The organism is Lujinxingia vulgaris, assembly GCF_007997005.1.
In the GTDB taxonomy this organism is placed as follows: domain Bacteria; phylum Myxococcota_A; class Bradymonadia; order Bradymonadales; family Bradymonadaceae; genus Lujinxingia.
In genome coordinates this window covers 115343-173013 of the sequence record NZ_VOSL01000059.1, presented here as the reverse complement: position 1 = coordinate 173013, position 57671 = coordinate 115343, and the positions used below count along the sequence as shown (strand labels likewise).

The window sequence follows — 57671 nt, the reverse complement described above, 5'->3', positions numbered from 1 at the left end:
GCCGCCTGGCCGATGAGGGGAAGATGCCCGCACCCGAACACTGGGTGAGTCAGGGGTGGTTGGAACGTCAGGGGCTGGAGGAGGTTCTGCGCAGCCTGGGCTATGAGGAGGGGTTTGAGCGCGCAGAGACGGCCTTCTTTGAGGGCAAAGGCCGCGAAAGAGCGGCCGGCTTTTATAAGGCTGATGAAGCGGTGACCGCGCGGATTGAGTTGGGGCAGCGGGAAGCCCCCGCGGAAGGAATTGGTCAGGAGCCGACCGCCGGGGCAGAGGAGCCCCCGGAGGGGCTGGGGTTGGAGACGAGCACGGAGGTGGCTGTGGACGCCAACCCTACCCTGCCCGGAGGCGTGGCGGCGGCCTGGGCACGGCCCGGCTGGCGAGGCGGGGAGGAGACCGGACGTCATTTCGCCTTTGAGAGTACCGATGTCTACCAGCCGGCGTTGAGCGCCGGGGAGATGCTCAGCGGGCAGGCGCGCTACGAGCTGGGCGCGGCGCTGGGCACCGGCGGGGGCGGCAGCGTGCTCTCGGCCCACGACCGCGTGCTGGGGCGAGTGGTGGCCATGAAGATCGCGCGCCCCTCCGCGCGCCATGATGCCCGGGCGGTCGCGCGTTTCCTGGCCGAGGCGCAGATCACAGGCCAGCTGGAGCACCCCAACATCATGCCCATCTACGATGTGGGCGTCCTCGATGACGGTCGTGTTTATTACACCATGCGGCGCGTCAACCATCACTCCCTGGCCGAGGTGATCGAGGGGTTGCGTGGGCGCGATGAGGTCTACCTTCGCGAGTATTCGCTCTCCCGGCTGCTGGGCATCCTGCGGCAGGTCGCCCAGGCCATTCATTATGCGCATGTGCGCGGGGTGGTGCACCGCGATCTCAAGCCCTCCAACATCATGCTCGGTGAGTATGGCGAGGTGCTGGTGATGGACTGGGGTATCGCCCACGTCAGCGGAAACCGGGTGCATACGGATCTGGGGCCGGATGACGGGCCCGGACAGGGTCACACTCTGGGCACCCCCTCCTACATGTCTCCGGAGCAGGCTCAGGGCCGCCTGGATGAGGTCGACGCCCGCAGTGATGTCTACGGTCTGGGGGCGCTGCTCTACGAGATCCTCACTCTGGAGGTGCCCTTCGAGGGCGACGACGCCCGTGCGACGATGTGGTTGGTGGTCGAGGGCGAGCTTGTGCCTCCCTCGCAACGAGGGGAGGCGTTGTGGGCGTTCAGCGAGGCGGTTGAGGCGGTGTGTCTGCGGGCGCTGGCCAGGGAGCGCGAGGAGCGGTTCGCCTCGGCGCGCGACTTTTACGAGGCGCTCGACACCGCGATTAGCGGGAGTGGTCCGGTGCAGATTCAGGCCAGCGTGGCGCGCGGAGAGGCTCTGCTCCAGGCGTACCGGGAGGCGCTCTCGCGGGCCGAGGCGCTGGGCGACGAGATCGATGGCCTCAGCGGGCAGATCGAGCCCTGGGAGTCGATCGAGCGCAAACGTGCGCTCTGGGAGCTCGATGACCGACGCCAGGAGCTTCAGCGCGAGAGCGCGCAGATCTTTGGTGAGGCGGTGGCCGCCTTTCAGGAAGTTCTGCTGCTCGTCCCGGAGCAGGCCGAGGCACGCAGCGGGATGGCCGAGCTCTGCTGGGAGCGCTACCTGGCCTCACGCCAGCGCCAGGACGTCGCCGATATGGTCTATTACGAGGCGATGGTGCGGGAGTACGGCGGCGAGGACTTCGCTGCACGCTTCTCACGCCACTGCGAGGTGGTGCTCACGACGCGTCCGCCCGGTGCGGAGATCACGCTCTTTCCCTACCAGGAGATCGACCGCCGGATGGTGGTCGCCGATGCCCGCCAGCTGGGTCGATCGCCGGCGCACCTCGAGTCGCTGGACGCCGGCAGCTACATGATGGTGGTGCAGCGCAGCGGCTCAGCCCCGGTGCGCGCGCCCCTTCATGTGGAGGTGGGCATGACGCGCGCGGAGTTTCGCGTGGATCTTCCCGCCGACCATGAGGTCTCCGCGGGCTTTGTGTACGTCGCCGGCGGGCGCTGCACCCTGGGAGGCGATCCGGAGGCGTTTAACCCCTGCCCGGCGCGCCAGGTGGAGGTCGCCTCGTTCTTCTGCGCGCGTTTCCCGGTCACGTTTCGCGAGTATCTGGAGTGGCTCGATGAGCTCAGCCAGAGCGAGCTGGAGCAGGCCCGACGTCACGCCCCGAAGACCCGCGCTGACGACGGTGAGCTTGCGATCTTCGATGCGACCACCGGGCGCTGGGCCCCCTCGCCGATCCTCATTGAGGGGCCGATGCGCGAGCGCTACGCCGAGGGTGTGGGCCATGAACTCGACCTTCCGGCGGTGGGCATCAGCGCGCACGACGCCCGGGCCTACTGCACCTGGCGCAGCCAGCGCGACGGCCGCCACTACCGGCTGCTTCGCCAGGACGAGTGGGAGAAGGCCGGCCGCGGCGTCGACGCGCGTTTCTTTCCCTGGGGAAACCACTTCGACGCCACGTTCTGCAAGATGCGCTACTCTCGCCAGGAGTTCAGCCAGCCTGAGCCGGTAGGCACCTTCGTCGACGATACCTCCCCGTACGGGGTGCGCGATTTGAGCGGCGGGGTCCAGGAGTGGTGCGCGGCCGATCCGAATGACGGCGACGATCGCGCCGTGCGCGGCGGCGGCTGGAACATGGATCAGCGCGCCTGCCGTCTGGCCAGCCGCATGCGCGTGTTGGCCGATGCCCGCTCCGCGGGCATCGGCTTTCGCCTGGCCTACGACGCCAGCTGAGCGTCCAGAGGGCGGTCCAGCGAGCGGTAATGGATCGCCTCGGCCAGATGCGCCTGGGTGATGTCCGGGGCCTGGTCGAGATCGGCGATGGTGCGGGCCACCTTGAGCATGCGATCGCAACTTCGGGCGCTCAGCCCCAGCCGATCGACGACCCTGGCGAGCATCTCGTGGCAGTCGTCGGTCAGGGCGCAGTGGCGACGAAGTTGGTCCGGCCCCATCTGGCTGTTGGCGTGGCGTCCGCAGCTCTGCAGGCGCTCGCGCTGACGGTCGCGCGCGCGCTGGACCCGCTGGCGGATCGCCGCCGAGGGCTCCGAGGGTCGCGCGCGGCGCAGCTCCTCATAAGGCACCGCCGGCACCTCGATATGAATGTCGATGCGATCGAGGAGCGGGCCGCTTAAACGCGAGCGGTAGCGTTTGATCTCGTCGATGGAGCAGGAGCATCGCCGGGCGTTGTTGCCAAAATGCCCGCAGCGACACGGGTTCATCGCCGCCACCAGCATCACATCGGCCGGGTAGGTCAGGCTGAGCAGGCTGCGCGTGAGCGTGACCTGGCGGTTCTCCAGAGGCTGGCGCAGCGTCTCGAGCGAGTTGCGCCGAAACTCCGGGAGCTCGTCGAGAAAGAGCACCCCGTTATGCGCCATGCTCAACTCTCCCGGCCGCGGGATGCCCGATCCCCCGCCCACCAGGCCAACTTCGCTGATGGTGTGGTGCGGAGCGCGAAAGGGGCGCTCCGAGATCCAGGGGGTCTGCGGGGGGAGCCGGCCGGTGACGCTGTAGATCTTGGTGGTCTCCAGCGCCTCCTCAAAGCTCATCTCCGGCAGGATCGTGGCCAGCCGCCTCGCCAGCATGCTTTTTCCGGAGCCGGGAGGCCCGATCATCAAGACGTTATGCGCGCCGGCGGCGGCGACCTCCAGGGCGCGCTTGGCCGGGAGCTGCCCGCTGACCTGCGAGAAATCCACGTCGCCCACCCGGCGCAACCCCGGCCGGGGCATCGGCTGGCGCTCAAAGGGCTCGGCCGTCTTGCGGGCCTGCATCAGCGCCACAACTTCCGAAAGATGCTCAAACCCCAGCACCTCGACGCCCTCGACGACGGCGGCCTCGGCGGCGTTTTCCCGGGGGATCATCACCCCCTGAAGACCCATGTCGCGCGCGAGGATCGCCATGGCCAGCGCCCCGCGGATCGGGCGCAGACGCCCATCGAGCGCGAGCTCGCCGGCCACCAGATAATCGCCCAGCCGCGGCGCGCTCGCCACGGGCGGGATCACCCCCTGGGCGCGCAAGATCGCCAGCGCGATGGGAAGATCAAAGGCGGTGCCATCTTTGCGGATGTTGGCCGGCGCCAGGTTGACGGTGACGCGCCGATCCACGGGAAACTCCAGGGTGAGGTTCTCAATGGCCGCCTGCACCCGCAGGCGGCTCTCGCGGATGGCGTTATCGGGAAGCCCCACCAGGTGGAAGGCCGGAAGTCCTACGGCGAAGTCGATCTCGATATCGACCAGCGAGGCGTCGACGCCCAGCAAAGTCGCAGAATGCACACGGGTGACCATGGTCATCTCCCTGCAAAGATCTCGAAGTCAGTTCCGGCCGGTTGCGAACGACGGTGCTTCACAACGCGCCGGGGCGATGGCGCGTGAGCGCACGTCTGTTATCGCGCGCTGCGCCGCGATCTTGCGTCCGGAGCAACAATTCGCCTCCCGGCCCTCCCGAAGCGCCGTGAGGCACGTCCCCCGCGAAGGGGCGTGAGGCAGGGACTGACCACGGCGTGCCAGCCTGTCACAGCCCGGTCGGGCTAAGTTCGCGAGTTGGCGCGTGCCCGACGCTCTGGAACAAGCTTTGCACACATGAGGTGCCATCGATGAATGAGTCGGGATCTTCGGCGGCGATGATCTGTTCGCCGGGGACGTGTGCGAATGGGAGGTTGGTGTGACGAGAGGTGAGACTCGAATGCGCAGCGCTGCGCAGTGGAGCGCCCGTTGGACCCGGGGGGGCTTCCACCTGATCGGGGTGCTCCTGGTGTGCGGGCTGGTCTCGTGTGTGGTGGCCGACGCGCCGCTGACGCTGCGCCTGGTGGCGGCCAGCTGGCAGCACGAGGGGGTTCCGCGCGCGGTCGCGCTGGGAGGGGCGATTCAGCTGGGCCTGTCGGCCTGTGTGTGGGCGCTCCTGATGATCGTGTGGGCGCTCTTCACATCGAGCGGGACGCGGCCGATGGCGCGCACCTCGCAGCGCGCGCTGCGGGCAGCGCGGGGCACGGTGATCACGGAGACCCTGATCGTGATCCCGATTGTGCTGCTCTTGATCTTCGGGCTGGCCCAGCTGGCGATCAACAACATCGCCGGCGTGCTCAATCAGGTGGCGTACTTTCAGGCCGCGCGTACCGCCTGGGTGTGGGCGCCGGAGCCCGGGATCAGCGAGGCGGAGATCAAAGATCGCGCGCGTATCGCGGTCGCGCTGACCTTTACGCCGGTGGCGCCTGGAAATTACCAGACCACCGGATACTTCGGCGTCGGCGGCGATGGAGGTCTCTCGGAGCGGGCGCTGGATGCCCGCGAGATCATGCGCGAGCGCTACTTCTCGATCGAAGACGCCATCATCGGCGCGCTGCCGCTGGAGCCCTCGGCCGATGCCAACGACACCTCCTTTGATCGCGCGCTGGACAGCTCGACGAACTACGCCACGCGCGCCACCCAGAAGTTCACGCACGCCTACCTGGCCACCGAGATCGAGGAGGTCATCAACACCGGGGGGGAGGTCGGTGTCAGCTACTCATTTCTATTGCACCAGGCCATGCCGCTGGTGGGCGGAATTTTTGGGGAGACCCACACCGTGGGCACCCGCAGCGCGAAATACATGACGTTGAGCTACCGGGCGACGATGCCCGCGCAGCCTTATCGAGTGGGGCGTCCATGACTGAGATGGAGAAGAGCGAAGAGGTGAAGTCGGCGGGGCTCTCAGCGAGGCTGCAGCGTCTGCATCAGGAGCAGCGCGGGGCGCTGGCGCTTCTGTGTCTGGCCGGCTTGATGATTCTTTTGATGATGGGGCTGGTGGTCTACGACGCCACCGAGGTGGCCAACGAGAAGGTCCACGTGCAGGCCTCGGCCGACGCGTCGGCCTACAGCCAGGCGGCGATCAACGCGCGCACCATGAACATGCTGGCCTTTGCCAACGTCGGCAAACGCGTCAACATCGGCATGGTTGCGGCCTATGAGACCGTCTACAGCTGGATGACCTGGATCACCGGGGTGGCCTGGGTCTTGACGATCGCCTGCTACCTGATCGCGGCGATACCCGGGGCTCAAGCCGTCGCCCAGCTCTGTACAAAAATGGCCGAGATCGCCGTCGGCGCGAGCTGTGCGACAGCGAAGGAGGCGGGCGATTATCTGCGCCTGGACACCATCGTTCAGAATTTCTTTGGGCCCGAGCAGCGCGCGTTCAACAACTACCAGCAGTACATGGCCGACGTGACCCCTTACTGGAGCTGGACCCAGGGGGTATGGCGGGGCTTTACCAACAACGCGCCGCTGACCGTGGGTTATCCGGCGCCCAAGAATGACGCCGACATCACCTTCCGCCAGCAGCTCCCGGTGCGGGTGCCGGCCGGACACAGCTGGGACGGGCTCTGCGAGAAGGCCAATGAGGCCCCGCCGATCTTCGGGGGAGGCTTTGAGCCGGGCAACATCATCGAGCAGGCCGACCGGCGCTTTATGTTTGTCGACTTTCTGATCAAGAACGCCCTTGGCTCCAACGGCAACGAAGATCCGGCCGGTGGTGTCGATGGCGCCGGCGACGGTGGCAGCGGCGTCGGTGGAAGTGGAGGCGGGCAGGGCGGCGGCAGCGGTAGCGGCAGCAGTCAGGAGTCGGCCTGCGACTCCCTGGAAGAAGAAGCGGCCAACGACCCCAACTCCACCTTCGAGCCGCCCCGCGAGGAGTGCGAGGTCGATGAGAACGGCAATGAGACCGACGAGTGCGAGACGATCCCGGGCTCCTACACCGTCGACGGCCACACCATCGAGCTCGGTGAGGGCTGCATCCCGACCAGCGTGCTTGAGCAGCTCGATAACGTCGACTGCACCCAGGGGGGCGCCACCATCAAGGCCGGCGCCTACGGGGCGACCTATCTGGCGGGGCTGCTCGGTCTTCTGATCGACACCAGCGACATCCCCTCGATTCTCAAGCGTCTTACGGTGATGCCTGACTCCTTTGTCGAGCGTTGCAAAGACGGCACCCGCGATCGCTACCGGAGCGCGGGAGGCTTTCATGTCGATGGGCCGGCCTGGGAGCTTCAGACGGACAACTGGCTGATGAACTCCTCGACGTTGATGTACGCCTACCGGCCCAATGCGGCGCGCAACGGCACCCACCGCGACCGCTATCAATTTATGGGTGAGGACTCCAACCCCGGGCTGCTCAACTTCGCCAGCGAGGGCACCTGGGCTATCAGCCGCGGGGAGATCGCCTGGCAGGGCGATGAGGCTCCCTCCTTGTGGGAGTCGAAATGGGCGGCGCGCGTGCGTCCGGTGGCTCTCGATGGCGAGTGGGAGGCCTATGCGCAGTCGCATCAGGGCTTCTCGATCTGGCGCGGGCTGCGCGACATTCAGGGGGAGGTGCTCGCCACCTTGCTCGTCGCCCACGGCGCCGACGCCACCGGGAGCAACCTCATCACCCACGGATATTCGCTCTCGCCAGGGAGCCTGGAGGCGCTGCTCTTTGAGGCGCTCTCTACCCGCGCGGCCTTTGACGCGATGGAGCCCGAACGCATGGAGGGGGTGGTCAAATGATCTTCATTCAACGACTTTTCTGGTTTCAAAATCTATTTATTTTTCAAAGGCTTGGCGCGATTCATCGAGATGAGCAGGGCGCGGCGCTGACCGAGGTGGTGATGTGTTTGCCCTTCTTCATCCTCGTCTTCGGCGGGCTGATGAACCTGGGGCTGGTGGGCCAGCAGAGCGTGGCCACCAAACATGTGGCCGCCCACGATATGTGGGCGCAGGTCTATAATGAGGGGGCTAACAACGCGCTGCGCATGAGCCCGCGCACCCAGCTCCCGGAGACCACCAACCTGGACTCGGTGCAGGGGTTTGCGGCCCTGGGCGGTGATATTGCCGAGATGGCCTCGGGACACTGGGGCGAGGCGTGGTTTCATGCCGAGCTGGCCCCGGTGCTGACGCTCGGGCAGATCGATTATGACGCGCATTCGCATGACGCCGCCCGGCGGCTGAAGCAGCATATGAAGCCGCCCCATGAGATGACCGGCCACATTCTGGGCGGCACCAGTGAGGGGCGCCGGCCGGTGCTCGCGCAGATCGCCACCAACGACAACCTCATCGACGGGAACCTGACAAACCCGGGCGGCAACATGTTGCAGTGGCTTCTTACCTCGGTGCTGCAGGCCACCGGCGGGGTGCCCGGCGCCTTCGCCGCGATTCGTTACGGCGATCAGGACGGCGTGGCCTCCCATCAGGTCTCGCTCTACGGTGGCCGCCTCACCCCCACCTTCTACGCGCGCTACTCGGCGATGCTTTCGCCGCACCCCACGCGTAGCGGTGAGGGGGGCGGTGGCAGCGGCGAAGAGGTCTTCGATCTCAACGATCCCCGCGGTCAGTGGGGGCTCTATTACGTGGCTGCCCAGACGACCAATAACTACCGCTGGGTCTATAACATGATGAACGTCCAGTTTGATGAGGCGGAGACGCAGTCGACGGCTACGCGCTACGAGGCCGGCCAATGAGGGCAGAGAGCACACGCGGCAGTGAGGAGGGGAGTATGGGAGCGTCGAATACGACGGAGGGAAAGTCGTCCAGGTGGGTGGACCTTTTGAAGGTCGGCGGGGCGGGCGCGACCATCGCGTTGATCGCGCTGCTGGTGGTGGTGCTCGACGGTCCGCGCGCCGAGGTGCAGCCGGCCCAGGCCGACATCTGGGATGTGTTCTTGAGCCAGAGCAACAAGCACGAGAACTTCATGCGTGCGTTGAAGAAGGAGGGCATGTCGGCGCCGCGTGAGTACGACTACAACGGTAACCGCGTCTACTTCTCCCACGCCACCACGTCCGAGAGCCCGCGGGAGGTGCTGGAGCGGTTTCAGCACGCGTTTGTGCGCGAAGGCGTCAACAAGATCGAGCATCACACCGTGCGCGAGCCGGTGGCCGTGGAGGATACCCACGACGGGGAGACCTTCATGCAGGCGATGGCCGGCGCCGATGAGCTCTTCAGCGGGGGGCTGATACCGGTGGAGAACACGCGCAACTACATGGCGATGGTCGGCGCCGAGACAAAACAAGGAGCGGCCGACTGGAAGGAGGCCATCGTCGAGATGCAGGGGGGCGCAAAGACCCCCGAAGACACCGTGCGCGCGCTGCGCTACGTCGACGCCTTTCGGGAGGAAGGCTCGCTGAAGACGACGATCACCGCGGTGTGGAGCGATCAGGCCCTCGACTTGTCGAAGTTCCGAAACCACGCGCCCGGCAGCGTGCACCCTTTTGAGTATAAGGTGCCGGTGTGCACTGGCTGCACGCGCGTCTCGCGCATTAGCGGCACCGAGGAGGAGGCGGGCATTCACGCGCTGCTCTACCGCAGCCCTAACTCCATCAACGCCACCCTGGGCTTCTATGAGCGGGAGATGGCACGCTACGGCTGGGAATTAGAGCCGGTGATGCGCGGGCTGGCCGCGATGCAGCGCGAGCGCAGCGCGCCCTACGAGGTCTCCCAGGTGCGCTCCTACAGTCGCGAGGGCTACACCCTGACCTTGATCGTCTACCGCGACAGCTACGACGGGCAGACCTACGTCAGCATGCAGAGCGCGCGCTGAGCTGCACGTTTATGTGTGATCAGCCCCGCGTCGCCACCTCGCCCACCAGGCGATCCCGATCATGGGCTTCCAGGTGGTTAAGCGCCGGGCCTCTGGGCACCACCTGGGTGGGGTTGATCATGTCGTGGCTGTAATAATAATGCTGCTGAATATGGTCGATGCGGCAGGTCTCAGCCACGCCGGGCATCTGGTAGATCTCCAGCAGGTAGTTCCAGAGGTTGGGCAGCTCATAGACGTGGTTGAGGTTGCACTTAAAGTGCCCGTAGTAGACCGTATCAAAGCGCAGCAGGGTCGTGAACATGCACAGGTCGGCCTCACTGAAGGTGTCGCCGGCCAGGTAGCGATGCTCCCCCAAATGCTTCTCCCAGTGTCCCAGCGCATCAAAGAGCTCGCCCAGAGCCTCTTCATAAGCCTCCTGGGTGGTGGCGAAGCCGCAGCGGTAGACCCCGTTATTGACCGGCTCGTAGATCGCGTCGATGCGCTCGTCGATCACCCCCAGCAGGGCCTGCGGGGCCAGGTCGACGTTGGCCGTGCCCAGCGGTGCGAAGGCCGTCGAGAACATCCGGATGATCTCGCGGGACTCGTTGTTGACGATCGTGTTTTCTTTTGTGTCCCAGAGCACCGGCACGGTGACCCGGCCGGAGTACGACGCGTCGGCCAGGAGGTAGATCTCCCGCAGAAAATCTTTGTCGTGGAGGCGATCACCCGTGGTGCCCGGGAAGTCAGTATCAAAGCTCCACCCCCCTTCGAGCATGTGAGGGTGGACCACCGAGACCTCGATCACGTCTTCAAGACCGAGGAGCGCGCGGGCGATCAGCGTGCGGTGGGCCCAGGGGCAGGCGTAGGAGACGTAGAGGTGGTAGCGGCCGGCTTCGGGCGTAAAACGCGCACCGGGCTCGTCGACCACCTTATGGTGGAAGGTGGTGGGATCGCGCTGGAAATGCCCCTCGTTATCGCGAACCCAGGTGTCACTACGCCAGACGCCGTCAACCATGATGCCCATCGGGGGCTCCTTGTGTAAAACTCTGTGGAATGCTCGGGTGATCAGCTGCGCGTCTTGCGCAGGTTCTGCACACCCACGACTTCGTGCTGGCCAGGACTTAAACACCCGGCTTAGAGGCGACAAGGCGACGACGAGAAAAGTCGCATCCCTGCTGGCAAAGAGCGCGGCGGTGACGATGTTGAGCGCGTCGAAGTGACACACACGACGGGCACCACGCCCGGAGCCTGGTTTCCCGGTTAATGAATGTTCAAAAGCTATTCACATTTGCGATTGCGTGCTCATCTTCGGTATGAGAGGGGTTCATAAGATGTTCATCACGACCTTAGCGAGTTGACCGTCCCATGAGCACAGAGGAAGAAGCTACATTAAATATCGGCGCGCTCTCGATGGCGACCGGCGTGCCTGTGGAGACGATTCGTACCTGGGAGCGCCGATACGGTTTCCCGCGTTCACGACGAAACGAGGCCGGCCACCGGATCTACGATCTGGAGACGATCGAGCACCTGCGCCTGATCACGTCGGTGCTGGCGGTGGGCTATCGTCCGTCTCAGCTACAGGGGCGTAGCCGTGAAGAGCTCGAAGCGCTGCTTGAGCATAGCGGCAGCGATGAGCAGGACTCGGACGAGGCGGCTTCCGCCGAGAAGGGCTCGCGCAGCAATGGCGAGTCGATGCGCTCGGCCGAGAGCGAGGGTTGGCTGGAGCGCTGGCTCGACGCCGTCGGTCAGCTCGACCGCGAGCGGCTTGAAGGGCAGATGCGCCTGGATTGGAGCCGCATGAACGCGCTTGGCTTTGTCGAAGAGCGCGTCGGCCCCTTCCTGGTAGCGCTTGGCGAGGGTTGGGCGTCGGGACGACTCAGTGTGCTTCATGAACACTTCGCAAGCGAGTGCGTGCGTGACTTTCTGGCGGCGGCCTGGCGGCCGCTCAGCGATATGGCGCGGGGCAATAAGGTGATCCTCGCGACCCTGAGCGGTGAGCAGCATTGCCTGGGGCTGCATATGGCGGCGCTGATCGCGGCGGTGGCCAACCAGCGCGTGGTATTTATCGGCGCGAACTCCCCGGTGGAAGACATCGCGGCGGCCGCGCAGCAATCCGGCGCCGACGGCATTGCGTTGAGCATGTCGCAGTACGCCAACCCGGCGGCGTCGCGGGCGTTCCTGGAGACCCTGCGCGAACTCACTGACCCCAAACTCGACATCGTGGTCGGCGGCAGCGGTGCCCCCGATGATGTCGAAGGGGTACAGAGATTGGGCGGTTTTGAGGATTATTACGAGTTCTTCCAGACGTGGCAGCGCCGCTGAGGTTGAGGCTCGGGATCTTGCGCGACGCGCACGGAGTGGATGTTGAAGTGGGTGCGCGTGTCGGGACGCAGGGGCTTTACGGCGTCTTTTGTTCTTTTTTTGACCATGTTGGGGGCAACGCCGGCGGTGGCCTCACCGCTCTGGGAACGTGTGGGGTCGACCGCCTCGCTCAACCCGCACAGCGCCTCGACCTGGTCGTCTTCGGCCTCGGCGACCTACTTCAACCCGGCCCTGCTGGCGGGGCAGCCGCGTCATGGCGAGGTCGGGGTGTTTGGGCTCGCGGGGAGGCTTCGCATCGATCTCAACGCGCGTCCGCCGGGCGCCGATATTGACAAAAAGGTCTACCAGGCACGCGAGCTCGATGAGAATGGCCAGCGTCGCCCCTTGAGCACGCGTCCCTTCGCCACTGACGACATCCCGGCGCCGCGCGGCGGCGTCGATCCTGATTTTGAGTATCTCTATCTGACCTTCGGAGCCACCATGCCCATCCTCGATGAGGGTCGGCTGACGGTGGGCTTTTACGCCACGCTGGCCACCGAGGCGTTTGCCTCGCAGGTGCCTTTTTATAGCGATGAGCGCGAGCAGTTTTTTTCGAACTCGCTCTATTTTGAGCGTTCCAATGACCGTCTGGTGGGGAGCCACTTTGCGCTCGCGCTGGCCAGCCGGCCGCTTGACTGGCTGAGCCTGGGCGTGGGCGCGACGATGGTGCAGGACGCGACCAGTGAGAACGCGATCTTTTTGCCCGACGCCCTTGACCAGTCCGAGAGCCGGATCAACTCCCGGGTGCAGGTCAACGCGCGGCTCACGCCCTACGGCGGGCTACGGGCGCAGGTCAGTGATACGATCGCCGCGACGCTCAGCGTGCACGCCGAGGGCTACAGCGTGGTGGAGGGGGAGAGTCGGCTGCGATTCTGGAACTTCCCCTCGGCCTACCCCGAGGGTGAGGACGCGGTGGTGCAGCGGTTTCGCTTTATCTACGACTACGAGCCCTGGCGGGCGACCGCCGGCGCTTCGCTCACCCACACGCTGCGCGCCACCACCGAGCTCCGGCTGGCCGCCCAGCTCCAGTACGCCCACTGGTCACGCTATCTGGACCGTCACGGAGAGCGCCCCACGCTTCCCTGGAGCAACACGTGGAGCCCCACCCTGGCCGCCGGCCTGACCCACGGCCGCTCCGAGCTGGGCCTGGACCTCACGTGGGCGCCGAGCCCCGTCCCCGACCAGAACGGGCGCTCCAACTACGTCGACAACGACCGCCTGATGGTCGGCGGCGGCTACGCCTGGCGCGTTGAGGGCGACGGTGCCTCTCCCACGCTGGAGCTCGGCGTCCAGCTGCAGGCCCACTGGCTGCTCGCCAGGCAGACCATCAAAGACCCCTCCAGCGAGGACCCGGTGGTCGACGAGTTCCCCGACGCGGTCGACTCCCGGACTGGCGAGCCGATTGAGGGGTCGCGGGGCCTGCAGACGAACAACCCGGGGTATCCGGGCTTTGAGTCCGCCGGCTGGATCGGCGGCGCGAGTCTTTTTGTCCGTGCGTATTTCTGATGTGTGTTACTCGAACGAGGGTTGCAAGGCTTGCCCCGCAGGGCGCACAGGCGCATGGGAGGCCGGGCTTCGCCGGATCATGGATCGGGGTAATGAGGCTGGTCTTCCCGGTGCTGACGACGTAAGACGATCACGAACCCCCTGAGATTGATGCGAAACGAAGCGACGAGAGACGCGAGCTTGCCTTTGTGGGCGAGGCCGCACGACGCAGTAGAAGGAGCAGCACGATGACGAGACGAGTAAGCTGTTGGATGCTGGTGGTGGCGCTGAGCGCCTCGATGATGGCCTGTGGCGAAGAGGAGTCGCCGCGCGGCGACGACAACATCGACGCCGACGCCGGCCTGGAGAGCGACGCCGGCGACGCGGGCGACGTCGAGGCCGGAGATGAGCCCGACGCCGACGCGCCCGACGTGGCTGATGAGCCTGACGTGACGGTGGAGCCCGACGTCAACGACGAGCCGGTGGAGGTGGACATCAACGGGATCTGGGCGGCCAAAATGGTGACCTCCGGCGTGGCCGAGGTGCCGGTGGTTGGCGAGTCGCAGAGCGACACCGTCTCGATCTTGCGCATGGATATTTCGAGCGACGGCCAGAACCTCACCGTGTTCACCGAGACCTGCGACGTCAGCATTGAGGGCGAAGCCGCCGGCGTGGCGCCGGTGATCCCCGACGCGCTGGTGAACTCGCTGCCTATCACCGAGCGCGGGGGCACCTTTGTCGACGGAAACCTCGTGCTGCCGACGATGTACGAGGTACGCGGCGCGCAGAATTTTGATGATTTGCGCAACGACCCGCTCCCCGAGGATGCCGAAGATCCGCGCGTCTACGACCAGGATGGCGACGGCAACCCCGGGATCACGGTCTCGGTGGAGGGCTTCCTCAGCGGGGATATCTACCTGGTGCAGCGCTCCTCCAACGCGCTGGTGGGCTCCCAGACCGACGACGGCCGGGTGGAGGGTCGTGTGACGTGGAGCGATGAACAATCGGTCCTGGGGGCCTCTAATGAGATCCTGGTGACCCTTCAGCCCCAGTCCGAGCCGAACTCCGACCCCGACGCGAGTTTTTTTGAGATGGTGTCGGTGGAGAGCACGGTGGATTGCGCGGCGATCGCCTCGCAGGCGGGCTCGCTCTTTACGCGCTGAGCAGGCGCCGGCGCTCTTTATTAAGATTAAGGGGAGGGCGCGGCGGTGAAGGGAAAGAGGCGCTCGCGCTCCTGCAGGATCTCGGCGGCGACGCTGATCGCGATCTCCTCGGGGGTGTTGCTGGTCATCGGCAGGCCGATGGGCGCGTAGAGCCGGGCGATGGCGTCCTCGCTGACGCCGGCCTCTTTGAGCGCGCTGCGGATTCTCGCGAGTTTGGCCGGCGCGCCCATCACGCCGATGTAGGGGAAGGGTTTTTGGGGACCTTCGAGACGCAAAACGCCGATAAGCCCGCGGATGTCGGAGTCGACATCCGCGCTCATCACCACCACATGCGTCCACGCCGGCTGGCGGATCAGCCGGCCGGCCTCGGCGTAGTCGTCGACCACCACGGTGTGCGTCGCCCATCGGTTCTGCTGCAGGGTGAAGACGTCCTCGCGCGTATCGAAGACGGTGACCGCGTAACCCAGCTGCGCCATCACCCGTGAGAGCGCCAGCCCGCAGTGGCCACCGCCGATGATGGCGACGCGTTTCCAGTTTAAGAGCTGCGCGCGCAGCACGACATCGTCGGCGTCGTGGGACGCGCGCTCAAAACGAATCGGGGGGAGCTCCGGTGGGGCCGTCTCATCGAGGCGAAGTCCCTGCGGGCTGACCTCAATCCACCCGGGCTCATCGGACTGCAGAAGTTCCAGAATCCGCCGCACCATCGATGCCTGATCCGGCGCCATAATGTACGAGATATTGGTCTGCTGGCCGGCGCAAAAAAGCCCGGAGCGCTCCCCACGCGTCGCTTTGCGACGATGCTCAAGCTCCCGCACCTCCAGCCCCGCACCCCGCTGCGGCGTCCAATCATCAAGCAACGCCTTCGCCCGCTGGATCAGCTCGGCCTCCATGATGCCGCCCCCGATGGTGCCCGCGCTCGCTCCGTCGGCGGCCACCGCCAGACTCGCGCCGGTGGTTCCCGGCGAATGCCGGCTATGCCAGGCGACGTGCGTCAGGTGCACGGGCTGGCCGGCCTCCAACGCGCCCAGAACGTATCGCCACAGGTTTAGGTCAAGCACACATGGTCCTCATAGGTCCAACGTTTAAGAGCTGTCTTCTATCATTGAAATCATTCCCCCGCAGCGGCGGGGGCGGCGGTGGAGGTGGGGGGCGTCTCCCAGAGGGTACGCAGCCGGTTGTGGTGCAGCTGCATCATGACCTTCTCCGGGGTCATCGGGGCGTTAAACGCCAGCTCGGCCTCGGGAGCCGCCGCGCGCAGCGCGGCGCGCAGCGCAAAGAAGGTGCCGATGCCGTACATCAGCGGCGGCTCACCCACAGCCTTCGAGCCAAAGGGGCCCACCGGGTTGTCGGCGTCTTCGAGAAGTCGCACGTCAATCTCGTCGGGCAGCGCGTCGCCGTCGGGAGCCTTGTAGGTGGAGAGGGCGTGGGAGGTGAGGCGACCATCTTCGGCAAAGGCCAACTCTTCGAGGGTCATCCAGCCGATGCCCTGGGCCAGTCCGCCTTCGATCTGCCCCAGGTCGACGTTTTCGTTGAGCGTGCGGCCAAGGTCGTGCACCAGGCGCACCCGGTCGACGGTGTAAGTGCCGCGCAGCATGTCGACGGTCACCTCGGTCCAGGCTGTGCCGAAGACGTGGTAGGCGAAGGGGCGGCCGGTCTCTTTTTGCTTGTCGAACCAGACATTCGGCGTGGCGAAGAAGGCGTGCGCCGAGAGCGAGACGCGCGAGAGGTAGGCGTGAGCGACGAGCTTCTCCCAGGTCCAGTCGGTGGGCTCGTCGCAGTAGAAGACCTTCTCGTCTTCAAAGGTGATGTTCTCGGCATCCTGCACGCCGAGCTCGCGCGCCAGCAGCTCACGGAATCGCCTGCGAAGCTCCTCGGCCGCAAGGATGGTGGCGCTGCCATTGAGGTCGGTGGTGGCGCTGGCGGCGCTGGGAGACATGTTGGCGATGCGGGTGGTGTTGGTCGTCTCCACCTTGATGCGGTGCGGGCTGATTCGTAGCGCCTGGGCGGCAATGCGAACAAGTTTGGAGCTCAAGCCCTGGCCCATCTCCACCCCGCCGGTGGAGAGGCTGACGCTGCCGTCGGTGTAGACGTGCATCAGCGCGGAGGCCTGGTTGAGGAAGGTCGCCGTGAACGAGATACCAAAGCAGATCGGCATCGCCGCCAGACCCTTTTTGGTGGCGGCGTTTTTGGCGTTGTAGTCGGCGATCTCCTTCTGCCAGGAGCCGATCTCGAAGTTTGTTTCAGCCTCCTCCCAGGTGCGCCGCGCGCGGGCGCGCTCGGCTTGCTGGCCGTAAGGGAAGCTCTGACCTTCTTGAATGAGGTTCTTCTTCTGGATCTCCGAGCGGTCGACGCCCATTACCTCGGCGGCGTGGGCGATGGCGCTCTCGATCACAAACATGCCCTGCGGCCCCCCGAACCCCCGGAACGCCGTGTTCGGCGGCAAATTCGTACGGCAGCTCGCCGCGTACGCCCGCACGTTGGGGATGAAGTAGCTGTTGGTGGAGTGAAAGAGCGTGCGTTCGAGCACCGCCAGCGAGAGGTCGGTCTTGGCGCCGGCGTTCTGGAAATGCTTGACCTCAAAGGCCAGAATCTTGCCCTCCTTGCTCAGCCCGATCTTGTAGTCGGCGCTGTAGGGGTGGCGCTTGCCGGTCATGCGCAGATCGTCGAGGCGATGGAGCACAAGCTGGGTGGGGCGACCGGTGATCTGGCAGGCCAGGGCAGCCAGGCAGGCCCAGGAGGTGGCCTGATCTTCTTTGCCGCCAAAGCCTCCGCCGAGGCGGATCACGTCGACTTCCACGCGATGGGTGGGAAGCCCCAGGATGCGCGCGCAGGCTTTCTGCACCGCGTAGGGGCTCTGCGTCGACGAGTACACGCGGATGCGGTCGCCCTCGGTGGGCACGGCGCGGGCGCGCTGCGTCTCAAGGTAGAGGTGCTCCTGGCCGCCGACGTCGCTGCGGCCCTCCACCACGATGTCGCAGTCGGCAAAAGCCGCGGTGGTGTCGCCCATCGCGAAGGTGCGCGGGGTGCCCAGGATGTGGCCGGCCTCGTGGGCGACGCGCGGGCAGGTGATGACGTCGAGCGGCTCGATGTCGACCTCGATCAGCGTGAGCGCGTGGCGCGCATCTTCCGGGGTCTCCGCGACGACCATCGCCATGGGGTGGCCGTGGTACTCGACCAGGTCGGTCGCGAGCAGAGGCTCGTCCGGGAGCACCGGGCCGATCTGATTCTCACCCGGCACGTCCTCGCCAGTGTAAATCGCCACCACGCCCGGGGCGTTGCGCGCCTCGTCCAGGCGCAGCGCTTTGACGCGACCGTGGGCCACCGGTGAGCCGTAGATGGCGGCGTGCAGCATGCCGGCCGGCGGCGCCACGTCGTCGACGTAGAGGGAAGTCCCGCGGGTATGAAGCTCGGCGTCGAGGTGTTTTTCGGTCATGGTGTCGGCTCCGGGAGCGCGTTTTGATGCTTCAACGATCCTGAGAGGATCAAAATTTGAGGTATGAAAGGCCAGAAAGCCCGCGTCAGATGGCCAGCATGGCGTCGAGGCTCACGCGCTCGGGCGCGGCCTTGACCACGTGGGCCGTCAGAAGCTGCGTGGCGAGCAGGCGTTTGTACTCGGCGCTTCCGCGCACATCGGAGATGGGAGACATCTCGGTGTGGGCGATGCGCAACGCCTCGCGCCAGAGCGTCTCGCTGAGCACTTCACCGTTCAAGAATTCGCCAGTCTTCTCCAACCAGAGCGGGGTTGCGGCCACGCCGCCCAGCGTGAGGCTGGCCTCCTCCACCACACCCTCGTCGGAGATGCGCAGTTTTGCGGCGCTGTTGACCGTGGCGATGTCCAGGCAGCGGCGCTTGGAGACTTTTTCAAAATAGACGCCGGTGCCCGCGGCCGGCACCTTCAGGACCATCTCGGTCATCACCTCCGCCGGATGCTTATCGAAGGTCTTGTAGCCCTTATAAAAACGCTTGAGTTCCACCTCGCGGGTCGTCTCACCGCGGGCGAAGACAAGCGTGGTGTCGAGCGCGAGCATGATCGCCGTCATGTCGCCAATGGGCGACGCGTTGATGATGTTGCCGGCGATGGTCGCCCGGTTGCGCAGGGGCAAGGAGGCGATCAGGTGCAGGTAGTCCTGAATCTCCGGGATGAACGCCAACACATCTTCCGACGCGCCGAACTCCTCAAAAGTGGTGAGCGCGCCGATATGCAGCGTGTCACCCTCTTTACGAATCCCCTTCATCTCCGGATGCCGGTTCAGAATCTTGACCTGCGCCCGCGGCAGCAACTCGCCCTTCTGCACATAAAGGTCCGTGCCGCCGGCCACGAAGAAGTCGATGACGTCGGCGTCGTCGCGGGGCACCTCCTCCATCTCGCCAATGGCCTCCAGGCGTTTTGGCATCTCGGCAAAATAGCCGGGCAGAAGCCCCGCTTCCATCAGCGCGCCCAGGCGGTCGTCGGCCTGCCAGATCGACGCCCACTGGCCGCCCGGCCCGAACTGCTCGACGAGATCGAGGCTCGCGCGGTTGATGGCCGCATAACCCGTGCACCGGCAGAGGTTGCCGCTGAACGCGCGCTGAAAACCCTCCAGGGTCGGCGTCTCGCGGGCGGCCATCATGTACCAGCACATCGAGACGATGAAGCCCGGGGTGCAGAACCCGCATTGGGAGCCCACCCGATCGACCATCGCCTGCTGCACCGGGTTGAGCTTATTCGGCAGGTTCAACCCCTCGATCGACACCACGTGCTTCCCATGCATCTCGCCGACCGGCGTCAGACAGCTCGTGACCGGCTGGTAGCGCATCACCCCGTCGACCACCTCGCCAATGAGGATGGAGCAGGCCCCGCAGTCGCCTTCCTTGCACCCCTCTTTGGTGCCCGTGAGCAGGCGGTCTTTGCGCAGGTAGTCGAGTACCAGCATCCCGTCGGGGACGTCGGTGATGACGCGGCGGTCGTTCAGCCAGAATTCAACGTGGGTGGTCATGGAGGCCTCGATGGCTCGCTGGAACATGGGGAGTAGGGCGCGGGGCGCGTTCACGCGCCATTCGACCCAGAGGGCGCGGTGGTGTCAAGGGCGGCGGTGGTCGGGCGGGGTACGTTAGAAGGGGATGTTTGAACCTGAAGGCGCTGGAGTGGGTTGTTTATGAAGATGGGGAGAGCGTCAGAAATATTGCTTGATTATGAGGTTGATCACGAGGGATCGCGGAGAACACGAAGGGTAGTGTAAACATTGTAGATTCGTTGTCTTCCGGCCTGGGAAGCTCCATGTCAGCGAGGGTGAGGGTGACACACTCTGTGAGTGCATTCTCATGGGTAGGGCTGGAGTACGAACGGATAGACTCAATACTCCCGTCGGGACGAACTTTGAGGCGGCTGCGGATGGTAATGGCGTAAGGTGGATAGCCGCCAAGTTGATTGGATAGTTCTTCAAAGCAAGAATGGAAATCGTTTTCCTTTGTGCGGAGAACTCGTGCGACATTTGCCTGAGACAACGTCCCTTCCATTTGTGAGTTGGATAATTCTCGAGGGGGATGATGCGTAAACCATGAGTCTTTACGCGCTTCTCTGCTCTCTGATGAGCCAAAGCTGGTGAGCCCTACGACAATGGGAAGGTATGTGGTTGGAGTGGCCTCTGGTGCGTTGATAAACCGTTGTTTGAGGTAGTTCTCGATGCATTCCTGGGCGGGGCGTATGTCGTCGGAATGTGTCAATTTATAGATAAGTGATGTCCGGTTGTTTTCTGAGTCGAGCCGCAGGTGAAATAGAAACTGGAAGTGCATGTCGCTGGTGTAGTCGGCCCTGTCGATCGTCTCCAGCCAGTCGTCAAAACATGCCTGCAGGGCGGGTTTATGAAACTCCAGGCTCCGTTGAGCGATGGCGCGAAGCTCGGGGTCTTCGTTGAGCGTAATTTTGCCCGGGGTTTCACCGGCCTCGGCGTCCTGGTTCGCGTCGGGTGCCGTCGCGCAGGCGGTGCTGAGCAGCAGCGCGAGGAGCATGGCGAGGTGGTGGGGCGGAGCTGGGAGGTGGGGAGTCATAAACGACCTTCGGGGGGGGGGTGGCGAGGAGGATGGAAGATGGGGCATTCGAACGAGTGGGGCGCGCGGTGTCAACAGTGGTCGAACACAAGCCCGAGAAGAAGGGGGAGGTTCGTTTCTCGGATGCACTCGCCAGTTCACCGAGATGCTCCAGAGCGGTTTTGCGCAGTAGATGTCGCGTAGGGCGGTGTGGATGGGAGGCTTATGAAAACGTCGCCGCGTACGAGGGTGCGGGTGGGAGTTTCCGCCAAAAATAGGTCACGTACGGCGGTGCAGGTGCGTATTTTGGCCAGAAAAGGGTCATGTACGGCGGTACCGGCCTGTTTTTTCTCGGAAATGGGGCATGTACGGCGGTGAAGGTGCGTATTTTGGCCAGAAAAGGGTCATGTACGACGGTACCGGCCTGTTTTTTCTCGAAAATGGAGCATGTACGGCGGTGCGGGGCTTTCTGTGCGTTCTGGGGCGGCGCGGGGAAGTGTGTAGACCTCGCAGAGCCAGGCCATCGAGTTCGGCACATATCTCAACCGAAAGGAGGAAAATTCCATGAACGAAAGACATCCGCGTGTCGCCTGGGTCACGGGCGGGGCTCAGGGCATTGGTCGCGCCATCAGTGAAGCCCTGGTCGACGAGGGCGTCCGGGTCTGTGTGGTCGACCGGGACCGCGAGGCCGGGGAGGAGATGCTCGAAGAGCTGGGCTCTCCCGAGACGATGGCGTTCTGGGAGGTGGACGTCTCCGATGAAAAGAGCGTCGCGGGGGCGATGGACCAGACCATCGAGCGTTTTGGGCGTCTGGATGTTTTGGTCAATAACGCCGGCGTCGCGCAGCCCCATAGCGGTCCTATCGAGTCGTTGAGTCTGGAGGATTGGAACCGTTGGCTGGGTACGAACCTCACGGGCGCCTTCCTCTGTGCGAAGCACGCCGTGCCGCACCTGCGTCGCACGTCGGGTTCGATCGTCAACATGGCGTCGACGCGGGCGTATCAGTCCGAGGCGAACTCGGAGGCTTACGCTGCTTCCAAAGGCGGTCTGGTGGCGCTGACGCACGCGATGGCGATCAGTCTGGGGCCGGAGATTCGCGTGAACAGTGTCAGCCCGGGGTGGATTGAGGTGTCCGAGTGGAAGAAGAGCTCCGAGCGCGAGACGCCGGAGCTGCGGCCCAAAGACCATGCCCAGCATCCGGTGGGGCGAGTGGGTAAGCCTGAGGATGTGGCGGAGCTGGTGGTGTTTTTGACGGGGCCCGGGTCGGGTTTCATCACCGGTCAAGATTTTGTGATCGACGGGGGGATGACGCGGAAGATGATCTATGAGGATTAGGGGCGTTCGTTTTGCTGCATGACGGGTTGGGGCCGGGGGGGCACGAGAAACGTCGTGCCTTAAAATCGAATTGTTGACGACGAACTTTGAGCCGGCGCTGAGGGGGATGCCACTTTTCTATGTCGCCTGGCTTGTCTTGTATGAAGCTCATTCGCACCGTCCCACCCATGTTAGAACTGCCAAATTCAGGGCCGTCATGACCGACTTTACGTCACTCGCTCAGGCCAGCATTGAAGCATCTCGCAAGCAAGTGGGCGGCCACCCGGGATTTCGCCGCTCGATTCGCGCGCGACGCGAGGGGAACCTCGCCACTGCGGCGGCAGAGGTTTTGAGAGGTGGGCTCTATTGCGAGCCTGTGCGGCAGGCGTTTTCGGCAAAGAGCTGGTCGCGCAAGTCAAATGCTCGTGTTTCGACGGTGTCGATGAACTCTGGGGTCAATGTGGCGTCTGCGGCGTAGAATAGAATGGCTTTGAGCCTGGGACGTTGCGCGAATTCGACTCGAAGTCCCGCTCCAAATTCGTGCGGCGATGGAAACCAACAGTAGTTTTGCGATTCATCGCAGCTCGGCGCAAACGCCGCTGACTTCCGTGCATCTTCAAGCCGAGCAGCCAATGTCGCTCTCAACCCTTCGGCCGCAGCGATCGCTTCGTCGCCGCAGAGCATGGTCGCGCTCTCGGCCAAGCCATTGGGGTTTGCGTCTTCGGTCGCGTCTTCTACCACGGTCACTTTGGCGAGGCCCTGTGAATGTGCGACGAGCTCCGCGGCGTCGATCTCATGGGAAGCGAAGGCTTCTAGAATATCGAGGAGCTGGGCGTCCTGGCGTTCGGTCTCCTGCGTGCGCTCTGAAGGCTCGCTCGTGGTCTTCTGGACCGTGTCCAGCTCGTCAGCGGGAACGGTCTGGGGGCTCTGGCAACTTGCAAGGAGCGCAAGGGCGATAATCAATACCAGGCAGTACATGGGTGACGTGTTCATATCATTGTCCGGGGTTTGGTGCGCCATCAGTAGCCGCTTGCGGCACATCCATGTGGCTCAGAAGGTCGTTTGCCTCAGGGCACTTCGAGCAGGTTAAGTAGGAACTGAGAGTTGTCGTATGCGGTAGTGTTCGCCTCGGAGGAGAAGTCCAGGTCCAAGACCGCGATAACATCTCCCCATTCGGTCCCCGTGACAAACAAAAACCGTTGGACGGCCACGATGACGTCTGCGTAGGCGTCGCCTGTGACCGCCAGGGGTTCGACGCCCGCGCCGAGGTTTTTGATTCCACCCGACCAACTGATCATGAGCGATGCAGTATTTTGAGTGAGCCGGTGTGAGTTCACGAGAGCCGCGTCCCTCCTATCGCCGAGTTCTCCGTCGTAGGTTGCCTCGAATCCGAGAGCTGCATAGCGTCAACGATATAAAGACGACGAGACACCCTACTGATCGATTCAATTGAGTGCTCCTGAAGGCGTAGCCTAAGGAAGCTGGTTGTTGCTATTTCATACGTACAGTTGGATTGTGAAAGTGGCCCGCCATGACCTGAAACGCAAGGTGTTTGTAGCCGACTGGCAGACATCGTCTGCTAGCTCAAGGCGAACTCATGCCCGGTCTACTCCGCCGAACTCGGCATCCTCACGTCCCCCGTGTCGCAGCGGTGTGGGGGGGGCCACGAGAAAGGGAGTAACTTCGAATCGCATGGCTGACGATAACCCTTGAGCCGGCGCTGAGGGGGATGCCACTTCCCTATGTCGCATGGCTTGTCTTATATGAAGCTCATTCGCACCGTCCCACCGATGTTAGAACTGCCAATTCCGGGGTCATTATGATTGATGTTACGTCACTTGCTCAGTCCAGCATTGAAGCCTCTCGCAATCAAAGGCACGGCCATCCGGGATTTCGCCGCTCGGTTCGCGCAGTGCGCGATGGAGAGCTCAAGGATGCGGCGGCCGAGCTCGAGGGGTTGGATGACCCCGCTCTGGTGCTCGCCACGATGTTTCCGGAGCGACTCGCTATTGCCGAGGGGCACAAGTCCTTAGAGATTTTGGCCCAACCCTTGCTCGAAGAGGTGCCGGTTGGGGCGCTCGATTCGGGCTGGATTGCGGGCCGTTTCGACGACGCCTGGGGAGCTGAAACTGCCGCGCATGTAGCGCCGGACCGGACGGGGCGGCGCGGGGAAGCGCTTAGGCTTCGTAGAGTCAGGCCACCGAGTTCAGCACATATCTCAACCGAAACGAGGAAGGTTCCATGAACGAAAGACATCCGCGTGTCGCCTGGGTCACGGGCGGCGCTCAGGGGATTGGCCGCGCCATCAGTGAAGCGCTGGCCAGAGAGGGCGTCACGGTCTGTGTGGTGGACCGTGACCGGGAAGCTGGCGAGGAGCTGCTTGATGAGCAGGGCTCCCCCAAGACGATAGCGTTCTGGGAGGTCGACGTCTCTGATGAGACGAGCGTCGCGGGGGCGATGGCCGAGACCATCGAGCGTTTCGGGCGCCTGGATGTTTTGGTGAATAACGCCGGTGTCGCACAGCCCCACAGCGGTCCCATCGAGTCGTTGAGCCTGGAGGATTGGAATCGCTGGTTGGATACAAACCTCACAGGCGCTTTCCTCTGTGCGAAGCATGCCGTGCCTCACCTGCGTCGCACGTCGGGTTCAATCGTCAATATGGCGTCGACCCGGGCGTATCAGTCCGAGGCCAATTCGGAGGCTTATGCGGCTTCCAAGGGTGGTCTTGTTGCGCTGACGCACGCGATGGCGATGAGTCTCGGGCCGGAGATTCGCGTGAACAGCGTTAGCCCGGGGTGGACCGAGGTTTCTGAGTGGAAGAAGCGGTCGGAGCGCGAAAGGCCGCAGCTGCGGCCCGAAGACCATGCCCAGCACCCGGTGGGGCGAGTGGGTAAGCCTGAAGATGTGGCGGAGCTGGTGGTGTTTTTGACGGGACCGCGCGCGGAGTTCATCACCGGTCAAGATTTTGTGATCGACGGGGGGATGACGCGGAAAATGATTTATGAGGATTAGTTGCGCTCGTTGTGATGTGTGGCGAATCGGCTCGGTATCGCAGGTTTGACGATGTTTATCGGTGGGCTATTTGAAGTTTCGAAAACTGGGAGGAGGCCCCGGTCGTCATCGCCGCTTGGGTGACTGTGCCAGTAGTTTCAAGGTCCTCGCGCCAACCGATTATTCTTGCCTCACGCCAAGATCCTCAAGTTTCATGCTCTCCGGACACTCCTGACCATCCTCAAAGTCTTCTCCCCAGCAAATAATTCTGCCATCCCCATCCAAGCCACAGACATGGGTAAGACCGCAGGCAATGTCTGAGAAGCCCGTGGCGGGTCGTGGAACGACAAGGGCTGATTGGCCGTGGTGGTACAATTCATCGCCCCAGCATGTCACCTCACCGTTGTTGTCGAGTCCGCAGGCAAAATAAACTCCTGTGCAGACCTGAGAAAATCCACCTGTCGGTACATCGTAAACAGGCTCAAAGTTAACCGGGTCATGGTCACGTTGACTTCCTGACCAGCATATAAGTGATCTGTCGTCACGAATTGCGCAACATGAACGCCCCGAACAATCTACGGTATTGAACGATCCTTCCGGCAGAGGTTCGTCAGTGATTTCTGATCCCCAGCAATGCAATTCGTTATCGATGGATATGCCGCAGGCCTGATCGCTGCTAACGCTTATGTGTTGAAATAGAACTTCCGGTTCATCTCCAGAAACGAGATCAGGAGATTTTCCCCAACAGTCCACCGCTCCATCAAAGTTGATCGCGCAACGAATCGTTGAAATGCCTGTTCCAATCGCTTGATAATGGCCATTGGGCGGAGTTAATGGATCATAGCCATCATCCGCAAGCCATCGGTAAACGAAGCTGTCTGTATCGCCGGTACAGCTAAGTTTGCCCTCCGGGTCGATAGTGCAGATGGAGTCGTAGCCTACCCTCAGATTCGTATAGGTCTTAGACGCAAATTCGTTAAATACATCGGCTGAAAAGCCAAAACATTTGGCATTTCCCTCCCCATCCAGGCCACAAACGTTTTGACCGCCGGATGTGTAAATTTTTCGAAAGGTTAATTGGTCGTCGAACATCGAACATGAGGTGGTTCTCGGTCTGTTCGCGTTGATTCGATTGCGGTGCTCTCTTAGCGCGCGAAGGTAATAGACGCTGAAGCAGCATCCCGGATCATCTGGATAAATTGCGTCGTGATTCGAGTTGGCGGTTTCATTTTCTTCGTCGTTTGGCTGCGATGACCGTGTATTTATAGATTCTTCAGGGAGCGCAGCTTCGTGTTTGCATGATGTGGAGATGATGGTTAACGCCAGAAAGGCGATTATGGTGCAATGTCTCATCGGTTTTGCTCATTTATTATTTTTTATGTGCTGAAACATAGGAGGTGCGGGGGTGCTATCGTTGCTGCATCATTCGAGCGAGTGTGACGGGAGGTGTCAAGGTGGGCGGCACATGAGCGTCAGGTGAGAGGGGCATTTTCTTGCGCTCTTCTCCAGATCCCCGACCATGGTCACCGGTTCTCTAAGCAAAACATCGAAAAATCCCAGGGCAGGCCGAGGCAGGATGAAGACGAGCGCGAAGGTGGTGAGGATGGCCCTGATTCTGGGGCTGAGCCTGGGGTTGAGTGGGTGCATGGTGGGTGGGTACCACCAGCGGATCAGCAGCAGTTTTGAGGAGGCGGGGCAGCCCAGGCAGGCCGAGGGAAGCATCAACGCCGTTGAGCTGGGGGTGGTGGCGGATTTTCGTTACGCACGGGTGGGGATGCCCTTTGAGGGGCAGCAGCGGGAGTTTGTGGTCAGCGATGGGGAGAATCAGGTCTCGGTCGAGGAGGTGGTGGAGCTGCGGGCGCTGCGGCTGGATGTGCCGCTGTGGAGTTTTCGCAACTTTAAGACGAAGTCGATGGGGTATCCGGGGTTGATGCCGCGGCGAGAGAGCCTGGAGTTGTGGGCGACGGGGAGCGTGGGGATTTCGCCGATTCCGACGCGGACGGTGGGGCTGGGGCTTGTGTTTTACCGTTTTGGATCGGTGGCGATTCGGGTGCACGGCGATTATGTGATGGCGCCTTATAACGAGGATGTGCGGCGCATTGGTGGGGTGGAGCGCTGGGAGGGGCACGCGCCGGGGTGGATGGCGGGGCTGGAGGTGACGGTGGCCGCTGGCGAGTACGCGCTGGAGCTCATCAAGTTTGTGCTCGACGTGGATAAGACGAGTCGGGAGCGCACCAAAGAATGGGCCGGGGCGCGATGAGGGGGCCCGAAGAAGGGCGGGCTGAATGTTGGTGGAACAGGCGCTGTTGGTGCTATGACCCGAGAGGCCCGGCGCAGTAGACGCCGGGGATGTTGGCCCGATGCGGAGCCCCTATGCGACCGAAGCTCTTTCGCGACCCGATTCACGACATCATCAGCCTGGATTTGAGCGACGAGGCCGAGAGCCTGCTCTTCGATCTGATGCGCACCTCCACGGTGCAGAGGTTGCGGCGCGTGCGCCAGCTGGGGCTGGCCTCGCTGGTGTATCAGGGGGCGGAGCATAGCCGCTTTGCGCACTCGATGGGGGTGGCGCATATCGCGCGGCGGATGGTGGCGTCGCTGCCCATGGAGGTGGACACGCGCACCCGTCAGGAGGTCTTTGCGGCGGCGCTTCTGCACGATGTGGGGCATGGGCCTTTTAGCCACGCGATTGAGAAGGTTACCGGCGTAAACCACGAGCAGTTTACGCGCGAGGCGATCCTTGATGAGGATGGCGAGGTGTTTCGGATACTGGCAGCGGTCGACCCTGCGCTCCCGGGCGATGTGGCGCGTTATTTCGGGCCGCGGGAGGGGTTTGATCCGGGGCGGCAGGTGTTTCGCGACATCGTGAGCTCCCAGCTCGACGCGGACCGGCAGGACTACATTCTGCGCGACGGGCACGCCACCGGGGTGAAGATTGGCGTGTATGATTTTGAGCGGATTCTGGCGACGCTGAAGGTCTACGAGAGCAAGGGGGCCGGCGCGAAGACGGTGCGCAGGCTGGCGGTGAGCTACCGGGCGCGCGAGGCGGTCGAGGACTATTTGATCGCGCGTTTTCATATGTTCAAGCAGGTGTATCTGCATAAAACGGTGCGCGCGGCCGAGAAGATGCTGGAGGCGGTGCTGCGCCGCGCTGGCGAGCGTTACGCGGCCGGGGAGCGGTGGGGAGGGCTCGATGACCGGCATCCGCTCTTGAGGTTGCTCGGTGGCGAGTCGCTGAGCACCCGCGAGTACCTGCAGGTCGATGACACCGATGTGTGGATGATGCTCAAGGTGTGGCAGCGTGGCGATGATGAGGTGCTGGCCCGGCTGAGCGAGGGGCTCTTGAATCGGGAGCTCTATAAGACGGTGGATTTGCCGCCGGGCGACCCGGTGCTGGTGGCGCGCATTCTGGACCGCGCCGCCGAGGTGGCCCGCGAGCAGGGGCTGGAGGTGGACTATGCCGTGCTTGTGGACCGCGCCCGCGACACGCCCTATCGCCCCTACGATCCGAGTCACCCGCGGCTGAGCGCGCATATCCCGGTGGTGGAGCGCGACGGGCGGGTGGTGCCGATTGAGCAGGGCAGCGACTTTGTGCACCTGCTGGGCCGGGACACCTACAACACGGTGCGCCTGTGCGTGCCGGGGTCGGTGCGGCGCGTGTTGCTGGAGCGGGAGGTGGGGGCGAGGCGGCTGGTCGACGAGGTCGAGTGAGAGCGTTTGTTCAGGTCGCTCGGTGTGACGCTTTCATAAGACAAGCGCCAGGAGCTCCCGGGGCTGGCGGTGTTGAGCGATGCTCCCCGCATCCTCGCCGGGGTGGTTGTGGCCCTGGCGAGCGACGTGGTACACCTGCGCGCGCCTTTTAGAGAGGCACCACAGGTCACGCAGACGTTTTGTAAAGGTCGAGATATCCATGGAAAAGTTCGTCATCGAAGGTGGTCGTAAGCTCTCGGGGAAGGTTCGCCCGGGAGGCAGCAAAAATGAAGCGTTGCCCTGTCTGGCGGCGACGCTGCTGAGCGACGAGCCGATCACGCTGCGCAATGTCCCGCGTATTCGCGACGTGGAGGTGATGCTGGAGGTGATGGCCGACCTGGGTGGCGAGCACGAGTGGATCGAGGAGAACGTGGTCCGGGTGGTCAATAAGAATGTGGACCGCACCGACCTCAATCAGGAGCTGTGCCGCAAGGTGCGCGCCTCGATTCTCTTTGCGGGCAGCATGCTCGGGCGCAGCCAGCGCTGTGAGCTGCCGCCTCCCGGCGGTGACGTCATCGGGCGCCGTCGACTGGACACGCACTTTCTGGCGCTGCGCGCGCTGGGGGCGACGATCGACTTCAATGAGGGGCGCTTTACCTTTGAGGCCGACAAGCTGCGCGGGGCCGAGATCTTTATGGACGAGGCCTCGGTGACGGCGACCGAGAACGCGGTCATGGCTGCGGCGCTGGCGCAGGGCACCACGGTGATCCGCAACGCCGCCTGCGAGCCTCACGTGCAGGGCCTGTGCCGCATGCTCGCGGCGATGGGCGCGCGTATTGAAGGCATCGGCACCAATATCCTCACCATCAAGGGCACCAAGGGGATGTGGGGCTGTGAGCACACCATCGGTCCGGATTACCTGGAGGTGGGTTCGCTGGCGGGTCTGGCCGCGGTGACCGGCAGTGAGCTGACGATTGAGGGCGTGGTGCCCGACGATCTGCGGATGATTCGCCTGGTGTTCGAAAAACTCGGCGTGAAGACCGAGCTGCGCGGCGAAGACCTCTTTGTGCCGGGCGACCAGGACCTGGTGATTCGCGACGATATGAACAACGCGATGGCCAAGGTGGACGACGCGCCCTGGCCGGCGTTCCCGACCGACCTGATGTCGATCGCGATCACGGTGGCCACCCAGAGCAAGGGCACCGTGCTCTTCTTTGAAAAGATGTTTGAAGGGCGGATGTTCTTTGTGGACTCGCTGATTGCGATGGGCGCCAAGATCGTCTTCTGTGACCCGCATCGCGTGGTGGTGGTGGGCGGCAGCGAGCTGATCGGCTCGACGCTCGAGTCGCCAGACGTGCGCGCGGGCATGGCGCTGCTGATCGCGGCGATGTGCGCCCGGGGGACGAGCACCATCTACAACGTGCGCCAGATCGACCGGGGCTATGAGCGCATCGATGAGAAGCTCAATGCTCTGGGAGCGAATATTAAACGCCTCCCCGTGGAGTGAGGCAGCTCGTCAGGACGAAGCCAGCGGTGTCGCTGCGTCGTCGCGGTAGCGCTGCTACAGCTTCCTCCTGGCTCCTTGCTGGACTTCGCCCTGACGAGCTGCTTGAGGATTGGGTGTAACACAGCAGAAAACGAAAAAACGCCGCCCTTGTGTGGGGCGGCGTTTTTTTGTTGCTCTGCGCAGCTCGTCAGAACGAAGCCAGCATCGTCGTCAGGGATTCGCGGTAGCGTTGCTACAGCTTCATCCCTGCCTCCTTGCTGGACTTCGCCCTGACGAGCTGCTCGAAGGTTGGGAGTAAAAAGCGGGTTATAGAGGCATCGGGGGCGCGGCTTGTTCGGGGGGCGGGGGGGCCAGATCGAGGGGCTCGAACGCGCGGTCGAGAAAGGCCGCGAAGTGGGTGAGAAAACGCTCGGTGAAGTCGTCGACGGTGCAGCCCACGGGGGTGTCGAGGTGATCGAGGAGGCGAGTGACCGGGGCGTTGGGCATGCCGCAGGGCACAAAGAGCGAGAAGGGGATGAGGTCGTTGATGAGGTTGATGGCGGCGCCGTGGGTGGTGACGCCGCCGGAGACGCGCATGCCCACGCTGGCGATCTTGCGGGGCGGGGTGGTGTGGGTCCACAGCCCGGGGTGGTCGGCGTCGTAGTCGGCGCCGACGTCGTACTCGGCCAGAGCGCTGGAGAGCGAGGCGGCCATTCCGCGGATGAGATCGACGACGCCGATGCCCAGCTCGTCGAGGCGCACGATGGGGTAGATCACCAGCTGGCCGGGGCCGTGGTAGGTGGCTTCCCCGCCGCGATCGATTTTGAAGAATTGGGTGCCCCGGTCTCGGAGTTGGTCCAGGCCGAAGAGGTCTTCGGCCCGGCCACGCTTGCCGAGCGTGACCACCGGCGGATGCTCCAGGCAGAGCAGATAACCGGTAGGGTCGTGGGCTCGCCCCTCCTGCAGGCGCTGGCGCAGCTCAAGCTGCCAGCTCAGCGCCTGACCGTAGGGGACGAGACCGGGGCGAATGAGCTTCATGCCGAGGCCAGGGCCTCGATGAAGGAGGTGTCGACCATGGTGATCGGCGTCTGGTAGGTGCGCACGCCGATGCCGTGCTTGATGAGCAGATCGACGAAGGTGTCGCGGTCAATGAGGGTGATCGCGGCGAGTTTCTCTTCGCGGCTCTCTTTGACGGCGTCGGCGCTGATCTTGCCCAGGTGAATGATGACGCCCTCGGAGGCGGAGTAGTGGTGCAGGGTGCCTCGAAGCTCGGTGACGGCGCTGGCCGGAAGCTCCAGCGCGCTGTCGCCGACGACCTGGATGCAGACGCGCACGTCGGCCAGGCCCTGACGCCAGTCGGAGGTGAAGAAGACATCACCCTCGGAGGAGCGCTTGGAGACCTTGATGTTGCGGTAGCCCAGGCGCTCCATCAGCGTGAGCGCGAGGTGCTCGACGGCCTCGGCTTTGATGTCGGTCAGCGCCTGGCCGAGGTGGCTGACGGCGTCCTGACGGATCTCTTCGGCCAGGGTGAGGATCTGCTGCTCGCGCTCGGTGGAGCTTGAGGAGAGGCCCCACTCGGTGAGACCCCAGCGCTCGCGGTCGTACTGGATGAAGAGGGGGCGGTTGCCCTTCTGCTCACGGATCTGGTTGTCGCCGGCGATGGCGGCCTGCACGGTGGCGGCCGGATCGTGGGTGTGGAAGCGGACCAGCTTGCGCTCAAAGATGGCGTCAGCGAGGTCTTTGACCTTCATCGGGCGGCGGTTGTTGTCGTTGAGCACGGTCAGCGCGGCTTCGGCGATGGTGTCCATGCGCACCGGCCCCTCTTTGAGGTGGCGGTTAGCGGGACGGCCGGTGCGGGCGGGGCGACGGGTGTCGCGGCGCTCGGAGCGGCGGCCATCGTTGCGTTCGCCGCGGCGTCCGCCGCGATCGTTGCGGGTCTTCCCGCGCTTGCTCGACGAGGACTTGCGACGGCTCGACGAGGATTTGCGGCGGCTCGACGAGGACTTGCGACGGCTCGACGAGGACTTGCGACGGCTCGACGAGGACTTACGACGGCCCGAGGAGGAGCGGCTCTCGCCGCGGCTCTCTTCGCGACCTTCGTTGGCGCGGTTGCGGCTGCCACGGCGGCGGCGACGGCGGCTCGAGGAGCGACGGCGGCTCTTGCCCTCGTCGTCTTCGGATTTGGCCTCGGCGGCGGGCTCGGCGGCTTTGCCGTTGGTCTTTTCGGCTTTGGCCGGGGCGGCCGGTTTGGCGCCCAGGGGAAGGCGCTCGTGGCCTTCGCTCTCAAGCTTTTTGATGTACTCGTCGCGCAGGGCGAAGACGCCCGGGCGTACGCTGACCACCGGCGAGCTGTCTTCTTTTTTCAGCTCCTGGTTGAGTCGCTCGCCCATGGTGACTTCGGGGGTGCGACCGACGTGCGAGAGGAGGTTCTCGCTGATGGCGGCTTCGGTGATCTTTTTGAAATGAAGTGGGCGGCCTGCGCGAAAAAGAACCTCAATAGCGGCTTCTGCAAAAGTCATGGGTGGTGCTCCTGTGTCGTGGAGACAACCGCCCGGCGTCGGAGAGCGCGTCGGGGCCGAAGCCGCCCAGAGCACGCAGAGGCCGCAGCCTTAAAGGCAGCAGCCGTGCTCGGGAACGGATGGCGAGCGCGGTGAACCGAGCGAGAGGTGTCCGCAAACAGGACAGTTCTCCCGATCGTTTCACGGCCAGCTTCGCCGGAGGCCCGTGATGGGTATGTGCGACGCGTGGTTGTGAGGCCAAGCGGAGGAGTCTCAAGTCTGAGTAGAGATGTCGTATGGCGTGTGGTGGCGGGCTGAGGGGCCTAAACGGGACCCCCAGCCGGGCCAGACACAAGACGCCTGGATATCTCCAGAAGGTTTTGGGGCGGTCGGTCTATTCCTGAGAATCCGACCGCAGGGACGCGCTCGCCAGCGAGGGGAGGTCGCATCCCGAGGACCAGGCATGAAAGATGGGCGCGGCGACGAGGGTTGACCAGCGTTGCATGCTGCGGTCAGGCTCCCGGCGGGCGTACCATCGATCAAAAAACCCCGGAGAAGCGAAGGCTTACCGGGGCTTTTCAAGCTCAGGCCTCGTCGGTGGACTCGGCGTCGTCGCCGGTCTCGTCGCTGGCGGCCATGTTGGCCTCGTCGCGCGACATGTTGTAGCGCTTGAGGAAGCGGTCGACGCGACCTTCGGTGTCCATCAGCTTCTGCTTACCGGTGTAGAAGGGGTGGGAGTAAGCGCTGATTTCAACCGGAACCACGTAGTGTTCGACACCGTCGATCTCACGGGTCTCTTTGGAGGTCATGGTGGAGCGGGTGATGATCTCGTGCTCGCCATCGACGAAGACCACCGGGTTGTACTGGGGATGGATATCGGACTTCATGGTGACTCCTTTAAGCTCAGGCCGCACACGAGGCGCTCTTCCGTTGAGCGTGTCGTCGCATGGGGGCGGCCGGGGTGAACAAGTTTCGGTTCGTCGGCTCTCGCGGGCGGGCGCCGTCGGCGCGCGTGCGAGTGAAAAAGTTGGGTCTGGGGCGCGGGCCGGGCTGTTTCCTACGATGAAATCGACACGGGCGCGCGCAAACCGGACCGAGCTTGTAGCGGAGTTTTTTACCCATGACAAGCGCCGAACGATGCCGAACGCCCCAGGACGACGCTGACGGCGTCGATAGGGATTCGCGGTAGCGCTGCTACAGCTTCATCCCAATCTCCTTGTCAGACGCCGCCCTGGATGCGTTCGGATCTTATAGTTTGCGGGAGGTCGCTTTTGGAGGGCGGGAGGCGTCCTGGATGCACTCGGATCTTGTGGTGTGCGGGAGGAGGGTTTGACGCCTTCATCCCAGCCTCCTTGCTATCGAAGCCCTGGATGCGCGCGGGTTTTTTATTGTGCGGGAGATGGGCTGTCGCTGCCCTGAATGCGCTCGGGTTCGCTGCTTTGTGGCGCTGCGCGCGGATCTTCTGGTGTGCGGTGGATGTGTGGGGATGAAGAAGGAATGGACGTTGGGGGGAGAGTGTAGGAGAGTCCGGGTGGCGTAGGACGGGACTTTTGGAGGAGTGGAGCGATGCAGGAGGGTGGTGTGGGGCGAGGATTTCTGGGGAGTTTTTCGGAGCCGATCGCCAGGCGGTTGGGGGAGGTGATCGAGGGTGGGGCGGGGGAGGTTGCGGTCTTCGACTTCGATAACACGTGCATCGTGGGGGATATCGGGGAGTTGTTCTCGCATTATCTGATCGAGGCGATGGGGTATCGCTATGATCTGGAGGCGTTCTGGGATCTCGTGCATCCGGAGGAGGGGCGCGCGGAGCTGCGGGAGTTGAGTGGGGGGTTGTTGGGGGTTGAGGCGGCGGAGCGGGCGGACGATCCGCGTTTTGCGACGTATCTGGCGGAGATGGGGGCGCTCTACGGCCGGCGGCTGGAGAGGTTGGGGAAGCGGGCGTGTTATGAGTGGGCGGTGCGTTTGCATGTGGGGCTGACGCCGGGGGAGATGGAGCGATATACGGCGCAGGCGATCGTGGCGGAGCTGGGGCGGCCGCTGCGCGATGAGGTGCGGCGGACGGCGCGTGGCGAGGAGGTGCGGATCGCGCGAGGGGTGCGGGTGATCTCGGAGATTCGCGCATTGATGCGGGCGTTGGAGCAGGGCGGGGTGGAGGTCTGGGTGGTCTCGGCGACCAACATCTGGACGGTGCGGGTGTTTGCGGAGCTTCTGGGGGTTCCGGCCGAGCGGGTGATCGGCAATCGGGTGGAGGTGGAGGGGGAGCGGCTGAGCTCGCGCACTGCGCCGCCGGTGCTGTTCAGAGAGGGGAAGGTGGAGGCGGTCGAGCAGATGATCGGGAGGCAGCCGATCCTGGCGGTGGGCGATGCGGATACGGACTTTGAGATGTTGTGCCACGCGCGGCAGGCGCTGGTGATCGATAAGGGCGATGCGTTGTTGCGGCGAGAGGGGCCTTCGCGAGGGTTTATGATGCAGTCGCGGGATGCGCTGAGTCTGGAGGCGCCGCAGGTGGCTCTGGAGGCGCTGGGGGCGCGGGCGCTGGCAGATGAGGGTGTGGGGCAGGAGGTCGGGCGGTGAGCGAGGATGCGAAGGGTTTGGTGAAGGTTGTGCGTGTGTCGCGGGATGCGCCCGAGCGTGAGCGTTTGAGGGAGGCGGGTGAGGCGCTGCGGCGGGGGGAGCTTGTGGCGTTCCCGACGGAGACGGTCTACGGGCTGGGGGCGAACGCGCTGGATGCGGATGCCATCGCGAAGATCTATGCGGCGAAGGGGCGGCCGGCGAACAACCCGCTGATCGTGCATGTGGCCGATGAGGCGCAGGCGCGGGGGCTTGCGTCGCGTTGGCCGAAGGCGGCCGAGGCGTTGGCGGCGGCCTTCTGGCCGGGGCCCCTGACGCTGGTGGTGGAGCGCGCCGAGGTGGTGCCGGAGACAGTGAGCGCGGGCCTGGGGACGGTCGGGTTGAGGGTGCCGGCGCATCCGGTGGCCCGGGCGCTGCTGGAGGTTGCCGGCGTGCCGGTGGCCGCGCCCAGCGCCAACCTCTACACGCAGACCTCTCCGACGCGGGCGGAGCACGTGGTCAAAAGTCTGGGCGATCGCGTGGGCTGGGTGATCGATGGCGGTGCGACCGACGTCGGCGTCGAGTCGACGGTGGTGAGTCTGGTCGGGGAGGTGCCCGTGCTGCTGCGGCCGGGGATGGTGAGCCTGGAGGCGCTGCGGGAGGTGGTGGGGGAGGTGCAGCTCTTGAGTGAGGCGCCGGAGGAGGAGGCGCCGCGGATGTCGCCGGGGCTTGCGCGAAAGCATTATGCGCCGGGGGTGCCGCTGAAGGTGATGGCTGGCGAGGCGTTGGAGGAGGCGGTGGCCGAGCGGCGCGCAGCCGGTGCTCAGGCGCGCGTGGGGTGTGTGGTGTACAGCGCGCTGCGTGTGGAGGGGGCCGTGGCGGTGGTGCTGCCGCGCGATGCGGCGGGGTATGCGGCCGGGCTCTATGAGGCGCTCCATCGCCTGGATCGCCTGGGGCTTGAGGCGATCTGGGTGGAAGCCCCGCCGATGCAGGAGGGCTGGGAGGCGGTGCACGACCGGCTGGCGCGCGCGGTCAGCTGAGCGATATCCGCTGAAGGGCTGTCAGGAGCGGGTGGCTTAGATGCCGTGGCTGAGCGCCATGCCGATAAAGCCCAGGGTGGCGACCAGGCAGGCGATCATGGCGTTGCCGGCGAGCACACCCAGGCGCTCGGCGCTGGTGAAGCCGTTGAGGCTCTCGGGTTCGGCGGCGAAGCTCAGTGCGCTGGTGAGCGCGGCGGTCGACCAGGCGATGAAGAGGTAGACGCCGAAGGGGACGGCGGGCCCGATGACGAGCATGGAGGCGAAGAAGAGCAGCGGCGTGGCCACGAAGCTGGCCGCCAGGTAATGCGGAAAGCGCGACGATTTTGCGTTCATCATCATCCTCCACAGACGTGCTGCCCGGCGCCGCAAAGCTGGGAGCGGCACGAGGCGAAAACCCGGGTGATTTCGACCCTTTAGAAACGTGTGAACGCTCGCGTTCATTCCAAGGGGCGGCCGGTGAGGTGGGGCGTGGAGGGGCGTTTCTAGTCGGGCTGAGGGGCGGGCGTGAGGGTGAGCTCCACAGACTCACTGCCGCGCTGGATGTGGACCGGCACCGGCTGGCCGACGCTTAAGTTAGAGGCCACCCAGGAGAGCTGGTTGGCGTTGGTGACCTCTTCTGCAGCGATGCGCAGGACGATGTCGCCCGGTTTCAGGCCGGCGAGCTGTCCGGGGCTGCCCTCGATGACGCGGGTGATGAGTGCTCCGCCGGGGCCCAGCTCAAGCTCGGCGCGCAGCGCGTCGGGGACTTCGCTGACGTAGGCGCCGAGCCAGGCCCGTGAGACGCGCCCCTCTTCGATGAGCGCGGGCAGGATGGTCTTGACCATGTTGATGGGGATGGCAAAGCCCAGCCCCTGCCCCTGCGCCACGATGGCCGTGCAGATGCCCACGACCTGGCCGGCCACATTGAGCAGGGGGCCACCGGAGTTGCCGGGGTTGATCGACGCGTCGGTCTGAATGAAGTCCTGGTAGCGGAGCTGTCCGCCGGGGGGGATGACCTGGCGGCCGGTGGCGCTGGTGATGCCGGCGGTCACCGTGCTGGTCAGGCCCAGGGGGTTGCCGATGGCGATGACCCACTGGCCGACGAGCAGGGCGTCGGAGTCAGCGAGGGGCAGCGTGGGGAGCTCGTCGGCGTCGCGAAGTTGCAGGACGGCGACGTCGGTCTGAGGATCGGTGCCGACGATGTCGGCCTCAAAGACCCGGTCGTCGAGCAGGCGCACCGCGATCTGCGTGGCGTCGCGCACGACGTGCTCGTTGGTGAGGACGAGCCCCTGGCTGTCGAAGATAAAGCCTGAGCCCAGGCTCTGCTGCTCGCGCTCCGGCGGGGCCATGCCCGGGGGGAGCAGCGGGGAGCGGGGACGGGGGGCGGTGGTGCGGGTGTAGATGTTGACGACCGCCGGGCGGGCGTCGCCTACCAGGGTGGAGAAGTCGGGGGGCATCGCCGAGGGGAGGGCGTCGGCCTGTGGCGTGGGAGCGGCTTCGCCGGGATCGGGGGAGGAGGGGGTGTCGGGGGAGGGTTGGCAGGCGCTCAGAATAAAGGCCGCCAGCGCCGAGAGCAGGAAAAGCGAGCTCCGGCGTGGATGTTCCCCCGCGATGGTCACCCTTTGACCTCCACGTAGGCCAACTTCAGGTCGTAGATGAGCGTGCGCAGAAGTTGCGACTCGTCATCTTCGAGGTTGCCCCGGGTTTTTTCTGCGAGCATCTGCAGGATGTGGATCACCTGGCGAGCGGCGTCGAGGTCGAGCTCGAGTTTGCCGGTCTCGGGGTTGGGGTACTTGCCCAGGTTGACCATGCAGCTTGTGCCGAGGCTGACGATGAAGCCGCCGAAGTCGATGTCGAGGGCCTCATCGGCCTGGGCCGAGGCGATGTGCACCCCGGTGTTGCCCCCGAGCGGGGTGACGCGGGGCCCGGTCGTGGTATCGGAGCCTTTGCCATTGCGATCATCGTGGTCGGCCATCACTGCCTCCGGCGCGGTGGTGCGGGTTGCCCGGGAGCTGCGGCGCAGGCTCCCGGGAGAGAGGAGATCATTCCTGATCTTTCTTCTCGAGGACGTTCTCCTCAAAGTCGGCTTCGACGGTGGCGGCTTTCTCGGCGACGTCGGGCAGCTCGTTGAGGTAGGCCTGATGCTCTTCGTCGGAGATTTTACCATCGCGCAGGAAACGGTCGAGGGTGCGGATGTCGTACTTGCGGTCTTTGGAACGGGCCATGAAACAACTCCTGAAATCAACCAGGCTCTTATGAGCAGCGGTCACAAAGGGGGGGCCGGCCAGCGCGTCGCCGGGTGGTAGGGACAAGCAGGCCGAGGCGGTATCGGGTTTATGCGCGCAGGGCGCCACAGGGCACTATAGGCCCGGAGGCCCAGTTGGCAAGGCGGGTGTGCGTCTGGCGGGTTTATGAGGACTTAATGTCGGGCCAGGGCGCGGTCGATGCGCTCGCGCATCGGGGCGGAGGCGCGGGGGCGCTCACTCTCCAGAAAGGAGCGGGCCTGCTCGACGCGGGCGCCTTTTTGAAGATCGATCAGCGCCATCTGGGTGCGGGCGGCGCGCTGGTACGGGGAGTTTCCGCGCAGGGAGAGGTAGATCTGCATGGCGTCATCGAACTTGCCCAGCTCGAATTTGACGTTGGCCAGGTTGAAGTAGAGCTGCTGGGGACCGGGAGAGCCCATGGCGTCGAGGGCCTGCTCCAGGGCGTGCTCGGCCTCGCGGTATTTGCCGAGCGCGCTGTAGATGAGCCCGAGCTTGCTGAGCATGTCGGCCTGCGGGCCGAAACGACGCAGGTACCACTCTTTGCGATAGGCCTGGAGAAGTTCGCGATGCTTGCCGCGCTGAAAGTGTTGGGTGAAGGTGCGGTCGAACTCCTCCCAGCGTCGCCGCGCGTACCAGGGCATCAGGATGTAGACGATGGGGACCCACAACGAGAAGAGGCCCAGCACCCAGAGCGGGGCGCCCAGCCCGTAGTGGAGCACGGCCAGGATAAAGAGGGAGAGCGGGATCGCGCCGCGCTTCAGATCGATGTTAAGACGACCACCCGAGGTCATACAGACTCCTGAGGAAGACCCGCGTGCAAAGGCAGGTCAGACCCGGGAGAGGGACCCGGGCCGGGAAACGCAAAAGCGTGCCTGAGAGTAAGGGGGCCGGCGAGTTTGCCGGCGCTCGGACAGGCAGCACAGAACATGTCAGGCTAAACGCCGATGGTTCAAGACTCAAGCATAACGCCGAAGGGGCTGCGCTTCATTTCGCTTAAGGGGGCGGGGGGGCGCGAGCCAAACCTGCATCTGGTGGGGCGTGGGGAGGGCCGCGGGCTCTTGCTGGACTGCGGGCGGGTGGGGCGTCCGAGCACGCGCAGTGAAGCGGTGCGCCGACTGGAGGCCTGCGGGGAGGAGCCCGGGGCGGTGTGGGTGAGCCATGTGCATGCCGATCATGTGGGGGCGCTGGCCGACGTTGTGGCGCGCTGGCCGAAGATGGGCGTGTGGATGACCCGCCCGTCGCGCGATCTTCTGCCCTTTGCGCTGATGAGCCAGGGGATCGCGCGGGAGCGGGCCGAGGCAATCGCGCTCAGGGTAAAGGTTGCGCCCTGGCGGGTGGCGGTGGAGGTGATGCCGGGCGTGAGACTCACGGCGCTGGGGGCCGGGCATATGCCGGGGGCGGCGATGGCGCTGGTGGCGTTGGAGGGGATGGCGAGGGATGCGACATCTGGCGAGGAGGATGTGGCGCGGGTGCTCTACACCGGGGATTTTTGCGCGCACGACCAGGTGTGGGTGGGGGGCGCGGAGCTTCCGCGGATGGGGTCGGGTGAGCTCGACCTGCTGGTGATGGAGGCGACGCTGGCCAATGAGGCGAAGCTCGATGCGGTGGAGTATGGCGAGGAGGTGCGGCGCATCAAGGCGTTGCTCTCGGAGCGCGGTGGTGCGGTGCTGGCGGGGGCCTCGGCGCTGGGGGAGGGCGGGGAGCTTGCGCTGCTGCTGGCCGATGCCTGCCGGGATCGGGCGCCGGGGTTGATGGTCGACGCGTATATGCGGCCGGCGTTTGAGGTGATGCGCCGCGGTGGGGAGGACGAGGGGCCGCTGGCGGCCGGTGCGAGCGCGCGTGCGGCGCTCCTCCATGGGCTTCGTTACGGCTCGCGGCGCGAACTTCGCGCCCATCTGGAGGCCGGCGGTGTGGCGCTGGCGGTGGGCGATCAGTTTCAAAAAAACACCACCGCCGGCGCCCTGCTGGCACTCTTACGCGAGGACCCCACCGCCACGCTGCTGGTGACCAACCGCGCCCACCCCTCCAGCCCTGCTGGCAAACTTCTGGCGCGTGCTCGTCAGGAGCGCGCTGGATCGTCGGCCTCTCACAGAGCTCACAGAGCGTCGGCAAGGGGCGGCACCTTAGAGAAGGGCGGCGCCCGGGTGTTGCACGCCTTACTCCCCACCCATGCGCTGCGCTGGCAACTGTTGGCGGTGGCCGGACAGCTTCAGCCCGCGCAGATCGCGCTCGTGCACGCCCGCGATGGGGCGCGCTACGCGCTCAAACGCGCCCTGCAGAAAGGGGGCTTTGAGGGGACGATTCACGTGGCGCCTTCAGGGGAGTGGCTGGAGCTGTGAATGATGCGATGCGTCAATGATCACGCGGGGTTGCGGTGATGCGCTGCGTCACATTTTGTCGCGTAAATGGGGTTGCCAAACCCCGGTAAGGGGACGATGTTTGGGCCGCGTCGGCGCGCCCCTTAACCTCCTTCCTGACCTCCAGCCATAGCCTCTCGTCCGGCGCGTCACGTTCGTCCGGTGTGGTGCATTCTGAGCGCCCCCGACGCGCACTTTCCCCCGACAACCTGCCCGGAGTTTGTGATGGCTCGAGTACGCGAGAAGGATGTTCTTGAACTGGGTCGCGAGGTCTTTAAGCGCATGAAGGGCCAGTCGCCTTCGGTCTTCCGCAAGGATTACTGGAGCGGCAAGATGATGGACTGGTCGATGAAGGATGAGGCCTTCAAGGTGGAGATGTTCCGCTTTGTCGACGTCTTCCCCACGCTCACCGACCACGTGCAGGTGGCCGAGCACCTTCAAGAATACTTCTGCCGACCGGAGCAGGATTTTCCGGCGAGTTTTCAGTGGGGGCTCTCGAAGGTCAAACCGGATAGCCGGATTGCGAAGATGGCTGCCGGGCAGATCGAGAAGCAGATCGTGGGCATGGCCGAGCGTTTTATCGCCGGTCAGAACGCCACCGAGGCCATCCCCACCCTGGAGGCGATGTGGAAGGAGGGCCTGTGCTTTACGCTCGACCTGCTCGGGGAGTCGACGGTCAGTGAGGCCGAGGCCAACGACTACTTTGAGCGTTATGTCGAGATCATTGAGACGCTCAGCCAGCAGGCGCAGTCCTGGCCGGCCAACCCCACACTGGAGCAGGCCAAATTCGGGCGCGTTCCCCGGGTCAACGTCTCGGTAAAAATCTCGTCGCTTTATAGCCAGCTCGATCCCATCGATCCGCTGGGGAGCGTCGATGCGGTCAAGGAGCGGCTGCGCCCGCTTTTCAGGCTGGCGGCGGAGCGCGGGGTCTTTATCAACCTGGATCTGGAGCAGTATCGCTACAAAGATCTGACCTACGCCGTCTTTAAGAGTCTTCTGGAAGAGCCCGAGTTTGCGGGTTTTGAGTACGCCGGCATTGTGGCGCAGGCCTACCTCCGCGACTGTGAGGACGACTTAAAGGCGCTGGCCAAATGGGCCAAGCGCCGTGGCTCGCCGGTGACGGTGCGGCTGGTGAAGGGGGCGTATTGGGATTACGAGACGATTCACGCCGAGCAGGAGGGCTGGCCCTGCCCGGTCTTCAAGAAGAAGTGGGAGACGGACCAGTCCTACGAGCGCTGCACCGAGGTGCTGCTCGATAACCATAAGGTGCTGCGCGCGGCGATCGCCTCGCATAACGTGCGCTCGATCGCCTACGCGATGGCCTACGCCGATGCGAGCCGGCTCGATAAAAGTCAGATCGAGTTTCAGATGCTCTACGGGATGGCCGAGCCGATGAAGGCGGCGGTGACCTCGATGGGCTACCGGCTGCGCGACTATGTGCCCATCGGCATGATGATCCCGGGGATGGCGTATCTGGTGCGGCGGCTTTTGGAGAACACCTCCAATGAGAGCTGGCTGCGCATGAGTTTTGTGGAGGGCGAGAGCATGGAGCGGCTGCTGGCCGCGCCTTCCTCACCCGATGGCAACCCGGCGCCGGGGCCGGAGCCGGAGATTGAGAGCCTCAACATCAAGGGGTTTCGCAATGAGCCCCTGCGTGATTTTGCCACCGCCCGCGATCGCGAGCGGATGGCGCAGGCCGTCGAGAAGGTGCGCGGGCAGTTCGGGAGACGCTTTGATGTGGTCGTGGCCAACCGCGTGATGCCGACGACCGAGACGCTGAAAAGTCTCAACCCGGCCAACCCCTCGGAGGTGGTCGGCGAAGTTGGGAGCGCGAGCCTCACCGACACCGAGGCGGCGCTTGTGGCCGCGAGCCGCGCGCAGAAGCGCTGGGCGAAGACGCCGGTCGAGGAGCGCACGCGTTGTGTGCTGGAGGTGGCCAGGCGGATGCGCGAGCGTCGCGATGAGCTTGCGGCCTGGATGGTCTGGGAGGTCGGAAAGACCTGGCGAGAGGCCGACGCCGACGTGTGTGAGGCCATCGACTTTTGCGACTATTACGCCCGCGAGATGATGGCGCTCGATACGCCCGAGCGTCTGGGCAAACTCCCTGGCGAGCTCAACGAGCTGCAGTACATCCCGCGCGGGGTCGCTGCGGTGATCGCGCCGTGGAACTTCCCGCTGGCGATCCTCACCGGGATGACGATGGCCGCCGCGGTCACCGGTAACGCCGTGATCATGAAACCCGCCGAGCAGAGCTCGGTGATCGCCGCGCAGCTGATGGGCATCTGCCAGGAGTCGGGCTTCCCGGAGGGTGTGATTGGCTTTTTGCCCGGCCGCGGGGAGGTCGTGGGGCAGGCGCTGGTGGAGGACGCTCGGGTGCACACCGTGGCGTTCACCGGCAGCATGGAGGTGGGCCTGAAGATCGTGGCGCAGGCCGCGACGATGGCTCCCGGTCAGGCGCACGTCAAACATGTGGTCTGTGAGATGGGCGGCAAAAACGCCGTGATCGTCGACGCCGATGCCGACCTTGATGAGGCGGTGAGCGCGGTGGTGCAGTCGGCCTTTGGCTTCCAGGGGCAAAAATGCTCGGCGTGCAGTCGGGTGATCGTGCATCAGTCCTGCTACGACGCCTTCAAGGAGCGCCTGGTCGAGGCGGTTAAGAGTGTGATGCTGGGGCCGCCTTCGCTGCCGGGCACGAAAATCGGCCCGGTGGTCGACGCGGAGGCCAAAGCGAAGATCGAAAGCTACATCGAGCTTGGCCGTCAGGAGGGGCACCTGCTCGTGCAGCGCGAGGTCCCCGAGGGCGGCGGCTATTACGTGGGCCCGACGGTGATCGAGGGCATCACGCCGGAGCATCGTCTGGCCCAGGATGAGATCTTCGGGCCGGTGCTCGCCATGATGCGCGCCGAGAGTTTTGAGCAGGCGCTGGAGATGGCCAACAGCACCCGTTTTGCGCTGACCGGCGGGATCTTCAGCCGCAGCCCCTCGCATATCGCGCAGGCCCGGCGCGAGTTTGAGGTGGGCAACCTCTACATCAACCGCGGCATCACCGGCGCGCTGGTGTACCGCAACCCCTTTGGCGGCTTTAAGCTCTCGGGGGCGGGCACCAAGGCCGGCGGTCCGGATTACCTGCTGCACTTTATGACGCCGCGGGTGGTGGTCGAGAACACGATGCGCCGCGGGTTCGCGCCGGAGATCGACTGAGCCTCGCGCCTTAAAAGGTTGAGGTGCAGGGCGGTCGTCGCTGACTTCGGGGCAGCGGCGGCCGCCCTATTTTTTTTGCGCCCCGGTGTGCCGGTGGTAGATCGGGGGCGGAGCCGTTTTGTTCACCCACCTTAAACCACGGAGGGTCCACGTTGGGTGCCTTATCTGGAACGCTGTCTTACAAACTCTTCTATGTGCAGGGCGAGGTGCCGGAGAACTGGCAGGAACTCTACCTGCAGCAGATCCGCAAAAACGCCTTCAAGCCGCTTCAGCCCGAAGACGAGGAGGAAGTCTCCGAGGGTTGGGTGCCCGTGGAGCGTCCGCTTCAGATCAGCTTCGATCTGCACACGCTGCTCTTCGACCACTTCATCAACCTGGGCTTTCGGCAGGATAAGTACGCCATCCCCAGCGCGCTGCTTAAAGCGCATGTGGAGGAGGCCGAGCGCGAGTACATGATCCAGAACGACAAGCAGCGCCTGAGCAAGTTTGAGCGCGAAGACATCAAGATCATGGTCAAGCGCAAGCTCAAAGAGAAGCAGCTTCCGCGCATGAAAGTCATCGATATGAGCTGGGATCTGCAGAAGGGGCGAGTACGTTTCTGGAGCCAGTCCGGGAACGTCTGTGAGCTCTTTCAGGGGTATTTTGAGGACACCTTCGGGCTGAAGTTGTTGCCCGGAAACCCGTATATCAACGCCGTGCAGCTGGAGCCGGGGCCCGAGAAGATCGAGGAGCTGGCGGTGGTCGAGCCGACCAACTTCATCGAGGGGCTGCCCCAGCGCTGAGCGCATGTGGCGGGTTGTGTGTTCTTAAAAGTGATGTAAATTCAACGTCTTATCGGTCGTTGGTGAGGAGCTGTGACGATGGATCTGATCGACTTGATTGAAACGCGGCGCTTTCTGGGCAGCGAGTTCATGATGTGGCTGTGGTTTAAGTCCGAGTGTTACGACGGGCTGATGGAGGTCGAGGAGCACGGTGAGCTGGAGGTGCTCTTTGACGACGCGCTGGTGCTGGAGGCCTACCTGGCCGAGACCGAGCGCAACACCTTTAAAGGCGGCGCGCCGGCCTACTCGCCAGAGGCGAAGGTGGCGTTGCAGCAGGGCAAGCGGGTCAGCCGGGCGAAGATCCGGGTGATCAAGGATGGGCGCGAGTGGCTGCTCACGCTCAAGGCCGAGGGCATGGATTTCTCGTCGGTGAAGATCCCGGCGGTGCTCAGCCGCGAGGAAGACGAGAAGTTCTACGAGCGGATGTATCTGGTGGAAGAGCTCGAAGACATCATCAACGCGCTCTACCGCACCTTCATCTACACGCGTCTCTCGCCGCAGTGGCATGAGGCGATGGTGCCGGCGATGAAGACCTGGATCATGGCCGAGGACGGCGTGGCGCCGGATGTGTATCCGGAGGCGGCCGAGCAGCAGGGCCCGGCGATGGCCAAGAGCGCGTGAGCGAGACGTGCGAGCGTGGGACCTGGCCTGAAGCCTCGCCAGCAACCTGAGATTCAAGGAGCGAGATGAGCTTCATCGAAGCGATCTTGTTGGCGATTTTGCAGGGGGCCACGGAGTTTGTGCCCGTGAGCTCTTCGGGGCATCTCTTGCTCGGGGAGACTTTTCTGGGGGTGCAGGAGCCGCAGCTGCTTTTTACGGTGACCCTGCACCTGGGCACGCTGCTGGCGGTGATGTTGTTTTACCGCCAGCAGATCATGACCTCGATCACCGACGTGTTTGCTGCGGCGGCCGACGGGCTGCACGAGCGTTCGCTGGGGGCGTTTCGCCAGCATGTGGGCGCGCGCCTGGCGGTGCTGCTGGTGCTGGCGACGATCCCCACCGCGATCGTGGGCCTGGGCATCGACAAGGTGCTGGAGCCGGCCGAGGGCGCCGAGGTGATCCCGGCCGAGTACATGCCGCATACGATCTGCATCTCGCTGATCATCACCGGGTTCATCCTCTTCTCGATGCGTTTTTATAAGGATGAGACGCGTAAAGAACGAGGCGGGGCCTGGACGCTGTGGAACATCACGCCGATGGTGGCGATCCTTATCGGGCTCTCGCAGGGGCTGGCGGCGCTGCCGGGCTTCTCGCGCAGCGGGCTGACGATTGCGGCCGCGTTGTGGCTGGGGGCGCAGCGGGAGGAGTCGGCACATTTTTCGTTCTTGCTCTCGATCCCGGCGGTGCTGGGCGCGTTGATTTTGAAGTTCGATCCAGCGCTCTTTGCCGGGGTCGATGGCGGTCGCACAGCCCTGGTGTACGGGGTGAGCGCGGCGGTGGCCGGGGTGGTGGGGTATCTGACGATCATCTGGCTTGTGGATCTGTTGAAGAAGGCACAGTTCCATCACTTTGCGTGGTACTGCTGGGTGGTGGGGGCCGGCGGGTTGGGGGCGCTTCTGATGATGGGGTAGGTCAGCGAAGCGCGTTGCGACGAAGGTCCGCCACGCTCATTGCGACGAAGAAGAGCAACGTTCCAGACGAAGCAAGATAGCGAAGCTCGTTGCGACAACATTCAGCAGTGTTCTGGACGACAAAGGTCAGCGAAGCTCAGAGTGATGTGCGTGATGAAAAAAGGCCGCCCGGAGTGGGGCGGCCTTTTTTGATCAGCGCTCAGCGTGTGCCGCGATGGCTAGAAGGGGAAGATGGCCTCGGAGTCGGTCGCGGTGGCGACCGACTGGTAGGTGTCCAGCGCTACGCGGCTGCGATGAGCGGGGTGGTGTGCTCTTGGGGTCCGCAAGAGCGGTGTTGACGGGGGGGAAGACGGCAAGGTTCGGTCTGCACGCAGCTCTCAACGTCGTGGAGGTCGTCGGCGCGCAACAGTCTCGCCGCATCGTTCTTGGCGCTTTCGGCGCTTTCGCCAGAGAGGGTGAGGACCTCACCTTGGAGTAACCCGCCGAAGAAGGTCAGGTCATTGCCCTCGCCGCAGGCGAAGCGTGTGCTCATTTGCAAAAATGCGATCCGCCCCAAAGGGGTATAGCACAACACGGTCGGTAGAAACGCCATCAACACAAGAATCAGCGTCGTATCAGACGGAGTTTTTGACGTCGTATGTCAAGCAGTGAGGCGCTGCTTGCGACGGTATCGCGGACGTTTAGTCCTCCCAGGTCGGGACCACGGGTTCCGGAGGCGACATGGCACTATCGGTGTGGCCGGTGCCCAGCTGCCCGAAGGCGTTATCTCCCCAGCAACGAATCTCGCTGGCATCGTTGAGGGCGCAGGCATGACTCTGTCCGACGGCGACGCTCTGCACATCGCTGACGCCAGAAATAACGTGCGGAGCCGAGCTTCCACTCGGGTGATCGGCGCCCCAGCATACGACGCGGTCATGAGGGTTGACCCCGCAGGATGTATCTCCGCCAGCGGCCAGCCTATTCAAGCCCGTAGACAGGTCGACGGTCAGGGGGGTAGCGCTCTTGGCTGTATCCCCGCCCAGCTGGCGTTTGTTGTTGGCACCCCAGCAGTGCACGACGCCCAAGGAGGTCAGCGCGCAGGTATGCGCTCGGCCTGCGACGATCTCGTAGACAGGCTGATTCTGGGAGTAGAACTCCACCAGCTGCGGTACATGGCCGCCGCCTTCGGTATGACCCAGCTGAAACTCGTCGTTGTTGCCAAAGCAACGCACCTTGTCGTCGTCCGAGACCGCGCAGGTATGGTGGTCGCCAATGGCGAGCCGCCAAGTGAGATGGAGCCCGACGTCGTCCGAGGGCTCTAAGGTGGGGTTGTCCTCGGAGCCGGTCTGTCCCGAGTTACTGGTGCCCCAGCATACCAACGTGGACTCAGTACCGATTACCGCGCAGCTATGGTGAGCTCCGCCGCTGACCCGATTGGCGTTTTGGTTGATTGTCACCACCGGGGTGACGCTCGGGAGCTGAGAGCCGTTACCCAGACCACCCGTATCGTTATGACCCAGGCAGTGGACCGCGCCGCTCTCCAAACGCGCGCAGAGGTGGTGGTCGGAGGCGGCGACCTCCTCGATGTTTTCAAGCCCCTGAACTTTGACGGGGGTTGGCTGCGCCAGGGCGTTGTTGGAGTCGAAGAGCAGCGCGCTGTTTTCGCCCCAGCACCACAGAGATGCATCGTTGAGGAGCGCACAGCTGTAATGTTTCGCTGCGGCGATGGCCACCGGTACGAGCGTGTCTGGCGGGGGATCGGCGTCTGGCGCACCCGCATCGGAGGGATCGGCATCTGGCGCACCCACATTCGAAGAATCGGTGTCTGGCGCACCCGCATCCGAGGGATCGGTGTCAGCAGCGTCGGTGTCTGTGGGGGCGGTGTCTGGCGAGCCCGTATCCGAGGGGTCGGCGTCTGGCGATGCATCATCGACCGGGAGGCAGGTCTCCAGGGTGCAGACCTCGCCAATAAAACAGTCGGCGTTGGTCTCGCAGGCTCGGCTTCGGGTTTCGCAGCCGCCAAGCGCGAGGGCGAACAAACCGAGTATCAGGGGCAGCAGCCTGGAGGAGGCCTTCTCAGAGAACGGGAGAGTAGTCATAAGTCGATCCGGAAAACAGAATCAGGGGAGGTTCTTATCCGACGCTGGCCGAGCACGATGCCGCCCAATGTAAAGATTGGCGCGCTCCAATGCCAGCGGGGCCCCCCGGCACAAGGGGCGGCAGCACCAGGGCTAGTCTTCCCAGCTGGGGACGACCGCAAATCCCGGCTCGGTCTCATCGCCGCGGGTGTTGATGCCGAGCTGGCCGGAGGCGTTGGCGCCCCAGCAGAAGATGGCGTTGTCCTCGGTGAGTGCGCAGGTGTGGTTCTGACCGATGGCGAGCTGCGTGACGCCCTGAAGGAAGGGGATCGCGTGGACGTGCTGAATCGTTTCGGTGTGGTCCTGGCCCCAGCAGAAGACGCGACCCGCGGTGCCCACACCACAGGTGCGATGGTTGCCGGCGGCGAGTTTCTCCAGCGCGTCATCCGCCACGACGCCATCGGGCTCGGCGGAGTTTTCGAGGAGCTCGGTGTCGATGGCCAGCTGGCCGAAGGTGTTGTCGCCCCAGCACCAGACCTCGGCGGATTCGGAGAGGGCGCAGGTGTGGGTGCTGCCGGCCACGAGCTCAAAGACAGGGTAGGTTGTGGGGGAGAAGAAGGGGTGGGTCACCGGCTCAAGGCTTTCGCCGCCTTCCACGCCGAGTTGACGGGCGTAGTTGTCGCTGAAGCAGAGCACCTGGTCGGCGTCGGTGGAGGCGCAGGTGTGGAAGTCTCCGGCGGCGATGTGAACGATGTTGCTGGCGCCCTCAACCGGTGTGGGTTCGGCGGTCTGCTCGCCATCGGCGCCGGTCTGCCCGAAGCCGTTGTCACCCCAGCAATGCAGCGTGGCGTCTTCGCCGACAGTCGCGCACATATGGAAGCCGCCGGCGCTTAAGCGCGTGGCGCCTCCGTCGATCTTGGTCTCCAGGGTGGTGCCGGAGCCGTTGGAGCCGTCGCCGCGGCAGAGCACTGCGCCATCTTGCATGCGTGCGCAGAGGCGCGCGTTGGCTGTGGCGATCTCCACGGCGCCATCAAAACCGTCGATCTTGCGCGGGGTTAGGGCTTCGTCGTCGCCGCCGCTGATAAAGCTGGCGCTGTTGTCGCCCCAGCACCAGACCGTCGCATCGCTCAAGAGGGCGCAGCTGACGTTCATCGCTGCGGAGATGGCGATGGGGTGCGGGGGGCCATCGGGGATGTGGGTGTCTGTATCGCTCTGGTCGGTGTCGCCGGCGTCTTCGTAGGGAGTGTCTGCATCTTCTTCGGTGGTGTCCGAGCCGACGTCCAGATCGGGGTCTTCATCAAGGACGCAGGTTCCCAGCACGCAGCTCTCGCCGACGTAGCAGTCGACGTTGGACTCGCAGGCCTGGCTGTTGGCATCGCAGGCGATGAGGAGCAGTGTGAGTGCGCCGAGCACAGGGAGCGGGAAGCAGCGGGTGAGAAGATGGCGAGGGACGGACAACATGGGGACTCCGGAGATACTCAACATCAAAAATTAGCGGTGGGGACAAAGGATAAAGTGATGCGTGTCAGGTTTGGAGCATCGTCGGGGGCTGCAAATTCGGGGGCGGATCAGTCTTCCCAGGTGGCCACCACGGGCTCGGAGGGGGCGAGTGTGCTGAAGGTGTCGCCGGTGCCCAGGGTGCCGGTGTAGTTGGCGCCCCAGCAGTAGATCTGGTGGTCGGCGGTGAGCGCGCAGCTGTGCACCGGGCTGAGGGCCAGGGCGGTGACGTTGTTGAGGTTGATGACTTTTACCGGACCGTTGCGTTCCTCATCGGTGTTGTCGCCCAGCTCGCCCGTGCCGTTATAGCCCCAGCAGTAGGCGTCGCCTTCGGGGGTGATGCCGCAGGTGTTGTCGCCGCCGGCGGCCAGCCCGCTGAGCTCGGTGGGGAAGTCTACTTCCAGAGGTTGGGCGGAGGTGTAAGGGGAGTTGGGTTCGCGCCCGAGCTGGCCGAAGGCGTTGTTGCCCCAGCAGCGCACCCTGCCGTTATCGTGGCGCGCGCAGCTGTGGTAGCTGCCGGAGACGAGCTCGACCACGCTGGCGTCGGTGTCGAGACCTGCGACGGTGTTAGGAGTTGTCGAAGCGCCGCCGTCGTAGCCGCGTTGGGCGGCGTTGTTGCCGCCGATGCAGCGGACATCGCCCTGGTCGCTCAGTACGCAGGTGTGGGCTTCGCCGGCGGCGGCGACTTGCAGGTCGCTCAGGGCGCCAACTTCGTAGGGGAGGAGCGTGGGATCTGCGCTCGCGCCGGTCTGGCCCTGATCGTTACGGCCCCAGCAGTGCAGGGTGCGTTCGGCGCCGGCGATGGCGCAGCTGTGGTAGGTGGCGTTGCTCAGGGCGTGCACGTCTTCAAGAGTGACGGTGGCGGGCTCGGCGCTGTCGGTGCGCGTGCCCTCATCGACGGCCACGGCGACGTCGTCGCCCACGCAGCGCACGCTGCCGCCTTCAAAACGCGCGCAGGTGTAGCGGTAGCCCACCACCACCTGCAACGCGCCGCTGAGCCCTTCGACTTTCAGGGGAACATCGGAGGATTGCACGCTTGAGGGCTGGCCCAGGGCCAGGCCCAGGTTGGAGCCCCAACACCAGACGGTGTGGTCGCTGAGGCGAGCGCAGGAGTGATCTTCGCCAACGGAGATTTCGACGGGGTGGGGGGGGGCTGATCGTCGGCGTCGGCATCCGCGTCGTCGGCGTCGCCCGTGTCTTCGGGAGGCTCGGTGTCGGAGGTGTCCCGGGGATCGTCAGCGTCGCCGACATCGTCGGTATCACCAACATCGCCGGCGTCTTCGGCCGGCGAGTCGGCGTCGCCTTCATCCTGAGGCAGGCAGGTCTGCAACACGCATTGCTCGCCGACGTAACAGTCGACATTGGACTCACAGGCCTGGCCGTTGGTGTCGCAGGCCATCAGGCCCAGGCCTAAAACCACGGTGAGAAGGGTAGCGAGCGGGAGCCCTGGCGAGCGCCCGGCGGTGGTGTTCATGACGATTCCTGGAGGAAGCCTGAGTGTCAGGGGAGCGGTCGGCCCGGCACCTTAGAGAAGTTGGCAGGAGGGTTAAAGCCCGGTCAATCGCGCCAGATGGCGACCACCGGCAGGCTCGGTGCCAGAGCGCTGGCGCGGCTGTCGACGCCGAGCTGTCCGGAGTTGTTAGAGCCCCAGCAGAAGATGTCATCGCTCTCGGTGAGGGCGCAGCTATGGCCGGGGCCGACCGAGAGTGAGGTGGCGTCGTTGAGGTCGAGGACGCGCTGGGGCCCGGTGTACGCAGAAGTGGTGCCCACGCCGAGGTTGCCGAGTTCATTGGCGCCCCAGCAGTACACGTGCCCCTCGCTGGAGATGCCGCAGGTGGTGTCACCGCCGGCGGCAAGGCCGCTGAGTGTGACGCTGGTTTCGAGGGTCACAGGCAGGGAGGCGGCGATGGGGTCGTCGGCGGGCAGGCCGAGCTGCCCGCTCCCATTGTCGCCCCAGCAGCGCACCGTGGCGTCGGCTTCCCGCGCGCAGGTGTGTCGCCCGCCGGCGACCAGCTCCACCACCGGGTTACCCGGAACAAAGCCCTCCACGATGTTGGGAGCCTCGGTGATCGGGCCTTCGGGGTTGACGCCGCGCTGGTTGGAGTCGTTGGCGCCCAGGCAATACACCGCATCCGAGCTGTCGAGCGCGCAGGTATGCTCCTCACCCGGGGCCACACGCTGGATGCCGTTCAAGTCGGCTACCGGCCAGGGGGTGAGCGTGGGATCGTCGTCGGCGCCGGTCTGCCCGGAGTCGTTGTTGCCCCAGCAGTAGAGTGTGCGATCGGGGCCGGCAATGGCGCAGTGATGCAGGGAGGCGTCGCCCAGCTGGTGCACGTCTTCGATGAGCACATCAACCGGGTGCTGGCTCCCCTGGAGCGTACCGTCGCCCAGGCCTCCGCCTAAGCTGTCGCCCAGGCATTTGGCCGAGCCGTCTTCAAAGCGAGCGCAGGTCTGGCCGATGCCGGCCACCACCTGCACCGCGCCGTCGAGGCCGTCGAGTTTGATCGGGGTAAGGGCGCGAAGCATGCCCTGGGGCTGGCCCAGCGCAAGCCCGCTGTTGCTGCCCCAGCACCACACCGTGGCGTCGCTGAGCAGGGCGCAGGTGTGCTCCAGGCCGGCGGAGACCTCAACGGGGTAGGGGGGAACGTCGTCGGCGTCGGGCGCGATGGCATCGTCTGTGTCCGGGGCGTAAGGTGCGTCGACGTCACCTGTATCCAGGGCGTCTGTGTCCACATCGCCGGCGTCTTCGGCGGGCTGGTCGGTGTCGCCTTCGTCCTGGGGCAGGCAGGTTTGCAGCACGCATTGCTCGCCAACGTAGCAGTCGAGGTCCGTTTCGCAGGCTTCGGCTCTGGTGTCGCAGCCTGGAATGACGAGGAGAACAAGGAGGAGGGAACAGACGCGTTTCACACAAGACCTCAGCGATCATCAAAGGTGGTCGTCGGGGCCATTATGGGGGGAGAGGGCCGCGATGGCTATCGCGGGACAAGGATGTGTTGGCGTCAACGTTTCAAGACATCACCTCAGCGGTTTACAAACCCACAAGCTAGGGGTGAAAACGCGCAGAGCCGCCCCGGCGGGGGCGGCTCTGCGACGTTGAGCTTAATAGGGTGATGGCCCCACGCGGCTACTCGCCGCAGTAGGCGTTGCCTATCAGGTCGATGGTGGTGTCGATGGCGCTGTTGATGGTGGGGATGTTGTAGGATGGATACGCCGTTTGCCCGGTGCCTTCGTCGGGATCGTCGACATCGCTGGTGCCGACGTCCAGCGTCAGGGTCGGAGGGGCGCCGCAGGTGTCCACGTCGTCCAGGGAGTCGGCCCAGAAGGCGCTGCCGCGCATGGTGCTCTCGTCGTCGTTGTTGAGGACGTGTCCCACGCCCATGATGCGATCGCCATCGACCACCTTAACGGTGTTGATGAGCAGGCCCTCCTCCTCGGAGATGCGCAAGGTGTTTTCGGAGCGGGGCACGCCGTTTGTGGGGTTGATCTGCAGCGCCCAACTCACGCTCTCATCGGCGAAGGTGGAGGAGCCGCCGAAGATCAGATCGCCGTTGGAGAGGAAGGAGAGCGATTGGCCCTTGTCGTGGTCCGAGGCGTCGAAGGTGCGTTGCCAGGCGATGGTGCCCTCCGGCGTTATCTTGATGAGTAAGGCGTCGTCATTGCCGTCCCCGTCGAATTGGACGGTGCCGCCGATGTACGTCGAGCCGTCGTCGGGTGCCAGCACGGCGTTGAAGAGTGTGGGAGGAGAATCTGTGGTGCTCAGTGTGAGGGTCCAGGCTACCCAGCCGCCGGAGCTGACACGCGTGGCGAGGCCGCGATCCTGCAAGCGCGATGTGCCAACCACGACGATATCGCCGTCGTCGGCTACGACGATGTCCTTTGGTTGCCAAATCTCCGTATGGTCGATCAGGCGCGCGGACTGGTTGTTGCCGTCCGGTGTGATGGTGATCAGGCCGGTGCTGCTGGAGCCGAAGATGTCCAGACTACTGCTCGTGGCGGCAACGATAAAGTTTCCGTTCGGGAGGCGGTCCACATTGTAGCCTCGGGACGAGAGGGTTCGGGGTTCGTAGTCTCCACTGAGCTGGTAGGCGCGCTCCCAGCGCACCTGGCCATCGGGGCCCAGGCGCAGCACCCAGGCGGCCTCATCGCCGGTGTCGGTCTCGGTGTGGCCCACCGCCAGGAAGTCTCCGTCGCCGATGGCGAGGACTTCGTGGAGAGCGTCATCGCCGCCGGAGCCCATCGCCTGCTGCCAGCGAATTTGGCCGTCGGCTTCCAGGCGGGCGACGATGGCCTCCTGGCCGCCGGAGCCGTAGACCGCAGAGACGCCCACGACGAGCATGCCGCCGTCCTCGGTGGGGGCAAAATCGAGCAGGTCATGATCACCAAACTGGCCGTAGCGGCGGAACCAGGCGCTGGGTGGCGGGACCTCTCCAAAGGTCGCAATACAGTCCATCGCCTCGCTCGGGGTTATTGTGATTTCCGTCTCCGAACCGGCGCAGTCTCCGGACCAACCCTCGAAGATGTGCTCCTCGTTGGGGAGGGCGGTGAGCGTGAGGGTGGTGCCCTCGTCAATGAAGGCCCGGCAGTTTGATGGGCAGTCGATGGCTTCAGGGTCGCTGGTGACGTGCCCCAGGCCGACGACGGTGATTCCGATGCTAAGCGTGTCGTTGCCGACGTCCGGGTCATTGCCGGCGTCCGTGTCGTTGCCGGCGTCCGTGTCGTTGCCGGCGTCCGTGTCGTTGCCGGTGTCCGAGTTGTTACCAATGTCCGAGTTGTTGCCGGTGTCCGTGTCGTTGCCAGCGTCGGAGACGTTGCCGACGTCGGTTGTGGCATCGTCGTCGGGGTCGCCGGAGCAAGCAGCGCTGAAAAGCATGAGGGCCACGAAGGGCCAGCGGTAGCGTAATAGATGCATGTATAATCCAAAATCTACGTTAGAGTGCGTGGGTTTATCTACGATCACATTAAGGTTGGGGCGTGACGAGCCAATAAATAGTACATCACCAGAGTGAATGTAAATGAACGTATCGTGCATGCGAGGCAACGACGGGTTCCGTATCGGCTGGCCCACGTCCCACCACACGTGCGCCTCACTCCCCCCGCAACGCCGCGCCGCGCGCCTCACTGCGTTCCCAGAAGCGCAGGTAGGCCTCCGCCGAGCGGAAGATGGGCTCGAGGGCCTCATCGCTGGTGCCGTCGCGACGCACGTCTTCAATAAGCTCGGCCACAAGGCCCAGGTGCGCCATGCCCTCGGTGTTGAAGTCGACGGTGCGCTCTCCGAGACGCGGCTCGGTAAAGGTGACGCTGCCGTCGAAGGAGGTAAAGGGGTAGGTGATGGGGTTCTCCTGCGGGGTGTCGCACTCCGAGTTGTCGCCAAAGCGGGGGCCGGGTGCGCCGGCGAAGCCGTTGAGGTCAAAACCAAAACCCTCGGCCGGGTAGCCGCCGGCGCTCTCGATGAGCTCCAGGCGACGGTTGAGCCCTTCGATGCGACCTCCCGGGTTCTCCGCGTCGCCGCAGCGAGCAAAGTTCACCTTGGAGACCCCGCCCAGCTCGTAGAGCGCGCCGCGGAAGTTGTTCCCGTGGGTACCGGCCGCCGGGTAGTCGTGCTCCTGCAGGAGCTCAAAGGCCCGCTGGTAGCCGCGCCGGGGCAGGTGGTCGATCTCCACGATGAACCCGCGCTTCATCAGCTCCACCATCAAGAACTCGCCGAGCTCGGTGAGCCCGGCGTTCTGGCAGTAGTCGCCGTGCAACGAGCCCCCCATCAGGTACTGGGCCTGGCCGAGCAAGACTTGAATGGGGTCGTCGGCAAACCCGCTCATATCGACCGGGGGCTGTGCAAAGTAGTCTTCACGTGGATCGTTGAGCTCGCCAAACGCCACATCGCCCTTATCGAAGACGGTGGGGATGTCGGGGCAGTCGTCGGTGAAGTTGGAGAAGTGGCCGGTCATCGCAAAATTGGCCAGCTCGATGATCTCGCGGTGGCCGTCGCCGGCCGAAAACGCGTTGTCGAATTTATGGACCGGGAAGATCGCGCGCACGCCCAACTCCTGGTAGCGCTCCAGGTTATCGAGGACCTGCTGCTCGTTGCAGCGCTCGCCACCGCCGGGCGGGACCAGAAAGCAGTCAAAGAGGTTGGAGACCTCGATGCCTAAGACCACAGCGAGTTTTCCGTCTTCGATGACGGCGCGGGCCTCCTCGGGGGACTCCACCACGCGGAACCACCCTTTGCCCGGGCCGCCGTTCTGAGCGTCGATGTAGCGCTCGAGCTTGCGGGTCTCCTCGATGGTGCGCTCGACGGCCACCATGTCGTTGCAGGAGTAGCGCACCGGCTGCACGTCGCTGCCGGCGACCAGATCGCAGATCACCTGATTGCTGGTGGCGTGGTTCACCACCAGGCGCAGCCCGGCGTAATAGGCGCGTTTGATCCACATGTAATACTGAGCCTGATGGGTCGATAAGAAGTGGGCGCTGGGCCACTCGCTGAAGGTCGGCCAGCCGTCGGTGCGGTGGTAGTCGCGCGGGGTCTCCCCGCTGACAAAGGCCCCGATCATATCGAGCTCGCTGACCTCGTCGGCCTTATCAAAGCCGTAGCCAAAGAGATCCTGGCGGCCCATCTCCCCGTGAAACTCGGTGCAATCCCCCAGCGCGTGCGGCACGCCCAGCGCATGAAAAGGCGCGCCGTGAAAGATGCTTCCTCCGCCAAAACCCCAGTTTGAGAAGATGTGGCTATGGGTGTCGACAAAGCCGTAGACCGAGCCGTCGTCGAAGGTTGTTTTGGTGATCGCTCCCTCGGCGTCCAGCGTGAGCTCGGGGTAGGTCGCGCAGCCCTCGGCCGCGTAGAGGGTGACCACGCCGGCGTCGCTCACCTCGTCTTGAAGCCCCTCGGGGCTCAGGTAGGCGCCGGTCTTGAGGTGTTTTAGGCGAAAGCGGGTGTCGTCTTCCCCGGAGATCTCCAGCGCCCACTGCACCCCGGGAAGGAAGGTGTCATCGAGAGTGGTGCGGTCGGAGGGGAGCGTCTCGCGGCGCAAAAACGCGTCGTCCTCGACGACCAGGTAGCGCTCGTCCTCATCGTAAAAGAGGTAGGTCCCAAGGTCGGTGGCGCGCATTGTCAGGCGCAGCGCGTCGTCTTCGGCCCCGTCCAGCGCAAACCCCTCGCCATCTTCGGTGGCGACCAGAAATGCCGCACGCCCCGTGCCGGCAGCAGCCACATCGAGCGTCACACAGGCGTTGGCGAAGCTGTAGATACCCTCGTTTTCGGGGGCTGCCTCGCGCTCAACGGGCGTCTCGTCCGGTAAGACGTCGGCGTCTTCGGTGCAGGCGACGAGGGTCAGAGAGAGGAGCGCGGCGAGTGGAGCGGAGATGTGGGGGCGCATCAGGAGGGCTCGGTGTTTCGGGGGAGCGAAAGGTCGGGCGGCAACATGTGGCGTGGAGGTGCAGAGCGTAGTGATGTGTAACGGGAATGTCCATGTGCCGAGCGCCGCCGAGCGCCGCCGAGCGCCCCAGAACGACGCTGGCTGCGTCGTCTGGGATTCGCAGTAGCGCTGCTACAGCTTCATCCCAGCCTCCTTGCCAGGCGCCGCCCTGGATGCGCTCGGGTTGGGGGGCGTGCGGGTTGTGGTTGTGTGGTTGTGTGGTCGCGGGGCGCCGGGGTTTGCGGTGTGGGTCGATTCGTGAGGGGGTTGGGTGGTTCACGAGCACGAGCACGAGCACGAGCACGAGCACGAGCCCGAGATCGAGATCGAGCCCGAGATCGAGATCGAGCCCGAGATCGAGCCCGAGCCCGAGCCCGAGCCCGATGTTTCCCACC

Annotated in this window: 45 protein-coding genes (2 of these 45 running past the window's edge); 22 read left to right on the top strand and 23 right to left on the bottom strand. The window is 64.4% G+C overall.

The genetic code is table 11. The features are described from left to right. A protein-coding gene (locus FRC96_RS15470) for a bifunctional serine/threonine-protein kinase/formylglycine-generating enzyme family protein (protein WP_146975734.1) crosses the window boundary here: on the top strand, positions 1-2762 show its 3' portion. It extends 82 nt beyond the left edge of the window; 2762 of the gene's 2844 nt are visible here — the last part of the coding sequence; its start codon lies beyond the left edge, outside the window; its stop codon occupies positions 2760-2762. Here the strand turns inward: FRC96_RS15470 and FRC96_RS15465 are convergent. Then, on the bottom strand, positions 2747-4309 hold the full coding sequence (locus tag FRC96_RS15465) for a YifB family Mg chelatase-like AAA ATPase (protein WP_146975732.1): 1563 nt from the start codon (positions 4307-4309) through the stop codon (positions 2747-2749). The genes FRC96_RS15470 and FRC96_RS15465 overlap by 16 nt on opposite strands. Before the next feature lie 397 nt (positions 4310-4706). Here FRC96_RS15465 and FRC96_RS15460 point away from each other — a divergent pair, with 397 nt between their 5' ends. The 4 genes from FRC96_RS15460 to FRC96_RS15445 are packed head-to-tail and all read left to right on the top strand — an operon-like array spanning position 4707 to position 9563. Then, complete coding sequence (locus FRC96_RS15460; protein ID WP_146975730.1) at positions 4707-5669, top strand: hypothetical protein; 963 nt, start codon at positions 4707-4709, stop codon at positions 5667-5669. Further along, positions 5666-7537, top strand: a complete 1872-nt coding sequence (locus FRC96_RS15455; RefSeq protein ID WP_146975728.1) for a pilus assembly protein TadG-related protein — start codon at positions 5666-5668, stop codon at positions 7535-7537. Before FRC96_RS15460 ends, FRC96_RS15455 begins: the two co-directional genes overlap by 4 nt. Beyond that, positions 7534-8487 (top strand): TadE/TadG family type IV pilus assembly protein, encoded by a 954-nt coding sequence (locus FRC96_RS15450; protein WP_146975727.1) that lies wholly within the window; start codon positions 7534-7536, stop codon positions 8485-8487. The genes FRC96_RS15455 and FRC96_RS15450 overlap by 4 nt, the downstream gene beginning before the upstream one ends. A gap of 35 nt (positions 8488-8522) precedes the next feature. Then, positions 8523-9563: a hypothetical protein gene (locus FRC96_RS15445; RefSeq protein WP_146975725.1), complete on the top strand. Its 1041-nt coding sequence runs from the start codon at positions 8523-8525 to the stop codon at positions 9561-9563. Positions 9564-9582: 19 nt separating this feature from the next. Here the strand turns inward: FRC96_RS15445 and FRC96_RS15440 are convergent, their stop codons facing one another. Next, a complete protein-coding gene (locus FRC96_RS15440; protein WP_146975723.1) occupies positions 9583-10566 on the bottom strand; it encodes a glutathione S-transferase family protein in 984 nt (327 codons plus the stop codon). Positions 10567-10907: 341 nt separating this feature from the next. Here FRC96_RS15440 and FRC96_RS15435 point away from each other — a divergent pair, with 341 nt between their 5' ends. The 3 genes from FRC96_RS15435 (at position 10908) to FRC96_RS15425 (ending at position 14551) form a co-directional block, all read left to right on the top strand. Next, a complete protein-coding gene (locus FRC96_RS15435; RefSeq protein WP_146975721.1) occupies positions 10908-11864 on the top strand; it encodes a MerR family transcriptional regulator in 957 nt (318 codons plus the stop codon). A gap of 39 nt (positions 11865-11903) precedes the next feature. Next, complete coding sequence (locus FRC96_RS15430) at positions 11904-13409, top strand: hypothetical protein (protein WP_146975720.1); 1506 nt, start codon at positions 11904-11906, stop codon at positions 13407-13409. A gap of 227 nt (positions 13410-13636) precedes the next feature. Beyond that, positions 13637-14551, top strand: coding sequence for a hypothetical protein (locus tag FRC96_RS15425; RefSeq protein WP_146975718.1), 915 nt, complete (start codon positions 13637-13639; stop codon positions 14549-14551). Positions 14552-14577: 26 nt separating this feature from the next. Here the strand turns inward: FRC96_RS15425 and FRC96_RS15420 are convergent, their stop codons facing one another. The 4 genes from FRC96_RS15420 to FRC96_RS15405 all read right to left on the bottom strand — a co-directional run bounded on the left by FRC96_RS15420 (position 14578) and on the right by FRC96_RS15405 (position 20578). Further along, a complete protein-coding gene (locus FRC96_RS15420) occupies positions 14578-15609 on the bottom strand; it encodes an XdhC family protein (RefSeq protein ID WP_146975716.1) in 1032 nt (343 codons plus the stop codon). A 50-nt stretch (positions 15610-15659) separates the two neighbouring features. Next, a complete protein-coding gene (locus tag FRC96_RS15415) occupies positions 15660-17984 on the bottom strand; it encodes a xanthine dehydrogenase molybdopterin binding subunit (protein WP_146975714.1) in 2325 nt (774 codons plus the stop codon). 85 nt (positions 17985-18069) lie between these two features. Continuing rightward, the gene (locus FRC96_RS15410) at positions 18070-19527 is read right to left on the bottom strand and encodes an FAD binding domain-containing protein (protein WP_230470310.1); all 1458 of its coding nucleotides are present in this window, start codon (positions 19525-19527) and stop codon (positions 18070-18072) included. A gap of 157 nt (positions 19528-19684) precedes the next feature. Beyond that, a complete protein-coding gene (locus FRC96_RS15405) occupies positions 19685-20578 on the bottom strand; it encodes a hypothetical protein (RefSeq protein WP_146975711.1) in 894 nt (297 codons plus the stop codon). A gap of 543 nt (positions 20579-21121) precedes the next feature. Here FRC96_RS15405 and FRC96_RS15400 point away from each other — a divergent pair. Beyond that, positions 21122-21892 carry a glucose 1-dehydrogenase gene (locus FRC96_RS15400; RefSeq protein WP_146975709.1) on the top strand — a complete coding sequence of 257 codons (771 nt, stop codon included), beginning with the start codon at positions 21122-21124 and terminating at the stop codon, positions 21890-21892. A 342-nt stretch (positions 21893-22234) separates the two neighbouring features. On the opposite strand, the gene FRC96_RS15395 is transcribed toward FRC96_RS15400, so the two are convergent. Next, positions 22235-22864 (bottom strand): hypothetical protein, encoded by a 630-nt coding sequence (locus tag FRC96_RS15395; RefSeq protein ID WP_146975707.1) that lies wholly within the window; start codon positions 22862-22864, stop codon positions 22235-22237. Positions 22865-23600: 736 nt separating this feature from the next. On the opposite strand from FRC96_RS15395, the gene FRC96_RS15390 reads away from it, so the two are divergent. After that, on the top strand, positions 23601-24116 hold the full coding sequence (locus tag FRC96_RS15390; protein ID WP_146975705.1) for a hypothetical protein: 516 nt from the start codon (positions 23601-23603) through the stop codon (positions 24114-24116). After that, positions 24113-24883 (top strand): SDR family oxidoreductase, encoded by a 771-nt coding sequence (locus FRC96_RS15385; RefSeq protein ID WP_146975703.1) that lies wholly within the window; start codon positions 24113-24115, stop codon positions 24881-24883. Before FRC96_RS15390 ends, FRC96_RS15385 begins: the two co-directional genes overlap by 4 nt. Before the next feature lie 159 nt (positions 24884-25042). Here FRC96_RS15385 and FRC96_RS15380 read toward each other — a convergent pair whose 3' ends face one another. Then, positions 25043-26215, bottom strand: a complete 1173-nt coding sequence (locus FRC96_RS15380) for an RCC1 domain-containing protein (protein WP_146975701.1) — start codon at positions 26213-26215, stop codon at positions 25043-25045. Between the two features lie 223 nt (positions 26216-26438). Between FRC96_RS15380 and FRC96_RS15375 the strand changes: the two genes are divergently transcribed. Both FRC96_RS15375 and FRC96_RS15370 read left to right on the top strand, forming a co-directional pair. Next, entirely contained in the window at positions 26439-27122 is a 684-nt protein-coding gene (locus FRC96_RS15375) for a hypothetical protein (protein ID WP_146975700.1), read from the top strand. 113 nt (positions 27123-27235) lie between these two features. Beyond that, on the top strand, positions 27236-28573 hold the full coding sequence (locus FRC96_RS15370; protein ID WP_230470309.1) for an HD domain-containing protein: 1338 nt from the start codon (positions 27236-27238) through the stop codon (positions 28571-28573). A gap of 33 nt (positions 28574-28606) precedes the next feature. Here the strand turns inward: FRC96_RS15370 and FRC96_RS22270 are convergent, their stop codons facing one another. Beyond that, positions 28607-28774: a hypothetical protein gene (locus FRC96_RS22270; protein ID WP_230470308.1), complete on the bottom strand. Its 168-nt coding sequence runs from the start codon at positions 28772-28774 to the stop codon at positions 28607-28609. Here FRC96_RS22270 and murA point away from each other — a divergent pair. Beyond that, positions 28767-30059 carry a UDP-N-acetylglucosamine 1-carboxyvinyltransferase gene (gene murA / locus FRC96_RS15365; RefSeq protein WP_146975763.1) on the top strand — a complete coding sequence of 431 codons (1293 nt, stop codon included), beginning with the start codon at positions 28767-28769 and terminating at the stop codon, positions 30057-30059. The two genes, FRC96_RS22270 and murA, sit on opposite strands and share 8 nt — an antisense overlap. Positions 30060-30365: 306 nt before the next feature. On the opposite strand, the gene lipB is transcribed toward murA, so the two are convergent. The 3 genes from lipB to FRC96_RS15350 form a co-directional block, all read right to left on the bottom strand. Next, positions 30366-31076 carry a lipoyl(octanoyl) transferase LipB gene (gene lipB, locus FRC96_RS15360; RefSeq protein WP_146975696.1) on the bottom strand — a complete coding sequence of 237 codons (711 nt, stop codon included), beginning with the start codon at positions 31074-31076 and terminating at the stop codon, positions 30366-30368. Further along, positions 31073-32557, bottom strand: a complete 1485-nt coding sequence (locus FRC96_RS15355; RefSeq protein WP_146975694.1) for an HTH domain-containing protein — start codon at positions 32555-32557, stop codon at positions 31073-31075. The genes lipB and FRC96_RS15355 overlap by 4 nt, the downstream gene beginning before the upstream one ends. Before the next feature lie 563 nt (positions 32558-33120). Beyond that, positions 33121-33423, bottom strand: coding sequence for a type B 50S ribosomal protein L31 (locus FRC96_RS15350; protein WP_146975692.1), 303 nt, complete (start codon positions 33421-33423; stop codon positions 33121-33123). A 679-nt stretch (positions 33424-34102) separates the two neighbouring features. Here FRC96_RS15350 and FRC96_RS15345 point away from each other — a divergent pair. After that, the gene (locus FRC96_RS15345) at positions 34103-35107 is read left to right on the top strand and encodes an HAD family hydrolase (protein WP_230470306.1); all 1005 of its coding nucleotides are present in this window, start codon (positions 34103-34105) and stop codon (positions 35105-35107) included. Continuing rightward, a complete protein-coding gene (locus tag FRC96_RS15340; protein ID WP_230470305.1) occupies positions 35104-36123 on the top strand; it encodes an L-threonylcarbamoyladenylate synthase in 1020 nt (339 codons plus the stop codon). The genes FRC96_RS15345 and FRC96_RS15340 overlap by 4 nt, the downstream gene beginning before the upstream one ends. Positions 36124-36159: 36 nt before the next feature. On the opposite strand, the gene FRC96_RS15335 is transcribed toward FRC96_RS15340, so the two are convergent. The 5 genes from FRC96_RS15335 to FRC96_RS15315 form a co-directional block, all read right to left on the bottom strand. Then, a complete protein-coding gene (locus tag FRC96_RS15335) occupies positions 36160-36456 on the bottom strand; it encodes a hypothetical protein (RefSeq protein ID WP_146975691.1) in 297 nt (98 codons plus the stop codon). A gap of 149 nt (positions 36457-36605) precedes the next feature. Then, on the bottom strand, positions 36606-37721 hold the full coding sequence (locus FRC96_RS15330; protein ID WP_146975689.1) for a S1C family serine protease: 1116 nt from the start codon (positions 37719-37721) through the stop codon (positions 36606-36608). Continuing rightward, positions 37718-38077 carry a DUF1844 domain-containing protein gene (locus FRC96_RS15325; protein WP_146975687.1) on the bottom strand — a complete coding sequence of 120 codons (360 nt, stop codon included), beginning with the start codon at positions 38075-38077 and terminating at the stop codon, positions 37718-37720. Before FRC96_RS15325 ends, FRC96_RS15330 begins: the two co-directional genes overlap by 4 nt. Positions 38078-38144: 67 nt before the next feature. Next, positions 38145-38327, bottom strand: a complete 183-nt coding sequence (locus FRC96_RS15320) for a hypothetical protein (protein ID WP_146975685.1) — start codon at positions 38325-38327, stop codon at positions 38145-38147. A 194-nt stretch (positions 38328-38521) separates the two neighbouring features. Beyond that, positions 38522-39157, bottom strand: a complete 636-nt coding sequence (locus FRC96_RS15315; RefSeq protein WP_146975683.1) for a tetratricopeptide repeat protein — start codon at positions 39155-39157, stop codon at positions 38522-38524. A gap of 153 nt (positions 39158-39310) precedes the next feature. Here FRC96_RS15315 and FRC96_RS22680 point away from each other — a divergent pair, with 153 nt between their 5' ends. The 5 genes from FRC96_RS22680 (at position 39311) to FRC96_RS15290 (ending at position 46316) form a co-directional block, all read left to right on the top strand. Next, the gene (locus FRC96_RS22680) at positions 39311-40705 is read left to right on the top strand and encodes an MBL fold metallo-hydrolase (RefSeq protein WP_146975681.1); all 1395 of its coding nucleotides are present in this window, start codon (positions 39311-39313) and stop codon (positions 40703-40705) included. A gap of 243 nt (positions 40706-40948) precedes the next feature. Continuing rightward, on the top strand, positions 40949-43924 hold the full coding sequence (pruA, locus tag FRC96_RS15305; RefSeq protein WP_146975679.1) for an L-glutamate gamma-semialdehyde dehydrogenase: 2976 nt from the start codon (positions 40949-40951) through the stop codon (positions 43922-43924). A 152-nt stretch (positions 43925-44076) separates the two neighbouring features. Further along, on the top strand, positions 44077-44706 hold the full coding sequence (locus FRC96_RS15300; RefSeq protein ID WP_146975677.1) for a hypothetical protein: 630 nt from the start codon (positions 44077-44079) through the stop codon (positions 44704-44706). Between the two features lie 78 nt (positions 44707-44784). Beyond that, entirely contained in the window at positions 44785-45366 is a 582-nt protein-coding gene (locus FRC96_RS15295; RefSeq protein ID WP_146975675.1) for a hypothetical protein, read from the top strand. A gap of 65 nt (positions 45367-45431) precedes the next feature. Then, positions 45432-46316 carry an undecaprenyl-diphosphate phosphatase gene (locus FRC96_RS15290; protein WP_146975673.1) on the top strand — a complete coding sequence of 295 codons (885 nt, stop codon included), beginning with the start codon at positions 45432-45434 and terminating at the stop codon, positions 46314-46316. A 680-nt stretch (positions 46317-46996) separates the two neighbouring features. Here the strand turns inward: FRC96_RS15290 and FRC96_RS15285 are convergent. The 6 genes from FRC96_RS15285 to FRC96_RS15255 all read right to left on the bottom strand — a co-directional run bounded on the left by FRC96_RS15285 (position 46997) and on the right by FRC96_RS15255 (position 57237). Continuing rightward, positions 46997-48394, bottom strand: coding sequence for a hypothetical protein (locus FRC96_RS15285; RefSeq protein WP_146975672.1), 1398 nt, complete (start codon positions 48392-48394; stop codon positions 46997-46999). A 132-nt stretch (positions 48395-48526) separates the two neighbouring features. Beyond that, positions 48527-49834, bottom strand: a complete 1308-nt coding sequence (locus FRC96_RS15280; protein ID WP_230470304.1) for an RCC1 domain-containing protein — start codon at positions 49832-49834, stop codon at positions 48527-48529. A 107-nt stretch (positions 49835-49941) separates the two neighbouring features. Continuing rightward, positions 49942-50904 carry an RCC1 domain-containing protein gene (locus FRC96_RS15275; RefSeq protein ID WP_146975668.1) on the bottom strand — a complete coding sequence of 321 codons (963 nt, stop codon included), beginning with the start codon at positions 50902-50904 and terminating at the stop codon, positions 49942-49944. 523 nt (positions 50905-51427) lie between these two features. Further along, positions 51428-52777 carry an RCC1 domain-containing protein gene (locus FRC96_RS15265; protein ID WP_146975665.1) on the bottom strand — a complete coding sequence of 450 codons (1350 nt, stop codon included), beginning with the start codon at positions 52775-52777 and terminating at the stop codon, positions 51428-51430. Positions 52778-52994: 217 nt separating this feature from the next. Next, a complete protein-coding gene (locus FRC96_RS15260; protein WP_146975663.1) occupies positions 52995-54779 on the bottom strand; it encodes an InlB B-repeat-containing protein in 1785 nt (594 codons plus the stop codon). A 175-nt stretch (positions 54780-54954) separates the two neighbouring features. Next, entirely contained in the window at positions 54955-57237 is a 2283-nt protein-coding gene (locus FRC96_RS15255) for a hypothetical protein (protein ID WP_146975661.1), read from the bottom strand. A gap of 310 nt (positions 57238-57547) precedes the next feature. On the opposite strand from FRC96_RS15255, the gene FRC96_RS15250 reads away from it, so the two are divergent. After that, positions 57548-57671, top strand: the 5' portion of a protein-coding gene (locus tag FRC96_RS15250; RefSeq protein ID WP_230470303.1) for a hypothetical protein. 35 nt of this gene lie beyond the right edge of the window; the window shows 124 of its 159 coding nt (coding positions 1-124); it begins with the start codon at positions 57548-57550; its stop codon lies off the right edge, out of view.

Coding starts and splice junctions, on each gene's coding strand:
- FRC96_RS15385 (WP_146975703.1), top strand. CDS start 24,113: ATGAACGAAAGACATCCGCGTGTCGCCTGGGTCACGGGCGGCGCTCAG.
- FRC96_RS15335 (WP_146975691.1), bottom strand. CDS start 36,456: ATGAACGCAAAATCGTCGCGCTTTCCGCATTACCTGGCGGCCAGCTTC.
- FRC96_RS15460 (WP_146975730.1), top strand. CDS start 4,707: ATGCGCAGCGCTGCGCAGTGGAGCGCCCGTTGGACCCGGGGGGGCTTC.
- FRC96_RS15355 (WP_146975694.1), bottom strand. CDS start 32,557: ATGACTTTTGCAGAAGCCGCTATTGAGGTTCTTTTTCGCGCAGGCCGC.
- pruA (WP_146975679.1), top strand. CDS start 40,949: ATGGCTCGAGTACGCGAGAAGGATGTTCTTGAACTGGGTCGCGAGGTC.
- FRC96_RS15445 (WP_146975725.1), top strand. CDS start 8,523: ATGGGAGCGTCGAATACGACGGAGGGAAAGTCGTCCAGGTGGGTGGAC.
- FRC96_RS15375 (WP_146975700.1), top strand. CDS start 26,439: ATGAAGACGAGCGCGAAGGTGGTGAGGATGGCCCTGATTCTGGGGCTG.
- FRC96_RS15315 (WP_146975683.1), bottom strand. CDS start 39,157: ATGACCTCGGGTGGTCGTCTTAACATCGATCTGAAGCGCGGCGCGATC.
- lipB (WP_146975696.1), bottom strand. CDS start 31,076: ATGAAGCTCATTCGCCCCGGTCTCGTCCCCTACGGTCAGGCGCTGAGC.
- FRC96_RS15430 (WP_146975720.1), top strand. CDS start 11,904: ATGTTGAAGTGGGTGCGCGTGTCGGGACGCAGGGGCTTTACGGCGTCT.
- FRC96_RS15425 (WP_146975718.1), top strand. CDS start 13,637: ATGACGAGACGAGTAAGCTGTTGGATGCTGGTGGTGGCGCTGAGCGCC.
- FRC96_RS15290 (WP_146975673.1), top strand. CDS start 45,432: ATGAGCTTCATCGAAGCGATCTTGTTGGCGATTTTGCAGGGGGCCACG.
- FRC96_RS15405 (WP_146975711.1), bottom strand. CDS start 20,578: ATGACTCCCCACCTCCCAGCTCCGCCCCACCACCTCGCCATGCTCCTC.
- FRC96_RS15395 (WP_146975707.1), bottom strand. CDS start 22,864: ATGAACACGTCACCCATGTACTGCCTGGTATTGATTATCGCCCTTGCG.
- FRC96_RS15325 (WP_146975687.1), bottom strand. CDS start 38,077: ATGGCCGACCACGATGATCGCAATGGCAAAGGCTCCGATACCACGACC.
- FRC96_RS15455 (WP_146975728.1), top strand. CDS start 5,666: ATGACTGAGATGGAGAAGAGCGAAGAGGTGAAGTCGGCGGGGCTCTCA.
- FRC96_RS15440 (WP_146975723.1), bottom strand. CDS start 10,566: ATGGGCATCATGGTTGACGGCGTCTGGCGTAGTGACACCTGGGTTCGC.
- FRC96_RS15280 (WP_230470304.1), bottom strand. CDS start 49,834: ATGTTGTCCGTCCCTCGCCATCTTCTCACCCGCTGCTTCCCGCTCCCT.
- FRC96_RS15380 (WP_146975701.1), bottom strand. CDS start 26,215: ATGAGACATTGCACCATAATCGCCTTTCTGGCGTTAACCATCATCTCC.
- FRC96_RS15285 (WP_146975672.1), bottom strand. CDS start 48,394: ATGACTACTCTCCCGTTCTCTGAGAAGGCCTCCTCCAGGCTGCTGCCC.
- FRC96_RS15295 (WP_146975675.1), top strand. CDS start 44,785: ATGGATCTGATCGACTTGATTGAAACGCGGCGCTTTCTGGGCAGCGAG.
- FRC96_RS15450 (WP_146975727.1), top strand. CDS start 7,534: ATGATCTTCATTCAACGACTTTTCTGGTTTCAAAATCTATTTATTTTT.
- FRC96_RS15345 (WP_230470306.1), top strand. CDS start 34,103: ATGCAGGAGGGTGGTGTGGGGCGAGGATTTCTGGGGAGTTTTTCGGAG.
- FRC96_RS15410 (WP_230470310.1), bottom strand. CDS start 19,527: ATGACCACCCACGTTGAATTCTGGCTGAACGACCGCCGCGTCATCACC.
- FRC96_RS15320 (WP_146975685.1), bottom strand. CDS start 38,327: ATGGCCCGTTCCAAAGACCGCAAGTACGACATCCGCACCCTCGACCGT.
- FRC96_RS22270 (WP_230470308.1), bottom strand. CDS start 28,774: ATGGATATCTCGACCTTTACAAAACGTCTGCGTGACCTGTGGTGCCTC.
- FRC96_RS15350 (WP_146975692.1), bottom strand. CDS start 33,423: ATGAAGTCCGATATCCATCCCCAGTACAACCCGGTGGTCTTCGTCGAT.
- FRC96_RS15435 (WP_146975721.1), top strand. CDS start 10,908: ATGAGCACAGAGGAAGAAGCTACATTAAATATCGGCGCGCTCTCGATG.
- FRC96_RS15465 (WP_146975732.1), bottom strand. CDS start 4,309: ATGGTCACCCGTGTGCATTCTGCGACTTTGCTGGGCGTCGACGCCTCG.
- FRC96_RS15400 (WP_146975709.1), top strand. CDS start 21,122: ATGAACGAAAGACATCCGCGTGTCGCCTGGGTCACGGGCGGGGCTCAG.
- FRC96_RS15415 (WP_146975714.1), bottom strand. CDS start 17,984: ATGACCGAAAAACACCTCGACGCCGAGCTTCATACCCGCGGGACTTCC.
- FRC96_RS22680 (WP_146975681.1), top strand. CDS start 39,311: ATGGTTCAAGACTCAAGCATAACGCCGAAGGGGCTGCGCTTCATTTCG.
- FRC96_RS15370 (WP_230470309.1), top strand. CDS start 27,236: ATGCGACCGAAGCTCTTTCGCGACCCGATTCACGACATCATCAGCCTG.
- FRC96_RS15260 (WP_146975663.1), bottom strand. CDS start 54,779: ATGCATCTATTACGCTACCGCTGGCCCTTCGTGGCCCTCATGCTTTTC.
- FRC96_RS15390 (WP_146975705.1), top strand. CDS start 23,601: ATGCCACTTCCCTATGTCGCATGGCTTGTCTTATATGAAGCTCATTCG.
- FRC96_RS15255 (WP_146975661.1), bottom strand. CDS start 57,237: ATGCGCCCCCACATCTCCGCTCCACTCGCCGCGCTCCTCTCTCTGACC.